Raw genomic sequence first — 54,439 nt, 5'->3', positions numbered from 1 at the left:
GGGAGAAAGAAGGGCGCGGCGGGGTCCGCACGGTCAGGACGGGCGGCGATGTGCAGTGTGGTGGGGTCGGGGCTGGCGATGAAGCCGGGCGGACCGGTCAGGATGGTTGCCGCCGGCGCGCCATCGGCCCCGGCCGTGGCGATCGGCAGGAACGGCAGCAGACCGAAGAACGCGCGGTGCTGGTCGGGCATCCAATCGCGGATCGGGGGGGTGCGCGATACGACACCGGCCAGTGCCTGGGCCGCAAGCTCGCCTGGATGAAAGAGTGTCTGGGTCATGCCGCCAATGTGGCTGTTGCGATGATTGGATGGTAGATGGTGCGATGGAAACTCAGTCTTCCATTTAGTGAAAGAGTAGCATGGACCGGCTGGACGAGATGGCGGTGCTGGTGGCGGTGCTGGATACCGGCGGCCTGGCGGCGGCGGGGCGGCGATTGCGGCGATCGCCCCCCGCCGTCACGCGGACGATCGCGGCGTTGGAGCAGCGGATCGGTGCCCGGCTGGTGGAGCGGACGACACGCCGCCTCGCCCCGACCGAAGCCGGGCGCGCCCTGGCCGACCGTGCTCGTATGCTGCTGGATCTGTATGCGGAGGCGATGCAGGCGCCCATGGAGGCTGCGTTGCGCGGTACGTTGCGGGTCACGGGGCCGGTGGTGTTCGGCCGCCGGCATGTGACGCCGTGCGTTCTGGCGTTCCAGGCCGAACATCCGGATTTGCGCGTTGAACTGGAACTGGCGGACCGCAATCTGGACCTGGTCGAGGAAGGGCTGGACGTCGCGGTTCGGATCGGGGCGATGGCGGATTCGGGCCTGATGGCACGCCGGGTCGGGGCGGTGCGGCGCATGGTGGTGGCCAGTCCCGCCTATCTGGCGGCGCAGAGCACACCGCTGACGCCGGGCGACCTGGCGGGGCATGCGACGATCGTTTCGTTCGCACGCGGCGGGCTGCCGGAGTGGCGGTTTCGCGACGGCGGGCGGGAGCGTGTGGTGCGGTTGACGCCACGGCTGACGGTGAACGATGTCGAGGCGATGCTGGTCGCGGTCCGGTCCGGGTCTGGCGTCGCCCGGGCGCTATCCTATCAGGTGGTGGAAGAACTCAAGGCCGGTTCGCTGGTCCGCCTGCTGGCGGATTTCGAGCCGGCGGCGGAACCCGTCCAACTGGTGTTTTCCGGCGGCATGATGCGTCCCAGCGTGCGGGCGTTCGTGGAATTCGCGGCGTCATACCTGGCTCGGCTTGGGGTCATTCAAGGTTAAAGCCGACGGTTCGTGTCCCCGGTTGGGTAAGGCGCCCACCTTTCGGAAGGTTCACAACCCGTTACCGGGAAACGCGGGTAATATCGGGCCACTTACACCAGTTTACCCGGGCCATGGTTCGGACTGGCGCCGAACCATGACGAAGCAAACGTCGGCTTGAACGCGACGAGGTGTAAACGTGAAAAGGGAGATTTTATGCGCACCGTGATCGTCGGACTTGGGCTTGCCGCCGCCCTGGCGACCGCCGGCCATGCCCAGGAAGCACCCACGGTCGTGGAGTTGTTCACGTCGCAAGGCTGTTCCTCCTGCCCGCCGGCAGATGCGTTCCTGACGGACCTCGCCCATCAGCGGCACGATGTCCTGCCCCTGGCGTTCCACGTCACCTATTGGGATTACCTCGGTTGGAAAGACCCGTATTCGCTTGAGGTCGCCACCGTTCGGCAGCGGGACTACGCTCTTCGCCTGGGTGAGGACGGCGTCTATACGCCGCAGATCGTGGTGGACGGTGCGATCGGTTTTGTCGGGTCCGACCGGTCACAGGGACTGAAAGCGATCGCCTCAGCCGCCCATAAAACCGTCCCGGTCAGTGTCGCGCGCGACGGGCAAACCTTGCTGATCAAGGTCGGGGCTGGAACCGGAAAAGCCCAGGTTCTGCTCGTTGGCTTCGACTTCTCGCACAAAACCCCGATCGGCCGCGGCGAGAACAGCGGGCGCACCTTGCTGGAGTCCAACGTCGTCCGCTCACTGACGCCTGTGGGTGCCTGGTCCGGGGTCCCGGTCGCGTTGCGACAGGCGCCGCCGGTGGGGGAAGGCTTCGCCGTCCTGTTGCAAACCGAAGACGGTCACATCATTGGCGCGGCGCGCCTGGCGTCCTGACGGGTCGCCGGCGTGGAACCGGGTCGCGTTTCTCGTTGCTAATAAGTAGCGAAAATGTTCATCATCGGCCCGTAGGCGATCCCCTGGCCGGGGCGCCAAGGCTTCACGTGCCCCTCGATCTGGCGTAGCGTCGATGAAAATCGGGAGGAGAGTGCGCGCATGTCTCAATCCGGACTGACCGCCGACCACGGTGTTTCCTGGCCCTCGAACGGCATCAGCGAGGTGCCGTTCCGGGTCTATACCGACCAGGCACAGTACGACCGCGAGCAGGAGCGGCTGTTCCAGGGACCGACCTGGAACTACCTCTGCCTGGCGGTGGAACTGACGAAGCCGGGCGATTTCGTGTCCACCACGATCGGCGAGGCCGCCGTGATCGTGGTCCGCGACCAGGCGGGTGCGATCAACGCCTTCGTCAACCGCTGCGTCCACCGCGGCAACCTGCTGTGTCTAGAACGGCAGGGCAACGTCAAGGAATTCGGCTGCATCTATCACGGCTGGATCTACAACCTGACCGGGCAACTGACCGGCGTGGCGTTCGAGCACGGCGTCCAGCGCCAGGGCGGCATGCCATCGGAATTCCGCAAGGAAGACCACACCCTGCGGCGTCTGCGGGTCGCGGAGCTTGGCGGGCTGGTGTTCGGCACGTTCTCCGACTCCACACCGGACCTGGAGAGCTGGCTTGGCGAGGATGTGACGCGCGGGCTGAAGCGGGTGATGAACCGCACGCCGACCCTGCTGGGGCGCAATACCCAGATTCTGCCCAACAACTGGAAACTTTATTTCGAGAACGTGAAGGACACCTACCACGCCTCGATCCTGCATCTGTTTCTGACGACCTTCCGGATCAACCGTTTAAGCATGCCCGGCGGTATCTTCATCAACCGCGATGGCGGCAATCATTACAGTTTCGCCAAGCTCGACTACGCGGCGGAGGATGCTGATTACAAGGACGCCGGCTTGCGCTCCGACAGCGAGTTCCGGTTGCAGGATGGATCGGTAGTCGAATCAGTCGATGAGTATGGCGACGGGGTATCCGTGCAGATCCTGACGATCATGCCAGGCATGGTGTTGCAGCAGGTGCGCAATACGATCGCGGTGCGGGTGATCCGTCCCCGTGGCGTCGACCGGACGGAGCTGGAATGGATCCATCTCGGCTTCGACACCGATGACGAAGCGATGACCGAACGCCGGTTGCGTCAGGGCAACCTGATCGGTCCGGCGGGGTATATCGCGATGGAAGACGGGTGCATCGGCGGATTCGTGCAGCGTGCCCTGCAATACAACGACGACGGCGCCGGCATCGTCATGATGGGCGGACACGAGGCCGAATCGCAATCGTTCAGAGCAAGCGAGGCGGCGATCCGTGGCTTCTGGAAACATTACCGCGCGCTGATGGGCGATTGAGCATGGACGACCTTGCGATCCGCCTTGGTGTGCAGGAACTGATCGGCGCATATGCCGAAACGATCGACGAGGACCGGTTGGAGGAATGGCCGGATCTGTTCGCCGACCCGTGCCGTTACCTGGTGATCAGCCGGTCGAACCACGAAGCGGGGATGCGGCAGGGGGTGATGTACGCGGCCTCTCAGGGGATGATGCTCGACCGGGTGTTTTCAATCCGCCGCGCCAATTTGTTTGAGCCGCACCGCTACCGGCACGTGATCGGCCCGATCCGGTTCAAAGGCATGGACGGGGCTGTTGCCTGCGTCCACTCGCATTTCATCGTGGTTCGGGTCATGGGGGACGGCGCGACGTCTTTGTTCGCGACCGGGCGCTATCTGGATCGGATCGATACGTCTGGTGGCGCCTATCGATTCCAGGAGCGGCTGGTAGTGCTGGACAGCGACAGAATCGATACGCTGCTGGCGATCCCGCTTTAGACGATTGCGACGGCCGGCTCGCGTCCGGCCATCTGATCCAGCACCTTACCGTCGCAGATGGCCCGGACTGCCGCCGAACCATGACGGAGCAAGAGTCGGCCTCAATGGGCTGTTGGCATTACTCTTCGGTGTCTTCTTCCTTCGCCTGGACCGGACCGCTGTCCATGCCCTTGGCGGAGACGTCGCGGTCGATCAGCTCGATCACCGCCATGTCGGCCGCGTCGCCATAGCGCACGCCGGCTTTCAGCACACGGGTGTAACCGCCGGCGCGGGCCTTGTAGCGATCGGCCAGCGTGCTGAACAGCTTGGTGACGATCACGTCGTCCCGCAGTTCGGCATAGGCCAGCCGCTTGTTGGCGAGGCCGCCTTTCTTGCCGAGGGTGATCAGTTTTTCCGCGACGGGGCGGAGTTCCTTCGCCTTCGGCAGGGTCGTGGTGATCTGCTCATGCTTGAGCAGCGCATGCGCCATGTTCCGGAACATGGCCAGGCGATGAGTGGAGGTAACGCCGAGCTTCCGGCCGGACAATCCGTGACGCATTGATCTGTTTCCCTATTCCAGCCCAGGCCGCCTTCAGGCGACCTGAAGCCGGTCTACACCTTGTATTCCCACATGATACACGCGCTCTGGATGCGCGATCATGCCCTCGTTTGATCGCATGATTCACGCGCTCTGGCGTATCCGCCAAGCGCGATCATGCTCAGAACGGCTCTTCGAGCCGCTTAGCCAGGTCTTCGATATTCTCAGGCGGCCAACCGGCCACGCTCATGCCCAGGCCGAGGCCCATGGACGTCAGCACTTCCTTGATCTCATTCAGCGACTTGCGGCCGAAGTTCGGTGTGCGCAGCATCTCCTGTTCGGACTTCTGCACCAGATCGCCGATGTAGACGATGTTGTCGTTCTTCAGGCAGTTGGCGCTACGGACGGACAGTTCTAGCTCATCCACCTTACGGAGCAGGTTACGGTTGAACGGCAGATCGTCTTGCGGCTCCTCCGTGCGGATCTGCTGGGGCTCATCGAAGTTGATGAAGAGCTGTAGCTGGTCCTGCAGAATGCGAGCCGCGAGCGCGACGGAATCTTCCGGCGTCACCGCGCCGTTGGTTTCCACCGTCAGCAGCAGCTTGTCGTAGTCGGTGACCTGACCCACGCGGGTCGGGGCAACGCTGTAAGACACGCGGCGCACCGGCGAGTAGATGCTGTCCACCGGGATCAGCCCGATCGGGGCATCTTCCGGACGGTTGACGCTGGACGGCTGATAGCCCTTGCCCAGGTTGACCGTGAACTCCATGCCCAGCTTCACCCCGTCGTCCAGGGTACAGATGATCAGTTCGGGGTTCATGATGTCGATGTCATGACCGGACTGGATCTGACCGGCGCGGACCTCGCCCGGGCCGGTAGCGGTCAGCGTCATCCGCTTCGGGCCCTCACCGTGCATCCGCAACGCGAGTTGCTTGATGTTCAGCACGATGTCCGTCACGTCCTCACGAACGCCGGGCACGCTGCTGAATTCGTGCAGCACACCATCGATCTGCACCGCGGTGACGGCCGCGCCTTGCAGCGAGGACAGCAGGATGCGGCGGATCGCATTGCCGAGCGTCATGCCGAAGCCACGCTCCAGCGGTTCGGCGACGACGGTGGCGACGCGCGACGGATCGGCGCCTGGCTCGACTTCCAGTTTCTCAGGCTTGATCAGAGATTGCCAATTTCTCTGGATAACTGCGCTCTGCCTCATACTACCAACACCTTTCGAACCGCGTCGGGCGCGGTTGATGTCCCCTGGACAGTGTCAAAAACCTCGGCCTTCTGGTCCGCCCCTGGCCGGACGGCGCCGGCCGGCGCGAACGCGAACTTCAAACCCGCCGGCGCTTCCGCGGCCGGCAGCCATTGTGCGGAATCGGGGTCATGTCGCGGATGGTCGAAACCTGGAAGCCGACCGCCTGCAACGCCCGCAGGGCGCTTTCGCGTCCCGAACCAGGTCCGCTGACCTCAATCTCCAACGTCTCCATACCGTGCTCACGCGCTTTTTTGCCGGCATCCTCGGCCGCGACCTGGGCAGCATACGGGGTGCTTTTGCGGCTGCCCTTGAAGCCCTGGCTGCCCGCGGACGACCATGCGATAGCGTTGCCCTGGGCATCCGTGATGGTGATCACCGTATTGTTGAACGTGGCCGCGACATGCGCCACGCCTGCGATGATGTTCTTACGCTCTTTGCGGCGAGGCCGAGCGGCTGCGGCGGGTTTCGCCATGTGTCTTTGATCCTGCTTCAACTGCCAGCCGCGCCGAAAACCGGCGCGGCATAACGCTTTCGATGAGATAAGCCTTCTGGCTTATCTTATTTGGTGACTTTCTTCTTGCCGGCGATCGCCACCGCCTTGCCCTTGCGGGTGCGGGCGTTCGTGTGGGTCCGTTGACCGCGCACCGGCAGGCCACGGCGATGCCGCAAGCCGCGATAGCAGCCCAGGTCCATCAGCCGCTTAATGTTCATCGCCACTTCACGCCGCAGATCGCCTTCCACGCGATACTCACGGTCAATCAGTTCGCGGATGCGGAGGATTTCGTCATCCGAAAGCTGGTTGACCCGGCGATCGTCCGGAATGCTAAGCTGCTGACAGATCGCAGCGGCCTTGGTCGGGCCGATGCCATAGATATAGCGAAGCCCAATGGTCACTCGCTTATTCGTCGGGATATTCACGCCGGCAATACGCGCCACGCTTACTCTCCTGTCGTCCGGCGACTGACCCGGACCCTTTAACTGCCCCGAAAGGCTGAAATACGCGCAAGCGGCGCCAAACCCCCATATGGGGCTGCGCCGGAGCGCGGGACTATAGTTTCTGCTGTGCAGGAGTCAACGAAGACTTATCAACTCTGCGTGAGGAACTCAACATAAGTATCAAACCCCGGCCAATGCGCGGTCGAGCTGGCGGGTAACCTCATCGATATCGGCCATTCCGTCGACGGTTTTGAGAATCCCCGTCGCCGCGTAGTGCGGGATGATCGGCGCGGTCTGCTGATGATAGGCCTCCAGACGCGCTGCCACCGTCTCCCGGTTATCGTCGGCTCGGCGGACGAACTCGGTCGACCCGCACGAGTCGCAGACCCCAGCCTTCGCCGTAGGTTTGAATACGTCGTGGTAGCCGGTGCCGCATTTCGCGCAGGTGAAGCGGCCGGCGATCCGATCGGTCAGCGCGGCGTCGTCCACCTTCAGTTCCACCACGGCGTCGAGCCGAAGGCCCTTGTCCTGCAGCATCCGATCCAGTGCCCGAGCCTGCGGCACGGTACGCGGGAAGCCGTCGAGGATGAACCCCTTGGCCGCATCCGGCTGCTCCAGCCGGGACGCCAGCATGCGGACCAGGATATCGTCGGAGACGAGTTGCCCCGCCTCCATGACCGCCTTGGCCTCCTTGCCGATGGCACTGCCGGCAGCAACCTCGGCCCGCAGCATATCGCCGGTGGAGATCTGCACGATCCCGTACCGTTCCTCCAGGCGCTTAGCCTGGGTGCCCTTCCCCGCCCCGGGAGGGCCTAGCAGAATGAGTTTCACCGACGCCCCTTGCCCCGTGTCTTACGAATAAGACCTTCGTATTGATGTGCGAGCAGATGCGATTGAATCTGCGTCACGGTGTCCATTGTAACCGATACGACGATCAAGATCGAGGTGCCGCCGAAATAAAACGGCAATCCGTAGTCGGTGATCAGAATTTGCGGCAACAGGCAGACCGCCACCAGGTAGATGCCGCCGACCGTGGTCAACCGGGTCAGGATCCGGTCGAAATACTCGGCTGTCGCGCTGCCCGGCCGGATGCCGGGGATAAAGCCGCCGTATTTTTTCAGGTTGTCCGCTGTCTCCTCCGGATTGAACACCACCGCGGTGTAGAAGTAGGAGAAGAAGATGATCATGAACGCATACAGGCCCAGATACAGCGGCTGACCCTGCCCTAGCTGTGCCCCGATCGCCTGCAGCCAGGCCGGACCGTTGGTGGCAAATCCGGCGACCGCCGCCGGGATCAGCAGGATCGAACTGGCGAAGATCGGCGGAATGACGCCCGAGGTGTTGAGTTTCAGCGGAATATGCGTCGAGTCGCCGCCGAACATCCGATTCCCGACCTGGCGCTTGGGGTACTGCACGGCAATGCGCCGTTGCGCTCGCTCCACGAACACGATGATCGCGATCGTGGCGACGGCGATCACCAGGAATATCAGGATGAAGAAGGGCGACAACGCACCGGTCCGCCCCATTTCCAGCATCGATGCGAAGGCTGTGGGCAGATTGGCCACGATGCCGGCCATGATGATCAGGCTGGTGCCGTTGCCGATGCCTCGGGCGGTGATCTGCTCACCCACCCACATCAGGAACATGGTGCCGCCAACCAGGGTGATCACGCTGGAGAAACGGAAGAACCAGCCGGGGTCGATCACGGCGCCATTCATCGTCTCCAGGCTGACCGCGATGCCGTAGGACTGGAACACGGCGATCAGCACCGTCAGGTAGCGGGTGTACTGGTTGAGCTTTTTGCGGCCGCTTTCGCCCTCTTTCTTCAGGGCTTCCAGGGTCGGAATGGCGCTGGTCATCAACTGGATGATGATGCTGGCGCTGATGTAAGGCATGATGTTCAGCGCGAATACGGTCAGCCGCTTCAGCGCGCCGCCGGTGAACATGTCCAGCATGCCGAACAGGCCGCCGCCATGCTGCGACATCATCTGCGCCATCACCGACGGGTCGACGCCTGGAATGGGGATGTAGGTTCCCAGGCGATAGACGACCAGCGCCCCAAGGGTGAACCAGATGCGCTGCTTCAGTTCGGTCGCCTTGGAGAAGACGCCCAGATTGAGATTAGCCGCAAGCTGTTCGGCAGCGGATGCCATGGGATTTCCCTTTGTGATCGGACTTAATTTGGCGCAAGCCGGATGCCGGTCAAGCAAAAAGCCACGGGGCGGCTAAAACCGCCCACGTGGCTTTCGCTTCATCACGTTGGAGGTCAGGCTGCTTCTGCCGCTGCCGCCTTCGGCGCAACCGTCGTCGTCACCGACCCACCCGCCGCTTCAACCGCTGCCTTCGCCGTCACCGAAGCGCCGGAGACGGTGATGGTGATGGCGCGCGTGATCGTGCCTTCCGCCAACAACCGGATGCCGTCCTTGTTGTTCTGCGTCGCCAGGCCGGCCGCGAACAGGATCGCCTCGGTGATCGGCTGAGAACCGTCGATCTTGCCGGCCTCGATCGCCGCATCCAGTGCGCCCAGATTCACCGGGGCGTACGACTTGCGGAAATGATTAAAGAAGCCACGCTTCGGCAACCGCCGATAGATCGGCAACTGACCGCCTTCGAAGCCATTCAGCGACACGCCTTCGCGCGCCTTCTGGCCCTTGACGCCCTTGCCGGATGTCTTCCCCTTGCCTGAACCAATACCGCGGCCAAGCCGCTTGAATTTCAGGCGCGCGCCGGGATTGTCGCGCAGTTCGTTAAGATTCATGTCAGGACAGCTCCTCCACCTTGATCAGGTGGGCAACCTTGCGGATCATCCCGCGAATCGAAGGCGTATCCTCCAGTTCACGGGTCGCCCGCAGCTTGTTCAGGCCGAGACCGACCAGGGTTTCCTTCTGGCCGGGTAGGCGGCCGAGGGCGGAACGGGTTTGCGTCACGCGAACCTTAGGCATTGGCCGTAGCCTCCTGTGCCGGCGGAGCGTTCGGGACGTCACGGCGGCCGAACAGTTCCGGCACCTTCTTGCCACGACGCGTCGCCACCGAACGCGGGCTGGCGCATTTCTGCAACGCCGCGAACGCCGCCTTCACCATGTTATGCGGGTTCCGGCTGCCGAGGCTTTTCGCCACGACGTCGCCAATCCCGAGCGTTTCGAACACTGCGCGCAACGGACCACCGGCGATGATCCCGGTGCCGGCCGTGGCCGACCGCAGAATCACGTTACCGGCGCCGAAGTGGCCGGTGACATCATGGTGCAGCGTGCGGCCTTCCTTCATCGGCACCCGGATCATGCCGCGCTTGGCACGTTCGGTCGCCTTGCGGATGGCCTCCGGCACTTCGCGTGCCTTGCCGGCGCCGTAGCCGACGCGGCCCTTCTGGTCGCCAACCACCACCAGGGCGGCAAAAGCGAAACGACGTCCGCCCTTCACCACCTTCGCGACGCGGTTGATGGTCACCAGCTTGTCGATGATGCCGTCATCGGGCTCGCGGTCGCCACCGCGCTCGCGATCCCGGCCCCGGCCGCCACCTTCTCTCGGTTCACGTGCCATGTGTGTTTCCCTAGAAATCCAACCCGCCTTCGCGGGCGGCATCGGCCAGGGTCTTGACCCGGCCGTGATACAGATAGGAGCCGCGGTCGAAGACCACCTGCTTGATGCCGGCGGCCAGCGCCCGTTCGGCGACCAGCTTGCCAACCGCCGCGGCGGCGGCCTTGTCGGCCCCCGTCTTCAGTTCGGCCTTCAGGCCGGCGTCCAGCGTCGAGGCAGCGGCAACCGTGGTGCCCTGCGCGTCGTCGATGACCTGGGCATACATGTTCTTGCCCGAGCGGAACACCGACAGGCGGGGACGCCCGTGCGATTTCTGCTTGATCTGGTAGCGCAGCCGGCTTTTGCGGCGAACGGAAAGATCGTGCTTGGCGCTCATTTCTTCTTACCTTCCTTGCGCCGGATGACTTCGTCGGAGTAGCGCGCGCCCTTGCCCTTATAGGGCTCAGGCGGACGGAACCCCCGGATTTCCGCGGCAACCTGGCCGACCTGGCGCTTGTCCATACCCTCGACCTTGATCGAGGTCGGCCGCTCGCAGGTGATCTTGATGCCATCGGGCACCGGGAACACCACCGGATGCGAGAACCCGAGGTTGATCTCCAGGTTCTTGCCCTGCACGGCCGCGCGATAGCCGGTGCCGGTGATTTCCAGCGACTTCGTGTAGCCGGTGGATACCCCCTTCACCATCGTCGCGATCAGCGCACGGGTCGTACCCCACATCATGCGAGAGCGGGTCTCGTTGTTCAGCGGCTTGACGCTGACCTTGTTGCCGTCGACCGTGGCCTGCACCAAATCGGTCAGCGGCAACTTCAGTTCGCCAAGCTTACCCTTCGCGGTCACCATGCCCCCGGCGATGGCAACCTGCACACCGGCGGGAATTTCGACCGGATATTTTCCGACGCGTGACATTGTCGGCCCCTTAGAACACGCGGCAGAGGACTTCGCCGCCAACATTGGCAGCGCGAGCCTCGGCATCGCTCATCACGCCAGCCGGCGTGGAAAGGATGGAAATACCCAGGCCAGCGTAGACCCGTTGCAGTTCCTTGATCTTGGAGTACACCCGGCGGCCCGGCTTGGAGACGCGATGGATCTCCTTGATGACCGGTTCACCTTCGTTGTACTTCAACTCGATGCGCAGTTGCGCGACGCCTGGGCGTAGCTGCTCCGAGGCATAACCCCGGATGAAGCCTTCACGCTTCAGCACACCCAGCACATTCTCCCGCAGCTTCGACGCCGGCGCCACACAGACCGAGTGGCGCGCGCGCTGGGCATTGCGGATGCGGGTCAGCATATCCCCGACGGGATCGGACATTGACATCGTGCCGTTCCCTCTACCAGCTCGCCTTGACCATGCCGGGGATCTGCCCGGCACTGGCCAGATCGCGCAGCGCGATACGGCAGAGCTTGAACTTGCGATAATTGCCGCGTGAGCGGCCGGTCAGTTCGCAGCGCAGGCGAACCCGCACAGACGCGCCGTTGCGCGGCATCTGCGCCAGCTTCAAAGACGCGTTGAAGCGGTCCTCGACCGGAAGCGTCTTGTCCATCAAGACGTCCTTGAGCACCTGGCGCTTGGACTTGTCGCGCTTCGCCATCTTCTCACGCATCTTATTGCGGTTGACCTGGGAAGTTTTGGCCATCCTGTTTAGATCCTCCGGAACCTACCGGGCATGTGCCCAGGGGTTTTCCAAATACTCAGTTGGCGAAAGGTAGATCGAAAGCCTTCAGCAGGGCCTTCGCTTCGGCATCGGTCTTCGCGGTGGTCACGAACTGGATGTCCATGCCGCGAATGTCGTCCACCCGGTCGTAGTTGATCTCCGGGAAGATGATCTGTTCCTTCAGACCCATGGCGAAGTTGCCACGGCCATCGAAACCCTTGCCGGTGATGCCGCGGAAATCGCGCAGCCGCGGCATGGCAATGGTGACCAGACGGTCCAGGAATTCATACATGCGCGCCTTGCGGAGCGTGACCTTGCAGCCGATCGGCAGACCCTTGCGGATCTTGAAGCCGGCGATCGCCTTCTTGGCCACCGTCTTCACCGGGCGCTGCCCAGCAATCGCGTTCAGTTCGGCCACCGCGGCGTCGAGCTTCTTCTGGTCGCCCGTCGCCTCACCAACACCCATGTTGATGACGATCTTGTCGAGCTTCGGAATCTGCATCTCGTTCTTGTAGCCGAACTCCGCCTGCAGCTTCGCCCGCACTTCGCTACGGTAGCGCTGCAGAAAGCGCGGCAGATCGCTGGGAGAGGTGACCGGCGCATCGACGCCGACCATTTCCACCCGCCGAGCGGCGCGTTGGGCTTCCTTGCCGGCCGGCGCACCGCTCCCACCACGTGGGGCAGCGGTCTTGCCGCCCGCCTTGCCTTTCGGCTGGTTCTTCGTTCCGCTCATCGCACTAGCCTTCGATCACTTCGCCGGTCGCCTTGGCGACGCGGACCTTGCGGCCGCCCTCAAGCACGCGGAACCCGACCTTGGTCGGCTTTTCGCTCTTGGGGTCGACCAGCTTCAGATTGGACATGTGGATCGTCGCTTCCTTGTCGATGATCCCGCCCGGCTGGCCCATCCCGGTCGGCTTCGTGTGGTGGCGCGCCATGGCAGCCCCCTGCACGATCGCCCGATCGGCGGCCGGGAACACGCGCAGCACTTCGCCGCGCTGGCCCTTGCTCTTGCCGGTCGTCACCAGGACGATGTCGCCCTTACGGATGCGCGCGGCCATTACAGCACCTCCGGCGCGAGAGAAATGATCTTCATGAACTTGCGTCCACGCAGCTCACGCACGACCGGGCCAAAGATGCGGGTGCCGATCGGCTCCTGCTGCTTGTTGATCAGCACGGCGGCATTGCGGTCGAAGCGGATCGCGCTGCCATCGGCTCGGCGAACCGGGAACGACGTGCGCACGACCACCGCCTGGTGGACATCGCCCTTCTTCACCTTGCCGCGGGGAATGGCTTCCTTGATCGACACGACGATCACATCGCCGACCGAGGCAAACCGGCGCTTCGATCCGCCCAGCACCTTGATGCACTGGACGCGACGCGCGCCCGAGTTGTCGGCGACCTCGAGATTGGTCTCTACAATAATCATCGACCGTCTCCCTTACGCAGCCGGCGCGGGCGCGGAAGGCGCCGAAACCGACTCGAGGATGGCAGCGCTCTCGGCCTCGGCACCATCGATGTTCGCGCCATTGCGCTCGATCAAGGTCCAGGTCTTGCGCTTGCTGATGGGCGCGCATTCGGCGATGCGAACCAGATCGCCGATCTTGCACACATTCGCCTCATCATGCGCCGCGTATTTCTTCGACCGGCGAATGAACTTCTTATACAGCGGATGCATCACGCGCCGATCGACAAGAACCGTAATGGTCTTGTCCATCTTGTCGCTGGTCACCCGCCCTGTCAGGACGCGCCTTGGCATCGCCCTCTCTCCTTACGACTTACCGGCGGAACGAGTCTTTTCCGCCTGGATGGTTTTCACGCGAGCGATCTCGCGGCGACATTCACGCACCCGGCCGGTGCCTTCCAATTGGCCGGTGGCACGCTGGAAGCGCAGGTTGAACTGCTCCTTGCGCAGATCCAGCAGCAGCCCCGACAGCTCATCCGGCGTCTTCGCCCGGACATCGCCAGCCTTGTAGAGCGCATTCTTGGCCATCAGGCGTCTCCGATCCGCGCGATGAATTTCGTCCGGATCGGCAGCTTGGCCGCCCCGAGGGTCAGCGCCTCGCGGGCGAGTTCCGGCGTCACGCCGTCGATCTCAAACATGATGCGGCCCGGGGCGACGCGTGCCACCCAGAACTCCGGCGAGCCCTTGCCGGAGCCCATGCGGACTTCGGCCGGTTTCGTCGACACCGGCACATCCGGGAAAATCCGGATCCACACACGCCCCGCGCGCTTCATCGCACGCGTAATCGCCCGGCGAGCGGACTCGATCTGCCGCGCGGTGATCCGCTCAGGCTCCAGGGCCTTGAGGCCGAAGGAGCCGAAGTTCAGCGCGGTGCCACCCTTGGACAAGCCATGGATGCGGCCCTTGTGCTGCTTGCGATATTTTGTCCGTTTCGGAGAAAGCATCTTCTACAATTCCATCTACCGCTGCGGAGCCTGTTCGGCGGCCTTGCGGTCCTGAGCCATCGGGTCATGGGCAAGGATTTCGCCCTTGAACACCCACACCTTCACGCCGCAGGTGCCATAGGTCGTCTTCGCCGTCGCAATCCCGTAATCGATGTCGGCACGCAGCGTATGCAACGGCACGCGACCCTCGCGATACCACTCCACCCGTGCGATTTCCGCGCCGCCAAGACGGCCGCCGCAATTGATCCGGATGCCCTGGGCACCCAGACGCATCGCCGACTGCACCGCCCGCTTCATCGCCCGGCGGAACGCCACGCGACGCTCCAACTGCTGGGCGATGTTCTCGGCTACCAGGGTCGCGTCGATTTCCGGCTTGCGGATTTCGACGATGTTCAGCGACACCTCGGCCTTGGCCATCTTGGTGAGATCCTTCTTCAAGGTCTCGATGTCCTGGCCCTTCTTGCCGATCACCACACCCGGCCGAGCGGCGTAGATCGTAACACGCGGCTTCTTCGCAGGGCGTTCGATTACCACGCGAGACACGCCGGCCCCGCGCAGCTTGGTGCGCAGGTGGCTGCGAAGCTTGAAGTCCTCATGCAGCAACTTGGAATAGTCGGTGCCGGCGAACCAGCGGCTGTCCCAGGTGCGGTTGATGCCGAGGCGCAGGCCGACCGGATTGACTTTGTGACCCATATTATGCGGTCTCCCCTTCGTCCTGTGCGCGTTCCGCCACGACGATCTTCAGATGGCTGAACCATTTTTCCACACGAGCGGCGCGACCGCGGCCACGCGCATGGAAGCGGCGCATCACGATGGAGCGGCCAACCTCGGCGCGCGCCACGACCAAACGATCGACATCGAGCGAATGGTTGTTCTCGGCGTTGGCGATGGCGCTTTGCAGCGCCTTCTTCACCTGGTCGGCGATACGGCGCTTGCTGAACGTCAGCGTGGCGACGGCTTTACCGGCCGGCAGGTTACGGATCATCGCCGCGACCAGGTTCAGCTTGCGCGGGCTGATCCGCAGGTTGCTGACGATGCACTGGGCCTCGGTGTCCGGAAGGCCCCGATCATGGGATGGCTTGCTCATCTCAGCCGCGCCTCGCCTTCTTGTCGGCCGCGTGACCGCTGAAGGTGCGGGTCGGCGAGAATTCACCGAACTTGTGGCCGACCATGTTCTCATTCACCTGCACGGGCAGGAATTTGTGGCCGTTGTAGACCCCAAAGGTCAGGCCGACGAACTGCGGCAGGATCGTCGAACGACGCGACCAGATCTTGATGATCTCGTTGCGTGCGGACGCTTTCGCCGCTTCGGCCTTGGCCAACAGGTAGCCGTCGACGAACGGACCCTTCCATACGGAACGCGCCATCTTACTTGCCCTTGTTGCGGCGGCGGATGATCAGGCTATCCGTCCGCTTGTTGCCGCGAGTCTTGTAACCCTTCGCCGGCTGCCCCCATGGCGAGACCGGATGACGTCCACCGGAGCTGCGGCCTTCGCCACCACCCAGCGGATGATCGACCGGGTTCATGACGACACCGCGGTTGTGCGGCTTGAAGCCCAGCCACCGCATGCGGCCAGCCTTGCCCAGCTTTTGGTTCATGTTGTCCGGATTGGACACTGCCCCGACCGAGGCGATGCATTCCGACCGGACGATACGAACTTCGCCGGACATCAGCTTGATCTGGGCGTAGCCACTGTCCTTGCCGACCAACTGAGCGAAGGTGCCGGCGGACCGAGCGATCTTGCCGCCGGCGCCGACCTTCATCTCGATGTTGTGGATGATCGTGCCCACCGGGATCGCGGCCAGCGGCATCGCGTTGCCCGGCTTGATATCTACGCGAGCGCCAGCGATGATTGGATCACCCACCTTCAGGCGCTGCGGCGCCAGGATGTAGGCCAGTTCCCCGTCCGCATACTTGATCAGCGCGATGAACGCGGTGCGATTGGGATCATATTCCAGCCGCTCCACCACGCCGGCCACGTCGAACTTGCGACGCTTGAAGTCGACCACGCGATAGGCCTGCTTGTGCCCGCCGCCACGGAACCTTGTGGTGATGCGACCATGATTGTTACGTCCGCCATGGCTGTGCTGACCTTCGGTCAAGCCCTTGACCGGCTTGCCCTTCCACAGTTCCGAACGGTTGATCAGCACGGTGCCGCGAAGGCTGGCCGTGACCGGATTGAATTGCCTGAGTGCCATCTTCCGCGAGCCTTATGCGAGGCTGGTGGTGAAATCGATCGACTGGCCGGGTGCCAGCGTCACGATGGCTTTCTTGACATCCGAACGTACGCCCGGACGGCCCTTAAAGCGCTTGGTCTTGCCTTTCTGGATCAGCGTGTTCACCGAAGTGACCTTCACACTGAACAGTGCCTCGACCGCCGCGGCGATCTCGGGCTTGGTAGCGTCGATCGCGACCTTGAAGCCGACCTGATTCAGCTCCGTCAGAGCGGTCATCTTCTCGGTGATCAGTGGGGCGCGAATGATGTTGTACATCCGCTCTTTCGACAGCGGCTTTTTCGGTGCGACGGTCATGCGGCCTCTCCCGTAACAGCGGCGGCCGGCGCACCATTGATGCGCGCCTTCAAACCCTCGAGCCCGGCGGTCGTGATCGCCAGCATGTCGTGGTTCAGGATGTCATAGACATTGGCGCCGACGGTCGGCAGCACATCCAGCTTATGGATGTTGCGGCAGGCGCGCATGAAGCCGTCATCCACCGCGCCGTCGATGATCAGCGCCGACGTCCAGCCCAGCGCCTTGATCTTCTTCGCCAGCTCAGCGGTCTTCGGCGCGTGGGTCGCGGCATCCAGCACCACCAGCTTGTTCTCGGCCAGCTTCTGCGACAGCGCGGAGATCAGCCCGAGACGGCGAACCTTCTTGTTCAGGCTGTATTCGTGCGAGCGGACAACCGGGCCATGCACGACGCCACCGGTGCGGAACTGCGGCGACCGCAAGCTGCCCTGGCGGGCGTTGCCGGTGCCCTTCTGCTTGTAGGGCTTCTTGGTGGTGCCGGAGACTTCCGCCATCCCCTTGGCCTTGTGGTTGCCACCGCGGCGCTTCGACAACTGCCAGTGGACAACACGCGCCATGATGTCTTTGCGCGGCTCGATCTTGAAAATGTCGTCGGGCAACTCGGCGCTACCGGCGGCGGCATTCTCAAGCGTGATGATATCGATCTGCATCTGCCTGTTCCTCAGCCCGCGACCGGTGTTTCTGCCGTGGGGGCTTCGACCAGCGCCGCCGGATAAGCCGCATCGTCCGGACGCGCGCGCTTGATGGCATCGCGCACCAGCACGTAGCCGTTCTTGCTGCCCGGGACGGCACCCTTGATCATCAGCAGGCCCTTATCCGCGTCCACGGCCGCCACTTCCAAGTTCAGGGTGGTGATCCGATCGACGCCGAGATGGCCTTCCATCTTCTTGTTCTTGAAAGTCCTGCCGGGATCCTGCCGGTTACCCGTCGAACCCAGCGACCGATGACTGGCCGACACACCGTGCGATGCCTCAAGGCCGGCATAGTTCCAGCGCTTCATGCCGCCGGCAAAGCCCTTGCCCTTGGAGGTGCCACAGACATCGACCTTCTGGCCGGCGCTGAAATGCGCGGCGGATAGGGTCGCACCCGGCTCCAACAGCGCATCCGGGGCAACCCGGAATTCCACCAGCTTCTGCTTCGGCTCGACCTTCGCTTTCGCGTAGTGGCCGCGCTGAGGCTGCGTAACGTTCTTCACCTTCGCCTTGCCCCAGCCGATCTGGACGGCGGTGTAACCGTCCTTTTCTTCCGTGCGCGCGGCGACGACCTGGACCTGGTCCAGATGCAGGACGGTGACGGGCACATGGGTGCCGTCATCCTTGAATATCCGGGTCATACCAAGCTTCTTGGCCAGGAGACCGGTGCGTAATGGTTGGGGCATGGTCTTAGATCTTGATCTCAACATCCACGCCGGCGGCGAGGTCGAGCTTCATCAGCGCGTCCACCGTCTGCGGGGTCGGTTCCACGATGTCCAGCAGCCGCCGATGCGTCCGGATCTCGAACTGCTCACGGCTTTTCTTGTCCACGTGCGGGGAGCGGTTCACCGTGAAACGCTCGATATGGGTCGGCAGCGGGATCGGTCCGCGAACCCGGGCACCCGTGCGCTTGGCCGTGTTCACGATCTCCTTCGTGCTGTTGTCCAGCACGCGGTGATCGTAGGCCTTCAGGCGGATGCGGATATTCTGATTGTCCATCGTTCGCTAACACTTTGCTTGAGCGTGTAATTCACGTTTTCGGACGAGACGCCTCAAACGATCACACACCTAGTTCCCGCCGAAACGAGCGCCGGTGCCCAACCGACAAGGTCGGGCACCGGCATCGTTTCGTTATCAGGCCTGGATGCTGGCAACCACGCCGGCGCCGACGGTGCGGCCACCTTCGCGGATCGCGAAACGCAGGCCGTCGTCCATCGCGATCGGATGGATGAGTTCGACGTCCATGGACACGTTGTCGCCCGGCATCACCATTTCGGTGCCTTCCGGCAAGTTCACCACACCCGTCACGTCGGTCGTGCGGAAGTAGAACTGCGGCCGGTAGTTGGTGAAGAACGGAGTATGACGGCCGCCTTCTTCCTTCGTCAGAATGTAAGCTTCCGCCTTGAACTTGGTGTGCGGCGTGATGCTGCCGGGCTTGGCCAGAACCTGGCCGCGCTCAACGTCCTCACGCTTGGTGCCGCGCAGCAGGGCGCCGATGTTGTCGCCGGCCTGGCCCTGATCGAGCAGCTTGCGGAACATCTCGACGCCGGTCACGACCGTCTTCACGGTGGTCTTGATACCGACGATCTCGACTTCCTCGCCGACCTTGACGATGCCGCGCTCGACACGGCCGGTCACCACGGTGCCGCGGCCGGAGATCGAGAACACATCCTCGATCGGCATCAGGAACGGACGCTCTGTCGCGCGAACCGGCTGCGGGATATACTCGTCGACCGCCGCCATCAGCTTCAGGATCGCGTCGTTGCCGAGTTCCGGGTTCTTGTCTTCCAGAGCCATCAGCGCGGACCCATGGATGATGGGGATGTCGTCGCCGGGGAACTGATAGGACGACAGAAGTTCGCGCACTTCCATCTCGACCAGTTCCAGCAGTTCCGGATCGTCGACCATGTCGCACTTGTTCAGGAACACCACCAGCGCCGGCACGCCGACCTGGCGGGCGAGCAGGATGTGCTCCCGCGTCTGCGGCATCGGGCCGTCGGCGGCGGACACCACCAGGATGGCGCCGTCCATCTGCGCCGCGCCGGTGATCATGTTCTTCACATAGTCGGCGTGGCCGGGGCAGTCGACGTGCGCGTAGTGGCGGTTCGCCGTCTCATATTCCACGTGCGCGGTGGAGATCGTGATGCCACGCGCCTTCTCTTCCGGCGCCTTGTCGATCTGGTCGTACGCCGTGAACGTGGCGCCACCGGTCTTCGCCAGCACCTTGGTGATGGCGGCCGTTAGCGACGTCTTGCCATGATCGACGTGGCCGATCGTGCCAATGTTGCAGTGCGGCTTGTTCCGCTCGAATTTCGCCTTACCCATCGTCGTATCTCCGTAGATCCACCGGATCTTTTGGGTTGTGACCTAAATTTTACGCAGGCTGACGCTACCAGCGGTAATGGCTGAAAGCCTTGTTGGCTTCGGCCATCCGGTGGGTGTCTTCACGCTTCTTCACCGCCGAACCACGGTTGTTCACCGCATCCAGCAACTCGTTGGACAAACGATCCTGCATCGTATGCTCCCCGCGCTTGCGGGCCGCATCGATGATCCAGCGGATCGCCAGCGCCTGACGCCGTTCCGCCCGGACTTCGACCGGCACCTGATACGTGGCACCGCCAACACGCCGCGACCGGACTTCGACCGCCGGCTTCACGTTGTCCAGCGCCTCATGGAACATCCGGATCGGGTCGGCGGCACTGCCGCCACGCCGCTTCAGGACGTCCAGGGCATTGTAGACGATGCCCTCGGCAGCCGACTTCTTGCCGTCGTACATCAGCGCGTTCATGAAACGGCTGAGGACGACATCGCCGAACTTCGCATCCGGCAGGATTTCGCGCTTATCGGCGCGGTGACGACGAGACATGCGATCGCCCTCTTACTTCGGCCGCTTCGCGCCATACAGCGACCGGCGCTGACGACGCTTGGGCAGGCCCTGGGTATCCAGCACGCCACGCAGGATGTGGTAACGAACGCCCGGCAAATCCTTCACGCGTCCGCCGCGGATCAGAACCACCGAGTGTTCCTGCAAATTGTGGCCTTCGCCGGGAATGTAGCTCACCACCTCATAGCCGTTGGTCAGACGAACCTTCGCGACTTTACGCAGCGCCGAGTTCGGCTTCTTCGGCGTCGTCGTATAGACGCGCGTGCAAACCCCACGCTTCTGCGGGCAGCCTTGCAGCGCCGGAACCGAGTTCCGGGTCTTCGGCCGCTCGCGCCCATGGGCGATAAGCTGGTTGATGGTCGGCATGGACCTCTTTCTCTTTTCGTAGTCGCTATCCGTACTGGGCTTCGCCGCGGATCTTGGGTCGATCGTCGCTTAACAGACAAAGCCCACCGGCATGGGGAAGCTCCCATCCAGCGGGGTGACGATGGGCAGACGGCCTAAGCCCATCCTGAAGGAAGGGCGGCGCCGCGTGCGTCGTTTGCCTGCGAACCGACGACCATCCCATGAGGTAATCCTTGGGTTGGCCGAGGGCGCGATCTCTAGAAGCCCGCCCGAGCCGAGTCAAGCGTTCAAGGCAGGCCGTTTCGCTGATTCGTGCATGCCCGCCATTCGCGGCATCCGGATCGGGTTCGGCGGTACGGCCGCATCAGCGGAACCCGGCGCCAGAACCCTAACGCCAGAACCCCGGCGACAGGCGCGGCCAATTAGGCTATCGCTCTCGCACGGCTCGGCTTTCGGAGAGATTCTATAGTATGTGCGGCATCGCTGGGCTGATCTTGTCTTCCGGCGCCGCACCACCCGATCCCATGGTCCTATCGAAGCTGATCGACGCCCTGCAGCATCGCGGACCCGACGGCACCGGCCATGCGGTGATGGGCCGGGTGGCGCTGCTGCAAAATCGCCTGGCAATCATCGACCTTGCCACCGGCGACCAGCCGTTTTTCGCCGGGCCTGCCACTCTGGTCGCCAACGGCGAGGTCTACAATTACCGCGAATTGCGCGAGTCGCTGCCCGGCGTCAACTTCGCCACCAACAGCGATTGCGAGCCGCCGCTGCACCTGTGGCTGCGCGACGGGCTCGACTATGCCAAGCACCTTCGGGGCATGTACGGCATCGCCATCCATGAACGGGTGCGCCGCACCGTGACCCTGACGCGCGACCCGTTCGGTATCAAGCCGCTCTACATCGCCACGATCGACGGCGGCCTGGCCTTCAGTTCGGAACCTCAGGCACTGCTGGAAGCCGGCCTGGTCAAGCGCGCCGTGCGGCCGGCCGCGGTCGAGGAACTGCTGCAACTGCAGTTCACCACCGGCGCCGATACCATCTTCCAGGGCATCCAGCGCGTCCTGCCCGGCGAGAGCATAACCTGCGCCGACGGCCATATCCTGGAACGGCGTCGGATCAACCCCGTTCCCGCCGAACCGCCCGAGGATATCGACGAAGACACCGCGATGCGCCGACTCGACCAGGCGCTGATGGAAAGTGTCGACCTGCACCAGCGCAGCGACGTGCCCTATGGCATGTTCCTGTCCGGCGGCATCGACAGCGCCACCCTTATCACCCTCATGGCTCGGCTCAACGACCAGCCGGTGCTGGCCTTCACCGCCGGTTTCGACGCCCCCGGCGCCGCCGACGAACGCGAACAGGCCGCCGCGATCGCCCGCGCCGTCGGCGCCAAGCACGAGTCGATCGAGGTCACCGAAAAGATGGTCTGGCGGCATCTGCCGGAAATCGTCGCCGCGATGGACGATCCCACCATGGATTATGCCATCATCCCGTCCTGGTTCCTCGCCCGCCGAGCCCGCCAGGATGTCAAGGTCGTGCTGACCGGGGAGGGTGGCGACGAGATCTTCGGCGGCTACAAACGCTATCGTCAGGCGACGCTACCCTGGTGGCGTGGCGGCCGGGCGATGTGGGCCGGCGGCAATTTCGACAAGGTTCCGGTCCTGCGCAACCGGCCGGTCGCCTGGCACGACGGCATGGCCGCGGCCGAATTACAGGCGGCCGAGGGCGGACGCTCCCCGCTGGCGGCGGCCCAGGCGCTGGACATGACGGACTGGCTGCCGCACGACCTGCTGCTGAAGCTGGACCGCTGCATGATGGCCCATGCGGTGGAGGGACGCACGCCGTTCCTCGATTCCGGCGTGATGGCCGCCGCCTATCGCCTGCCCGACCACATGAAACTGCGGCGCGGCATGGGCAAATGGATCCTGCGGAAATGGCTGGAGAAGAACCAGCCGGCCGCGCAGCCCTTCGCCCCCAAATCCGGATTCACCGTGCCGGTCGGCGAATGGATCAAAGCACAGGGTGCGCGCCTGGGTCCGCTGGTGGCCGCGCAGCCGGGCGTGGCGGAGATCGCCCACCCCGAGATGGTGACCGCCTTGTTCGCAAACATCCGCCGCTGGCGGCACGGCTTCGCGTGTTGGGCACTGCTGTTCTACGCATTGTGGCACCGCCGGCACATCCTGGGCCTGCCACCGGCGGGCGATGTGTGGGAGACACTTTCGACGCGGTAAAAGCCTGTTGACTTCCCCGGACGCTCCGATCATTAGGGGCGCCTCGCGCGACCGGTGTCATGCCGGACGCTGATACCGGCGATGGGGCTGTAGCTCAGTTGGGAGAGCGCCTCGTTCGCAATGAGGAGGTCAGGGGTTCGATTCCCCTCAGCTCCACCACCATCCCCGGTACACGCGTGTTTCCCTTGAGTGTTTTTATCCGACGCCGACCAGGCTATCGCCGGCTGCGATGGCGTTGCTTGCCCCGAACCCGGGCGCACCGATATGTTCAGGCATGAGCCAAATCCACCATACCAAGGTCCTGATCATCGGCGCCGGACCCGCCGGCTATACCGCCGCCATCTATGCCGCGCGCGCCAACCTGTCGCCGATCCTGGTGGCGGGCATGCAGCCCGGCGGCCAGCTTATGATCACCACCGACGTTGAGAATTACCCGGGCTTCGCCGACGTCATCCAAGGGCCGTGGCTGATGGAGCAGATGGAGGCCCAGGCCACCCATGTCGGCACCCACGTCATCCACGACCTGATCACCAGCGTGGATTTTTCGAAGCAACCGTTCCGGTGCCAGGGCGACTCGGGCGACCTGTACACGGCCGACTCCATCGTTATCGCCACCGGCGCCCAAGCCCGCTGGCTCGGTCTCGAGTCGGAGCAGACCTTGCAAGGCCGCGGCGTGTCGGCGTGCGCCACATGCGACGGGTTCTTCTATCGCGGCAAGACGGTCGCGGTGGTCGGCGGCGGCAACACGGCGGTGGAGGAAGCGCTTTATCTGACCCACCACGCCGAGAAAGTGACGCTGATCCATCGCCGGGACAGCCTGCGGGCCGAGAAAATCCTGCAGAACAGGCTGTTCGCCCATCCCAAGATCGAGGTGATCTGGAACAGCACGGTGAAGGAGATCGTCGGCGGCGGCACGCCCGAGGTCGTCACCGGCGTTCACCTGCACAACACCGCCACGGGCGCCGAGTCGGTGCTGCCGGCGGATGGCGTGTTCATCGCCATCGGCCATTCCCCAACCACCGCGATCTTCGCCGGCCATGTCGACATGGACGCCGACGGCTACATCCGCACCGTGCCTGGAAGCACAAGGACCTCGGTTCCCGGCGTGTTCGCGGCCGGCGACGTGCAGGACAAAATCTTCCGCCAGGCGGTCACAGCGGCCGGAACCGGCTGCATGGCGGCACTGGAAGCCGAGAAATACGTCGCCGAACACGAAATCCGTCCCTCATTGGCCGCAGACTGAGCAAAAATTACCGGAAGACTTCAAATTCCGTCACATGACTCGTGAAAGTATGGTTAGCTTTGCCGCGCTGCACACAGGCATGGCGGGCGGTTGACTGAACACGGCCGCGACCCCGCCTCGCCGCTGGGAGAGACTTCGTGATGGACTGGGATAAGCTGCGTGTGTTTCACGCCGTGGCGGAGGCTGGCAGTTTCACGCATGCGGGAGACACGCTCAGCCTGAGCCAATCGGCCGTATCGCGTCAGATTTCCGCGCTGGAGGAGGCACTCCAGGTTCCGTTGTTTCACCGCCATGCGCGCGGCCTGATCCTGACCGAACAGGGCGAGTCGCTGAACCGCACAGTGCGGGAGGTGTTCGCCAAACTGGCGATTACCGAGGCACTGCTGACGGAAAGCAAGGAAAAGCCCGCCGGCCGGATAAAGGTAACCACAACCGTCGGTTTCGGGTCAGCCTGGCTGGCGCCTCGGCTGAACGCCTTCCTGGAAGCCTATCCGGACGTGTCGGTGTCGCTGCTGCTGGATGACGCCGAACTCGATCTGGCGATGCGGGAAGCCGATGTGGCGATTCGCATGCATCCGCCGAAGCAGCCCGATCTGGTGCAGCGGCATCTGATGACGATGCAGTGGCATGTCGTCGCGTCCCCGGAATACCTCAAGAAGCACGGGGTGCCGCAGCGGGCGGAGGATCTCGACGCGCATCGCCTGATCCTGTTCGGCCAGCACCATCCGCCGATCCAGGAAGTCAACTGGCTCGCCGACGCCGGCCGGCGGCCCGGCAATCCGCGCCGGGCGCTGCTGGAGGTGAATTCAATCCACGCCGTGTTGCTGGCGGTTCGCTCCGGCATGGGAATCGGCGCGATGCCGGACTACCTGGTGAATGAGAATCCGGACCTCGTCCACGTGCTGACCGACCTGAAAGGGCCGAAGGTGGACGTTTTCTTCGTCTATCCGGAGGAACTGCGGAATTCGAAGCGGGTGGCCGTGTTCCGCGACTTCCTGCTGGCTCGGCTCGCGGAGATGCACTAAGCGCTTGAATTTTCGCGTAAAATCAGCGTTCCGGCCAGTTTATGACTGTCTGCCGGCCCCGAGTCTCGCCTAGGGCGCACCCCAGGCATTCGTTTTTCACGGCCTCTTCTGAGTAGTCATGCGCCAGCAGCATGCCGGCTGCCGGTTCTCGGCACTGGTTCGCTTCGCAGGTGCGGTATTAAACACCTCTCACCAGTTACGGCGGCACTGCCGCCAGAGTTCCAGCGCCAGTCGCTGGAAGGGGGCCTCTGGCCCCTGCGTCTCCCAGACGTGAAGCCTCCCTGTACACTTGCCCCCGGTGAATAACCGGGGGCACTTTCTTTTCGGCCCCCTGCCCCGCCCGGGCGCGGCCCAGTTCCAGCACAGAGTCGACCAGGATCGCGATATCGGCATGGTTCGTCCGGTGGTTCACGATCGCCGCCCTGATCGCCAGCGTGCCATCGACGGTCGTGGTGGACGGCGCGGCAATCCCTGCCTCTTGCAGATCGGCGACGATGTCGGCGTTCAGCCGGTCCAGATCGCCCTCGGCGGCGACGAAGCGGAAGCAGACGATGTTGAGCGCGACAGGTGCCAGGCGTTGCAGCGCCGGTTCACGGTCGATTCGGGCTGCCAGGGTGGCGGCGAGGTCGCAGGTCTGCTGGGCGACTGCTCCGATCTGATCGGCGCCGTAGACGGACAGGGTCATCCATACCTTCAGCGCCCGGAATCCGCGCGAAAGATCGGGCCCCAGATCGCAGGGCCAGATGCCGCCGCCGGCCAGGCCGCGTTCCTCGCGCCGCAGATAGGCGGCCTCGGCGGCGAACGTGTCGAGTTGGCGGGAGGCGTCGCGGACGATGATGCAGCCGGCGTCGTAGGGGACTTGCGCCCATTTGTGGAAATCGAAGGCGACCGAGTCGGCACGCTGAATCCCGGCCAGCAGCGGCCTCAGTTTCGGGGCCAGCATCGCGATCGCGCCGAACGCGGCATCGACGTGGAACCACAGGTCCTGGGTCGCGGCGAAGTCGGCCAACGCGGTCAGATCGTCGATCGCACCGATATCCACGGTGCCGGCGGTGCCGACCAGCAGAAAGGGCCGCATGCCGCGCGCTCGGTCTTCGGCGACCCGCGCCGCCAAAAGGTCCGGCTTCGTCCGCCCTTGGTCATCGCACGGAATCATCCGCAGGGCATCGCGACCGAGCCCGGCCATCTCCATCGCGCGGGGCAGGCAACCGTGGGCGGCGGCGGAGGTGTAGGCGACCAGTTTGGTGTTTCCCACGCCGTTGCGCCGGACGCACGGACCGAGGCTGGCCGAACGTGCCACCAGAACGCCGATCAGGTTGGCGATCGAGGTGCCGGTCACCAGCACGCCGGAGGCATCATTGGGGAAACCCAGCATCTCGGCGGCCCAGGCGATCACCTGGCGCTCGATCTCGATCGGCGCATGATCGCGCCCGCCCAGGTTGGCATTCAGGCCGCCGGCCAGAAGTTCCGCCAGCATGCCGATCGGCGTGCCGCCGCCATGCACCCAGCCCATGAAGCGCGGATGCAGGTTGCCGGTGGTGTAGGGCTGCACCAGTTGCTGGAAAGTCTCATAGACGGTTTCGGGTGGGGTTGGGCCTCGCGGGAGAACCTGGTGCAACTGCTGGCGCGCGCCGTCGGGCATCGGGCGCCAGACGGGGCCGTCGCGCAGGCCCTGGAGCTGGTCGAACATGTCATCCATCATGCGGTGCCCTAGGGCGCGCAGGTCGGTCCAATCGGTGGGGTCAAGGCTTTGCATTTTGCGCATATCGGCTCACGCCCTCCTGGCGGGTATTCACATCCTTGTCGTCATATGGAGTGCATACAGCACGGCCCGATCCAGCGCCGGGCGGCGGCTGGGCGGGCGGCTGACAGCCAGCCCCATGACGTCGTCGTAGCCCCAGAGGGCCCAGCCGATACCGCGGGCCTCGAACGCGGCGCGGACTGTTTTCAGCCACGCGGTGCGTGCGGGTGCGTTGAGCGCCGTGCTGGCGCCGAACTCACCGGCCAGCAGCCGCACATGGTGCAGCCGGCCCCAGGTGGCGGCTTGGTCGATTGTTGCGGCGATGCGGGGCACGTCCCAGCCTAAGGCGCAGTAGTACCGCATCAGGTCCCGCGTGGCGGAGTCGGCGGTTCCGTCAGCGGTCGCGTCGCATCGCGGCCGGTCGATCACGGGAAACGGCAGGCGTGCCAGGGCGGCGCGGTCCAGGCCGGGTCGGTAGGCGGCGAGCGAGGTCAGTTCCGCCGGATCGTAGAAATGGAAGCTGTAGAGGACGTTCGGGTCGGCCTCTGGCGTCAGGGCCAGCAGGCCGCCGATGCTGCCCCAGTCCTGGCCGGTCAGCACCACGGTCACATTGGGCAAAGCCTGTCTGATGACGGTCAGAATCTGATGCTGCAAAGTCGCCCAGCCGGTGGGGTCCTGCGGGAAGACCGGCTCGTTCAGCACTTCCGGCACCGTGCGCGCGGGGTCCAGAGGCCGCAACGCCGGAGCGAGGGTTTGCCAGAATGTGCGCAGCCGCTCCCGATCGGCGGGATCGGTTTCCAGGTGCCAATCGTGCGGCTGCGGGGAGATCACCACGGTCAGCCCCTGTCGCTGGATGCGCTTGATCGCCGCGATCAGGACCGGACGCTGGGTTTCGGCGACGGCCGGGTCGACGGCCAGCCGCACGAAGTCGAAGCCGGCGGTTCGGATGTCGGCCAGCGCCTGGTCGCTGAGGTAGGCAGCCAACGCGGCGGGATCGCGACTGGCCGGAAAGCGGAACCAGGCGGTGATGTTGATGCCTCGGGTCAGGGCGGCGGCGGCGGCTGGTTGGCACTTTGTGCGTTCACCGGCGTGGCCAGGTGCGTCCGGGTTATCCGCGCAGGAACGACTGGGGGTGGATGGCCATGACGGAGAGGCCGGCGGAGGCGCGGGGGGCGAGGCGAGCGGCACAGGATTGGCCCAGCCGCCGTCGGCCAGCAGCCATGTCAGGATCCCCAGCGCCAACCACCAACGCGTCACACCGAGGCTTTCGCGGCCCTGGGATCGTAGCGTTCCGCCGGCTGCCGCGATCGCCGCACCGACGGCGGAGACACGTTCTGCATCAGTACTCCGTTAACCATTGGCTGGTACACGCGGCGGCAGGGTGGCGCGAAAGTACTGAGATTTGGTTAACGCGGTGAGATTTCGTTCCTGGTGCGCGGTTATGGGCCTGGCGGCCCTGGTGTTGACGTCCGCCGCCTGGTGGCGCGGGGCGGAGTATGATGAGCAATACACCTTATTCCTGACCGCCGGCACGCCGCGGCCGGATTGGCCCGAGACCGTGTTCTCCGCCGGCATGGTCGCGGCGGCACAGACCGGGCATGCCAGCCTGGCGGACATTGCCCGCGACCTGCGTTCCACCGACGTGCATCCGCCGTTGTATTTCTGGGCGGTTGTCGGTTGGCGCGCAGTGTTCGGCCCCGGCCTGTTCGCCGCCCGCATGTTGTCGGTGCTGTTCGGCCTGGTTTCGCTGGGGCTGACCGGGATGATCGCCCGGCGGTGCGGAGTCCGATCCGCCACGGCGATGCTGCTGACGCTGGGGTGCTATGGGTTTGTCTATACAAATGCGATAGCGCGCGGTTTCGCTCCGGCGGAGATGCTGACGCTGGGCGGGGTCGCGCTGCTGTTGCGGCGGCGTCCGTTGCTGGCCGGCCTGTGCCTGGGGGCGGCGTGCTGCTGCAACTATCTGGCCGTTTTCGTTGCCGCGGCGGTGATCGTCGCGGCGGGTGCCTGGCTCGCGGTACCGGCCGCTGTGCCGTTCCTGGCCCTGGACGTCTGGTTTTTCGCGGCCCAGCACGGTGCCCGGCCGGGCCAGTTCCCGCCGTTCGCGATCTGGCCGAGTTTGTTGCGGTTGGCAAAGTACCAGACCGCCTCGGTGTTCGGCGGGCTGCCGTTGTATTTCGACGGCGTTGGCCGGGTGGTCGTGGAGGCGATCGTCGGGCTGGTGGCCGTCGGGATGGTCGTTTGGCTCGTAAGGGCTCGGCCGTGGCGTGGTGGTGTGGCGATCCGGCTGGTGGTGGCCGGGGCTGTCGCGCCGCCGATCGGGCTGCTGCTGTTGGGTTTCGTGTTCGACAACACGCCGATCGAGCTGCGGTACTTTTCGTTCGGGCTGCCGTTCGTTGCGTTGCTGGTCGCGTGGGCATCACGGCCGATCGCCAGGGGTAAAAGGAACGCGCTGATCCTGCCCATCGTCCTCGCCGTCCAATTCGCAGGGATTGCCGGGCTGCTGCTGTCACCCCGAACGATGCAACCGTATCGCGTCGCCGCGGCAGAGGCGGCTGCCTTGGTTGGGGACGGGGTCGTGTTGCTGCCACGCGGCAATGACGGCGTCGGTATTGTCGGGGCGTTCGGGATCGAGGCGCCCCCTGCCCTGCCGATCCTGCTGTTCCGTCCCACCGATTCGATTGCCGGCCGTATCCGCCCATACCAGAGGGTGGTCCTGGCACTGCTGCCACAGGATCGGGACAGCATCGCCACGATCGCGGGTCTCCATACGGTGTTGTCTGCGCCCGACTGGCGCCGCGTCGCGACCGAGCCCGATGTGGAGGTGTACGAACGAACCGGAACGGAAAAAAGGCGATAATTACAGACAGAACAATCCGGTTATGTCATGGCGGTTTCAGGCCTCGGCCAGAATCCGAGCATTTGCCCGCACAGATTGCTCACTGACGCGGATGCCGAGACCGGGGCCGTCCGGCACCACGACGTGCCCGTTTCGATTGGGGATTCGCTCCTCCAACACGTCCTCGGTCAGCACATGGTGCGGCATATAGAATTCGCAGCCGAGTGAGATGCCGGGGGTCGCGGCGATCAGGTGCGTGCCAGCGGCGAGACCGATCCCGCCCTCCCACAGCGTGCCGCCGTAGCCGGGAAGCCCGGCCGTATCGGCCAGCGCCATCACATCCTGCGCCTTGAGCAGACTGCCGGTCTTCATCAGCTTGATGGAGATCGCGTCCGCCGCTTTCAAACGGATGATCTCCAGCAGGTCGCGGCTGTCGAAGCAGCTTTCATCCGCCAGGATCGGCGTGTCGAGCGCCGCGACGAACGACGCCATCGCATCCAGGTTGCCGCGCGGCACCGGTTGTTCGATGAATGTCGGGGCGAATTGCGCCACATCGCGCAAAATGCTGATCGCGCCGAACGGTTTCAGGGCCTGGTTGTAATCGATCCGCAGGTCGATCGTGTCGCCGAACGCGGTGCGCATGGCCTCCAGATGGGCGACGTCCTCCCGGTGTGGCTTCACGCCGGTCTTGACTTTATAGATGACGTTGCCGGCGGGAACCATGTCCCGCATCCGTTCCAGATCGGCGGCGAAATCGGGATCGGCGATCGAAAATGACAGCGGGATGGTGTCCCTCACCCGGCCGCCCAGGAGATCGGCGACCGAAAGCCCTGCGGATCGGCCGACGATGTCGAGCATCGCCGTTTCGACCGCGACTTTCGCCTCGGGGTGTCCGACCAGGACGCGATCGAGCGCCAGCATCAGCGCTCGTATGCGTTTGACCGGTTTGCCGAGGATGTGCGGGCGGAGATAGACGTCGATTGCCGCGAAGGCCGCCTCGGCGGTTCCGGTAAAGACTTCCCAGGGGGCCGCCTCACCCCATCCCACGACGCCGTCGCTCGCGGTCAGTTCGACCAGGACGCGCTTGACCGAACCCTTGACGTTTCCCACGCCCTGCAAACGCGCCATCTTGATCGGACTCTCGACCAGGAACAGGCGGATGCGGTCGATAGTCGCGTCGGCCATGTCCGAACCCTATTCCGTTGCGATCACCGCCGGCGTACCGTCGCGCAGCCCAATAACGAACAGCGGCGTGTGCGCATGGTTGTGGTCGTCCGGCGCGTAGGTGCCGCCCAGGCGCGAGGCCATCCTCGTCGTCTTCAGGGCCTTCTCGATCGCGCCCGGCTTGTCGGCATGGGCACGCCTTACGGCGTCCACCGCCAGGTAGGTCGCTTCGTACACGAAGAACGATCGCTGCGTCGGAACCAGCCCGTAATGCGCCTGGTAGGACGCAACGAACGCCTTCACCCCCGGCTTGTCGATCAGCGGCGCGAATACCGCGATACTGGTCATGCCCGCGAGGCCACCGGCCTGGCGGAATGCGGGTGACACCGCGCCCAGGGCGGCGCCGGGCTCAAAGCGGCCACTGACCGGGACCTTCCAGCCTGAGGCTTCATAGGCTTTGAAGAACGCCGCGGTCGCGCCGCCCGGCATCACCAATAATTCGTCCGGCGAGCCGGCCTTCAGTTTGTCCAGCAACGGGGCCAAATCGGTGGTGCCGGCCGCGATGACTTCCTGCGCCGTGACCGTCATGCCCGCATCCCGTGCCGCCTTTGCGAAGGCCACCGCGTTGGCCTGGGGGAAACCACCGGCCGCAGCCGCGATGGCGACGGATTTGACGTTCTTGGTGCGTAGGAACTTGATCAATCCGCGGGCGATATCGACCTCCGACGGGATGGTCTTGAACAGGTATTCATTACCGCCGACGCCTGACCGGTCGACGAAATCCTGCCCGGCCGAGGTGGCGATCAGCAGTGGCACTTTCGCCGCCTGCACCACCGGCTCGATCGCATGCGTCACCGGCGTGCAGAGCGCGCCGATGATGACCGGGACGTGCTCCTGCTCGATCAGCCGCTTGGTCGCGGGCACGCCGATATCGGGCTTGCAGGCGTTGTCGGCGTAAAATGCCTCCACCGGCCGGCCCAGCACGCCGCCTGCCTCATTGATCTCATTCAGCGCCAGTTGCGCGCCGTATTGCTCAGACTGGCCGCGGTCGGCGGTCGGGCCGCTCAGGATGGTGGTGATGCCGATTCGTACCGGTTCTGCCGCCCGGGCGGCGCCGGGGACGGCGGTGGCGGCGGCGAGCAGGCCGGCAAGCAACAGGGTGGTGCGCGACATGGCGGCTCCTGACGGGGCGTTGAAGTCATGACGTTCCATTCATGACGTGTCGTGCAGGATCAGGCAAGGCGTGGCGTCGAACCGCGCCTAACACAGTCGTAATGCAGTAAATTTCGACTCATGAGTCTTTGTTCAAGGTCAAACGATTTCGGACCATGAATGCTACAGTTGAATGACGTCTCCAGGTTAATCATGTGTCGGACGGAGAGAAAACCGGACTGTGACATATGCCCATACATAACGTACTACATACGCCTGCCGCGAATCATAACGACTTGAATATATCTATCCACAGATTCATGAACCAATCGTTCACAATCAAGATTAAATTCTTTTTTTCCTTTAATATAGTGTGACAAATTGGCAATTATTTGTATTTCATTCATGTGAACTCAAAATTTACACTTCTCCATTTGTTAACGACATTCATATTGCGGTCCGCGACCACACGGCGCGGGAGCCAAACGATCGGCTTCCGTGATCAATAAGATATCAGTTGAAACCAATAGGCTCAGGTCGCGAGCCATCAGGAGATCGAGATGCGAAAAACCCTATTGGCCGGCGTGGCCCTCCTTGGGGGGACCATGGCGCTCGCACATGCCCAGACCGCCAATCCGTCCCAGGGCCAGATGGCCGCGCCCTATGGTTCCGGTCCCGCCACGAACAACAACAATAATTCCTGGGGCATCGCCAACACCCCATCCGGCAGCGTCGCGGCCGGACCGCTCAGCACGATGTATCCCCCGAACACCTATGCGGTTCCGGCACCGGGGACGCTTGTCATCCATCTGAACGGCCGCGTGGAAACCGATGTCAGCGCGAATTTCACCAGTGTCGACAAAGGCCAGGCCGCTGGTGGCGCGGCGAGCGGTTTCAAGCTGAATCCGGTTGGCGTTTCCAGTTATATGCGCCTGTATCCGGGCTTCGATGCGCAGGCCGCGAACGGCCTTCGTTACGGTGCGTCCGTCGAACTGCGGGAGAATTTCGAGAGCGGCACGAACGGTTCCTCCGGCACGGCGGCGTCGAGCCCGAGCGCCAATACGTCTGCCCAAACGGTTTTTGTGCGACGGGCGTTTACCTATATGGCGACGGACCAGGCCGGTATCGTCCGTCTTGGCCAGACAGACGGCGTATTGGGTCTGTTTGACAATTGTATCTTCACATCGCAGTGCTGGGATGCTGGCGAGACCGGTTTGAACGGCGGTGGACCGCAGCAATCCGCGCCCAGCAACGTCATCCCCCCCTTCGTCTGGCTGTCACAGTCCGCCGCGGACTACGGCAACAGCAAGGTCGTCTACCTGTCGCCGCAATTCTATGGATTTGACTTGGGCGTGCAGTACGCGGCGAACGAAGGCAATGCATTCTCAAACGATTCGGGCAGCGGTCCGTTGCAGAGCGCGACGTGCGGTCAGGCTAGCGACAACTGCATCAACCTCTCCTCCGGCAACGACCCCACACGCTGGCTCAATCAGGTCGCCGTCGGCTTGCGGTATCAACACAACTTCGGCGCGGTGGACTTCAAGACCTATGGCTTCTGGGAAACCGCCGGCAAGGAAGATCCGACGGCCATTACCATCGTGAAGACCGCGCCGGGCGCCGGCACGGGCGATATTCGTTACGATAACCTGAATTTCTACAAGGCGGGCGTAGCCGTCACCAGCTACAATATCACCGCGGCGCTCGACTACATCGGGGGTGCGGTCAACGGTGCGCTTGCGGAACGTCCAACCGGTGGCGCGTCGATGAACGCGGAACTGTTTGGGTTAACCTATGCCAATGGCCCGATTACCCTGGGTTCGCAGTTCGGTGTCATCGATTCACAGGGCCAGGGCGACCTGGTAGGGACTTCGCAGCGTCATGAGTTTGAACTCGCCGTTGGCGGCAACTACAAAGTGGCGCCCGGACTTCAATTGGTCCTCGAATATCAGTACGCCCAACGTCACCAGGGTGATTTCGACTTCACCACGGGGACCGATGGCAAGACCGTCGACGCGCGCTATCAGGGCGTGACGTTCTCGACTGTGTTGACCTGGTAAAACGACTGAATCGGCCCGGGCAATTACGCTCGGGCCGATTCCGACGTGCGGCCCTCGCATGAGGTCCGCGACACCGTCTATCCCAACAAGTCGCGCTGACATGCCAGCCTCGTCATGGCCCGGCGCCGGGCCGTGATGGATCACTGGCCGGCCTCAACGCGACTTGGTATTATCTAAGCGCCTCCCCAACCGCCTGACGCAACGCCGGCAGCAGTTCCTCGCCGAACCAGGGATTGCGCCGTTCCCATCCCGTGGTCCGCCAGGACGGATGCGGCAGCGGGACGATCGCCGGCCCCAGATCGCGAAACTGGCGCACCCGGTCGGTCATCGCACCTTTCCCCAGCCGGTGCCGCAGCGCGTACGACCCGACCAGCAGCGTCAGCCGCACCTGAGGCATCAGCCGGATGAACCGGTCCAGCCACAATGGCGCGCATTCGGGGCGAGGCGGTGCGTCTCCGCCCTTCGGCAAGCGCCCCGGATAGCACAGTCCCATCGGCACGATCGCGATACGAGCCTGATCGTAGAACAGATCCCGGTCCATCAGCAGCCAGTCGCGCAGCCGATCGCCGGATGCGTCGTTCCAGGGCACGCCTGTCATATGCACCTTGGTGCCCGGCGCCTGGCCGATGATGAGAACCCGAGCGGTTTCGGAGACACGAAGCACCGGCCGTGGACCAAGCGGCAATACCGATGCACAGACGTTGCAGGCGAGCGCTTCGTCGACCGCGGCGGCAAGGTTGTCCTCGGGCAGATCCGCCATTCGGCCTCCAACAAATGCGGCGCTTATCCCGCGCGCATCGCCTTATACCTGACGGACGATGTAGCTTTGCTCCAGCGCCTCGACAATCGCGTTGGCGTGGGCTTTGTCGCGTGCTTCCACCATCACTTCCAGTTCGGCGGCCTGTACCGAGGAGGATGCGAACAGACGCTGGTGGGACACCTCGATAATGTTGCCGCCGGAATCGCCGATTTTTCCGGCGATGTCCGCCAGCACACCGGGTCGATCGGGAATTTGCAGATGCAGCCGCAAAATGCGTCCATCGCGCAACAGGTCGCGCAGCAGAACGTTGGACAGGATGCGCGCGTCGATGTTGCCGCCGGTGATGGCGACACCGACCTTCTTGCCGCGAAACCGTTCCGGATACGCCAGCAGCGCAGCCACACCGGTGGCGCCGGCGCCCTCGGCCACGGTCTTCGCGCCCTCGGCCAGCAGGCCGATCGCTTCCTCGACCGCCCGTTCCGGCGTGACAAGGACACCGGCGATGCGGCGGCGGACCATCTCGAACGGAATTTCACCGATATCGCGCACGGCGATGCCTTCGGCGATGGTGGCGCCGCCGACGGATACCGACCGTCCAGCCAGACGCTGCGCCATGGCAGCGTAGGCTTCGACCTCAGCGCCGTAGACGGCGATACCGGGCCGCAATGCGGAGGCCGCCACCATGCAGCCGGCCAGCAGCCCGCCGCCGCCTGTCGGGATAATGAGTGCGTCCAGATCGGGCGCATCCTGCAGCATTTCCAGTGCCATGGTGCCCTGGCCGGCGATAATCCCAGGGTCGTCGTACGGGTGGATGAACACCAGCGCCTGCGCCGCGGCCAGTTCATGCGCGTGTGCCGCCGCCTCGGCCAGCGTTTCGCCGACCAGCACCACGTTCGCGCCCCATGACGCGGTCCGGGTCACCTTGGTGGAGGGCGTGAACTTCGGCATCACGATCGTGGCCGCGATGCCCAGCAGACTGGCGTGACGCGCGACTGCCTGGGCATGGTTGCCGGCCGACATGGCGATCACGCCACGCGCTCGTTCAGCTTCGGTCAGCATTGCCAGGCGATTGGCGGCGCCGCGTTCCTTGAACGCGCCGGTCACTTGCAGATTGTCCAGCTTCAGCACAACCTCGGCGCCGGTCAGGCACGAAATCGCGTGACACGGCACCATCGGCGTCCGCAACACGCGTCCGGCGATCCGTCCGGCCGCCTGCTCGATATCCTCAAGCGTGATCATCGCGAGCCTTCGCCCAGAGGCATGCGGACGCGGCGATGACGGCAGGCAATGGCCTGATCAAACAAACCTGACTTCCAGGATTTCGTACGACCGATCGCCGCCGGGGGCCGGCACCGAGATGGTCTCGCCCACTTTCTTGCCGATCAGCGCCTTGGCCAGGGGCGAGGAAATCGACAGCAGCCGGGCCTTGATGTCGGCTTCATAGACACCGACGATCTGGTAGGTGGCTTCCTTGTCGGTTTCTTCGTCCACCAGTTTGACGTGGGCGCCGAACTTCACCTGGGACCCGGACAGGGTTGATGGATCGATGACCTCGACACCGCCGACGATCTCCTCCAGTTCCTGAATCCGCCCTTCGATGAACGACTGGCGTTCGCGCGCGGCGTGATATTCAGCGTTTTCCGACAGATCCCCATGCGATCGCGCTTCGGCTATGGCGCGGATAACCGCCGGACGCTCCTGCGATCGCAGGGTCCGGAGCTCCTCTTCCAACCGCCGTAGTCCGGGGGCAGTCATCGGAAACTTCTGCACGGCGTGGTCCTTCAATCCTCGGTCAAAGCGGACGCATCACGTAACACCGCCGCGGCCGGGTCGTCCCCCACCGCGGCGCTTGATTCAAAACGAACCGCGAAAATAGGACTGTAATGGCGCAACTTCAAGCGTTCCCGCTTTTAATGCCGCGATTGCGTGCACGGCGGCCCTGGCACCCGCCAAGGTTGTATAGTGTGGCACCCCATGCGTCAGGGCACCACGGCGGATGGCGAAGCTGTCGGCGACCGATTGCGGGGTGGAGGCGGTATTGACCACCAACTGCACCTCGCCCGAACGGATGGCATCGACGCAGTGCGGACGGCCTTCCAGGACCTTGTTCACCACGGTGACCGGGAAACCGGCTTCCCGGATGCGGGCAGCGGTGCCGCGGGTGGCCAGGATCGAAAACCCCATCTCATTAAGCCGGCGCGCCAGGGCGGGCAGACCCTTCTTGTCGGCATCCTTGATCGACAGGAACACCTGCCCCGCCATCGGCAGGATGATCCCGGCACCCAGCTGGGATTTCGCGAAGGCACGCTCGAAGCTGGAATCGAGGCCCATCACCTCGCCGGTCGATTTCATCTCCGGCCCCAGGATGGTGTCGACGTTGGGGAAGCGGGCGAACGGGAAGACGGCTTCCTTGACCGCGACGTGCGGGGCGATTGAGTCGTCGTCCAGCTTGAAATCGGTCGCCAGCTTCGCCCCGGCCATGACGCGGGCGCCGATCTTGGCGACAGGCACGCCGGTCGCCTTGGCGACGAACGGCACGGTGCGGGAGGCACGCGGATTGACCTCCAGCACGTAGATCGTGTCGTCCTTGATGGCGTATTGGACGTTCATCAGCCCGACGACACCCAGCGCCTTGGCCAGCGCCTCGGTTTCCGATTTCAGTTCGGTGATCATCGCCGGCGACAGGGAGTACGGCGGCAGCGAGCAGGCTGAGTCACCCGAATGGATGCCGGCTTCCTCGATATGCTCCATCACGCCGGCGACGTAGACGGTTTCGCCATCGCAAATGCAGTCGACATCCACTTCGATGGCGTCGTTCAGGTAGCGGTCGATCAGCACCGGGGTCTCGCCGGAGACGCGTACGGCCTCCCGTAGATAGCGGTTCAGGCCGGCGTGGTCGTAGACGATCTCCATTGCCCGCCCGCCCAGCACGTAGCTGGGGCGGATGACCACGGGAAAGCCGATGCGATCGGCGACCTGCACCGCTTCGTCCACCGACCGGACAATGCCGTTGTCCGGCTGCAGCAGGCCGAGGCGTTGCAGAAGCTGCTGGAACCGCTCGCGGTCTTCCGCCAGGTCGATGGCGTCGGCCGAGGTGCCGAGGATGGGGATGCCTTCACGGGACAGGGCCTGTGACAGCTTCAGCGGCGTCTGGCCGCCATACTGGACGATGCAGCCCAGGACGGTGCCGTTCTGCTGTTCGCGCCGGACCAGGGCGATGACGTCCTCTTCCGTCAGCGGCTCGAAATACAGCCGGTCGGAGGTGTCGTAGTCGGTGCTGACCGTTTCGGGGTTACAGTTGACCATGATGGTCTCGAACCCGGCTTCTTTCAGCGCGTAGGCGGCGTGGACGCAACAGTAGTCGAACTCGATCCCCTGCCCGATGCGGTTCGGGCCGCCGCCGAGGATGATGATCTTGTTCCGATCGGTCGGGTCGGCCTCGCAGACCGGCGTGCCGTATCCGCCCTCGAACGTCGAATACATGTAGGGGGTCTTGGAGGCGAACTCCGCGGCGCAGGTGTCGATACGCTTGTAGACCGGGGTGACGCCCAGGTTGGCGCGCGTGCTGGCAACTTTGGCCGGCGTTGTGCCGGCCAGTTGGGACAGCCGCTTGTCGGAGAAGCCCAAGGCCTTCAGGCGCCGCAGCGCACCCGCCTCGGTCGGCAGACCGGATGCGGCGACGTCACGTTCGGCGAGCACGATCCGTTCCAGTTCCCGCAGGAACCAGGGGTCGAATTTGGTGGCGTCGTGGATGTCCTCGACGCTGATGCCGGCGCGCAGGGCCTGTGCGGCCATCAGCAGGCGATCGGGCGTCGGAGAGGACAGAGCGGCTCTGAAAGCATCTGGTCCGCCGTCGCCGGGCGGTTCGATCTCGTCGAGTCCGGACAGGCCGGTTTCCATACTACGGAAACCTTTTTGCAGGGCTTCGGGGAAGGAACGGCCGATCGCCATCGCTTCACCGACCGATTTCATCGACGTCGTAAGCAGCGCCGGAGTACCGGGGAATTTCTCGAAGGTGAAACGGGGGATTTTGACGACGACGTAGTCAATGGTGGGCTCGAAGCTGGCCGGCGTGACCATGGTGATGTCGTTGGTCAGTTCATCCAAGGTATAGCCGACGGCAAGCTTGGCGGCGATTTTGGCGATCGGGAATCCGGTCGCCTTCGACGCCAGGGCGGAGGACCGCGACACCCGCGGGTTCATTTCGATAACGACCATGCGGCCGTCAACGGGATTCAGGCCAAACTGCACGTTCGATCCGCCGGTGTCGACGCCGATTTTCCGCAGACACGCGATCGAGGCGTCGCGCATAATTTGATATTCTTTGTCGGTGAGGGTCAGCGCCGGGGCGACGGTGACGGAATCGCCGGTGTGGATGCCCATTGGGTCCACATTCTCGATGGAGCAGATGATGATGCAGTTGTCGGCGCTGTCACGCACGACCTCCATCTCATATTCTTTCCAACCAAGAACCGATTCTTCGATCAGCACCTCGGTGGTGGGGGAGGCTTCCAGCCCGCCGGCGACGATCTGTTCGAATTCCTCCCTGTTGTAGGCGATGCCGCCGCCTGTGCCACCCAGGGTGAAGCTGGGGCGAATGACGGACGGCAATCCCGTCATCGCCAGCGCGGCCCGAGCCTCTTCGATGGTGTGGGCGATGGCGGAGCGAGGGGATTCGATGCCAATCTCAGCCATCGCATCACGGAATTTCAACCGGTCTTCCGCTCGGTCGATCACATCCGCCTTGGCGCCGATCAGTTCGACACCAAGCCGTTCGAGCGCGCCGCTGGCGTGAAGTTGCATCGCCGTGTTCAGCGCGGTCTGACCACCCATGGTGGGCAGCAGGGCGTCTGGTTTCTCTCGCGCGATGATCTTCTCGACGACGTCGGGCGTGATGGGTTCGATGTAGGTGGCGTCGGCAAGACCCGGATCGGTCATGATGGTGGCGGGATTGGAGTTGACCAGGATGACGCGATAGCCCTCGGCCTTCAGGGCTTTGCAGGCCTGGGCACCGGAGTAGTCGAATTCACAAGCCTGGCCGATGATGATCGGACCGGCGCCGATGATCATGATGGATTTGAGGTCGGTGCGCTTGGGCATGTCTGCGGCCTATGGCGAGGACGAATTAAAGGGTGCGGGTGGATTTACTGGTCTTGGTACCGACGGGCCGCGGCGACCCCTTTCGGGGTCAGTTCCAGGTGCCAGTGGCACTGTAGCGCGCCCTCCGGCAGGCGGATCGGTTCGCGGATCAGGCCGTCGCGCTGACAGGCCGCGACGACATCGCAGAACGTATCGATGCCGATCTCCTGACCCACCAGTTCCGCGAACCGAGCGTGGCCAGCCTCGATGTTCGGTTCGTTGATCTGGTGGCGGAAGGCGGTGATCAGCAGCAGGGCGGTGATGTCCATGTCACGTCCGCCGTTCCATCATCGCCACGAAGCGTTCGAACAGATAATGGCTGTCGGACGGGCCGGGACTGGCTTCCGGATGGTACTGCACGGAGAACGCCGGCCGATCGGTCGAGGCGATGCCCTCATTGGAGCCGTCGAATAACGACACGTGCGTCACCTTGGCGTTCGCCGGCAGTGATTCCGCATCGACCGCGAAGCCGTGGTTCTGGCTGGTGATCTCAACCTTGCCGGTGGCCAGGTCCTTCACCGGCTGGTTGGCGCCGCGATGGCCGCGGTCCAGCTTGTAGGTCTTCGCGCCCAGCGCAAGCGCCAGCAACTGGTGACCCAGGCAGATGCCGAATACCGGCACGCCGCTGTCCAGCACTTGCCGCAGCACCGGCACCGCGTATTCACCGGTCGCCGCCGGATCGCCCGGTCCGTTCGACAGAAAGACGCCATCCGGTTCGTGCCGTAGAATGTCCTCGGCCGTCGCCGTCGCGGGCACGACCGTCACCCGGCATCCGGCCGAGGCCAGGCAGCGCAGGATATTCCGCTTCGCCCCATAATCGACCGCCACCACGTGGTGCTTCGGCGCTTCTTGCCGGCCCGATCCGTTCGGCCAGGCCCAGGTGGTCTCGTCCCAGGTGTAGGACTGGCGGCAGGTGACGTCCTTCGCCAGATCCATCCCCTCCAGGCCCGGCCACGCGACGGCCTGGGCACGCAGGGCGGGCAGGTCGAACCGTCCGTCGGCGGGAAACGCCAGCACCCCGGTCGGAGCACCGCCGTCGCGGATGCGGATGGTCAGTGCCCGCGTATCGACACCGGCGATGCCGGTAATCCCCTGCGCCAGCAGCCATGCCTGCAGCGTCCGGGTCGAGCGCCAGTTGGACGGGTCGGTGATGTCCTGCTTCACCACCAGGCCCCGGGCGGCGATGGTCGTGGCCTCCATGTCGTCGGTGTTGGTGCCCACGTTGCCGATATGCGGGAAGGTGAAAGTGATGATCTGGCCGGCGAAGGACGGGTCCGTCAGGGTTTCCTGATAGCCGGTCATGCCGGTGCTGAAGCAGACCTCCCCCACCGGGCCGGTTGCCATTGTGTTCGCGCCGAAACCGCGGCCCCAGAACAGGGTTCCATCCGCCAGCACCAGGACGGCGGTGGCGCCAACAGGCACAGTGTCGGTCGTGTCGGGCATGATCGCACTCGCCTTGTTGGTGGCATCGGTTTGCAGGTCGGCCATGACCAGGCCGGTGGCGGCACTGACGGCCGGCCAGTGACGCGACGGTATCGCGCCGTTCTGACGCCATTTGCGCACAGCCTCGGTGCCCACGCCCGCCAAACGGGCAGCGGCATCCGCCCCACCCATCCGTTCTATGATATGGTCGATCGAGATAGCCATGCGTGGTAATGTAAGGGAAGTAATTTCCCACCGCAACCACGCCGTCGCAAGATTGGGAAATATTTTCCACCACCGCCGTTGCCGAGAGAGGAGGAACCGATGTACAAAACCCAACCCACCATGACCGGCGGATGCCAGTGCGGCGCGGTTCGCTATGCGCTGTTCGAGACGCCGGAGTCGACCGTCTGCCACTGCCGCATGTGCCAGAAAGCCGTGGGCGGCCCCTTCGCGGCGTTGTCCAAGGTGAAGACCGCGAACCTCACCTGGACCCGCGGCCAACCCGCCAGCTTTCAAAGCTCCTCCGCCGCCGAACGGCATTTCTGCTCGTCCTGCGGCACGCCGCTAACGTTCCATTACCTGGATGGCGACGCGATCGAGGTCACAACGGGCAGCCTCGATACCCCGGCCTCGGTGCCGATGACGAAAAACTTCGGCACCGAGGCCCGCCTGTCCTGGATCGGGTTGCTGGCACCCGGACAACGGCCCGACAGCCCTACGGCGGAAAATGCCACGCGAGAGGTCGTCAGCCGCCAGCATCCGGATCACGACACGCCGAACGACTGAAACACCGCGGCACAGCGTGCAGGACCGTCGCCTGCCGCCCCGCTACCGCCTATAGTGCAGGGACAATTTTTCGCGCAGGAGCGCTGCCATGACCCTGAGAGAAAGCCTCACCGAACAGGTCAAGCTGTCGATGAAAGCCGGGACCGCCGCTCGGACCTCCACGTTGCGCATGGTCATGGCCAAACTGAAGGACACCGACATCGCCGCCCGTCCCAAGGGCATTGACCAGGTTCCGGACGAGGAGGTCGTCGCCATGCTGCGCGGCATGGTGAAATCCCGCCGTGAATCGGTGGAGCTGTACACGAAGGGCAACCGCCCGGAACTCGCCGCCAAGGAGGAAGCCGAGATTGCCGTGATCGAGAGCTTCCTCCCCAGCCAGATGGACGAAGCCGCCATGCGCCAGGCCGTCACCGACGCCGTCGCGGAAACCGGGGCGGCCAGCATCAAGGACATGGGCAAGGTGATGGCCGTGCTGAGAGCCAAACACGCCGCCAGCCTGGACATGGCCAAGGCCGGCCCGATGGTCAAAGCCAGCCTGTCCGCCTGACCAGCCGCCGCGATGGCCCTTCCCGCCAGCTTCCTGGACGAGCTTCGAACCCGCACACCGCTGTCGGCGGTGATCGGGCGCCGGGTGAAGCTGGCTCGGTCCGGCAAGCAGTGGAAAGGCTGCTGTCCCTTCCATGGCGAGAAAACCCCCAGCTTCTATGTCTATGACGACGGCTATCACTGCTTCGGCTGCGGCGCGCATGGCGACGTGATCACCTTCGTCATGCAAAGCCAGGGCCTGGCATTCATGGAAGCGGTCGGTCAACTCGCGGCCGAAGCCGGTCTGGAGGTCCCCAAACCCACCCCGGAAGCCGCCGAGGCCGAACGGCGGCGCCTCGACGTGGTCGGGGTGCTGGAAGCGGTGCAGGTGCATTATCAGCGCCGCCTGGGTTTGCCCGAGGGCCGAGTGGGGCGCGATTATTTGCTGGGCCGGGGGCTGACGGAGGAGACGATCATCCGTTTCGGCCTGGGCTGGGCGGGCGAACGCGGCGCGCTGACGGCGGAGTTGTCACGGCAGGGGGTGGATAGCGAGCAACTGATCGATGCGGGGCTGCTTCGCCGGGATGAGGAAACCGGTCGGACGTTCGAACTGTTTTCTCAGCGGGTGATGTTTCCGATCCTGGACCGTCGCGGCACGATCATCAGCTTCGGCGGTCGCATCCTGGGGGCCGGCCAACCGAAATACGTCAACGGGCCGGAGACCGCGGTGTTCTCCAAACGCCGCAACCTGTACGGCTTGAACCTGGCTAGGGATGGGGTGCGCAACGGCGGGACGCTGATCGTGGTCGAAGGCTACATGGACGTCATCGCCACCGCCCAGGCGGGCTTTACCGCGGCCGTCGCGCCGCTCGGCACCGCGCTGACGGGGGAGCAACTGGAAGAACTGTGGCGTGTCTCGCCCACGCCGGTGCTGTGCTTCGACGGCGATGGGGCCGGCGCGCGGGCGGCGTCCCGGGTGATGGAACTGGCGCTGCCGATGCTGACGCCGGCGCGGTCATTGCGGTTCGCCACCCTGCCCGCCGGCGACGACCCCGACAGCCTGGTGCGCAAAGGCGGACCGACGGCGTTCCAGGCGGTGCTGGACGCCGCCCAGTCCCCGTCCGACGCGCTGTATGACATGGTGCGTGGGGAAATCGGCGACGCCACGCCGGAAAAGCGCGCGGCCTTTCGCACCCGCCTGATCGAGACCGCCGGCCGGATCGGCGATAAGGCGCTGGGTGCCGAATACCGCGGCGCCCTGCTGGACCGGTTCTTCGCCAGCCGGCCCCGCCCCGCGAAAAATCGAGGGCAGCAATGGGACAAGCGCCGTCCGCAGTTGGGTGTGACCTCCGGCCCGCGTATTCCCCGGCCGGTGCTGCACCAGGATAACGCGACCGCCGAACGGGCGCGAATCCTCACCGCGATCCTGCTGCGGCACCCATTTTTGCTGAACGACGTCGCCCAGGCCTACAATGCCCTGCCGGTCGATCCCCCCCTGATCCGGCTGCGCGATGCGATCGAACATTGGGCCGAATCCGCTGAAACCCTTGACTCTGCTGGGCTGATGGACCACCTCACGAAATCTGGATTTGAGCATGACGTTCAGCACGTCCTGGCAGCGGCACCCATGCCCTTGCCGGCGTGCGCCTCGTCGGATGCGATGCCAGCCGAGGCGGAATCAGGATGGTGGCATATTTTTGGCTTTCTCAATGTGGAACTTCTGCGCGAGGAAGTCGCTTTGGCTGAAGCCGATGCAGCCCGAAACCTGACGCCGGAGACGTGGCGCCGCCAGAAAGCGCTGGTCGAGGCATTGGCAAAAATTCGCAGCGGCGAGCCCGACGGGGTCGGTGCCGCCGATGTGTGATAAATGTGGGGTCGCGGCACGCGCGCGCCGTGACCCGTCGGATGAAGGAGTGCCCTGAGCGATGGCCACGAAGCCCATGGTCGCCGGCGATACCGCCACGGCGGAGCAGGATGCCGAGACAACCTTGCTGGACGTCACCGCCGCCGGTGTAAAGCGGCTGATCGCCAAGGGGAAGGAGCGCGGCTACATCACCTTCGATGAGCTGAACGCCATCCTGCCGCCGGAGCAGAACAGCTCCGAACAAATCGAAGACGTGATGGCCAATTTCTCCGAAATGGGCATCCAGGTCGTCGAGAGCGAAGAGAACGAGGACGGCGAGACGCCGGTCGCCAAGGTCGAGAAGGCCGAGGAAGAGGAAGCCGAGGAGCAGACCGGCAACGTCGATGAGGCCAGCCTGGGCCGCACCGACGATCCCGTGCGCATGTACCTGCGCGAGATGGGCAGCGTTGAACTGCTGTCGCGCGAAGGCGAGATCGCCATCGCCAAGCGGATCGAAGCCGGCCGCGACATGATGATCAACGGGCTGTGCGAAAGCCCGCTGACCTTCAAGGCGATCATCACCTGGCATGAGCAGCTCAAGGCCGGGCGGATGCTGCTGCGCGACATCGTCGACCTGGAAGCCACCGATGTGGCCGGTGCGCCGGTCGCGGAGGGCGGCGAGACCGTGGAACCCAGCGGTTCGGATAACTTCGCCGCCAACGACGACATGGACGGCGACGATGAGGACAGCGGCCCCAGCATGTCGCTGTCGGCGCTGGAGGAGAAGCTGAAGCCCGAAGTGCTGGCCAATTTCGAGGAAATCGAGAACCAGTACAAAAAACTGCACAAGATGCAGCATCGCCGCCTGGAGACCATCACCAGCGGCGAGGAGATGAGCACGCGCTCCGAAAAAGGCTACGAGAAGATCCGCGAGGAACTGGTCGAGAAAGTCGGTCAGGTGCAGTTGCACAACAACCGTATCGAGGAACTGGTCAGCCAACTAAAGCTGCTGAACCAGCGGCTGACGACGCTGGAAGGCCAACTGATGCGCATGGCCGAAAGCTGCAAGGTGAACCGCGAGGACTTCCTGAAGCACTACCGCGGCGCGGAACTCGATCCGAACTGGCTGGATCGTGTCGGCAAGCTGACCGGCAAGGGCTGGAAGGTGTTCGTCATCAAACATCCCGACGACATCGCCAAGATCCGCGGCCAGATCGGCGCGGTCGCGAACGATGCCAGCCTGCCGATCGCCGAGTTCCGCCGGGTCTACATGACCGTCTCCCGCGGTGAGCGCGACAGTGCCCGTGCGAAGAAGGAGATGATCGAGGCGAACCTGCGCCTGGTGATCTCGATCGCCAAGAAATACACCAATCGCGGCCTGCAATTCCTGGATTTGATCCAGGAAGGCAACATCGGCCTGATGAAGGCCGTCGATAAGTTCGAGTATCGGCGCGGCTACAAGTTCAGCACCTACGCGACATGGTGGATCCGCCAGGCGATCACCCGCTCGATCGCCGACCAGGCGCGCACCATCCGCATCCCGGTGCATATGATCGAAACGATCAACAAGCTGGTGCGCACCTCCCGGCAGATGCTGCACGAGATCGGCCGCGAGCCGGCGCCGGAGGAACTCGCCGACAAGCTGGGCATGCCGCTGGAGAAAGTGCGAAAAGTCCTGAAGATCGCCAAGGAGCCGATCAGCCTGGAGACCCCGATCGGCGACGAGGAAGACTCGCACCTCGGCGACTTCATCGAGGACAAGGCCGCGGTGATCCCGCTGGACGCGGCGATCCAGGCCAATCTGCGCGAAGCCACGACCCGCGTGCTGTCGTCACTGACGCCGCGCGAGGAACGCGTCCTGCGCATGCGCTTCGGCATCGGCATGAACACCGACCACACGCTGGAAGAAGTCGGGCAGCAGTTCAACGTGACCCGCGAACGTATCCGCCAGATCGAGGCAAAGGCGCTGCGGAAGCTGAAGCACCCGAGCCGGAGCCGGAAGCTGCGGAGCTTCCTGGACGACTAGGCTTCACGCGCGCGAGCGGATTTGGCCGTACGCCTCCAATGCTCGGGCGCGGCCGATTGCCAGGTCCACGATTGGGTTCGGATAGGTTTTTCCTAGGGTAACGCCAGCATTGGCCAGGGCCTCGGCCGGTGCCTCCCATGGGGCGTGGATGTGGCGTGGGCCCAGGCGATCCAGTTCGGGGACGAAATGGCGAATATAGTCGCCGTCGGCGTCGAACTTCCGGCTTTGCAGGATCGGGTTGAAAATCCGAAAATATGGGGCGGCATCGGCGCCGCAGCCGGCGACCCACTGCCAATTGCCGGCGTTGCTGGCCAGGTCGGCGTCAACCAGCGTGTCCCAGAACCAAGCCTCGCCGTCCTGCCAGGGGATCATCAGATGTTTGACCAGGAAGCTGGCGACGATCATGCGCACCCGGTTGTGCATCCAGCCGGTTTGCCAGAGCTGGCGCATCCCGGCGTCGACAATCGGCACGCCGGTCCGGCCCTTTTGCCATGCCACCCGGCCGGGCTTGTCGTTGCGCCAGGGCATCCGCTCGAATTCCAGACGCAGGGGAGCATCGGGCAGGCCGGGATTGTTCCATAGCAGGTTGGCGCAGAACTCACGCCACAGCAGTTCCCGGATGAACATCTCGCGGCCTTTGCCGGCCTGGTGGCGATGGGCCATGTGCCAGAGCTGGACGCCGGAAATCTCGCCGAAGTGCAGGTGTGGCGACAGCATGGAGGTTCCGTCGTCGGCGGGATGATCCCGAGCATCGGGGTAATGGGTTAGGCCGTGGGCGAGGAATGCTTCGGTTCGTGCGATCGCGCCGGCCTCACCCGGCGTCCAGGTGTCGCGCAGGCCGGCGGCCCAATCCGGTTTCGTCGGTAGAAGGTTCCAGTCTTCCAGGCGGTCGGATTTCGGGGCGTCCGCGGTGGGGATTTTGTCCGGCGCGGGCAATGGCAATTTCGGGCCGCCCAAGGCCAGGCAGGCGTTGGCGAACGGTGTGTAGACGCTATAGGCGGCGCCGGTTTTGGTGCGCACCGAGTCGGGATGGAACAGCGTCGTGGTGCGCATCTGGCGGAGTTTTCCATCCAGGGCTTTGACCGCTTCCTGGTTTACCTGGCGAGCGCCAGGGTCGGCGGAGCCGCCGGTGAAGATCTCGGCGGCGCCGGTTTTCCGGGCGATTTCGGTGATGGTCGCGACGCTGTCGCCACGACGGAGGGTCAGATGGCTGCCAACACCCGTCAGCGCCTGGGCCAAGGCAGCGAGGCTATGGTGCAGCCACCAACGCGAGGCATCGCCCATGGCCCAGCGGTCCGCCGTGTCGTCCAAGATGTAGACGGGCAGTACCGGACGGCCCGAGTCGACGGCGGCGTGCAGGGCGGCGTGATCGGCCAACCGAAGGTCGTTGCGGAACCAAACGATCACGGGGGCATTCGTCATGGGCGGCTTACAGTTTAAATTGCCACCGTACTACGAATGAACACGATCGTCGGATCACCTGCGCTTCAAGTGAAACCGCGCAGATAATCGGCGATGACCACGGCATCCTTGGCCACGCATGCGACGTAGCCGTCCGGACGCACCAGCCACAGGCCGCCGCTGGCGAATGGCGGCCTGACCGTCGGTTCCAGCAGGTTCTGATACGTCTGCAACAACGCCGACACCGCCTCACCAGGCGCCGCGAACAGCGCGAAGCGTGGTGTGCTGCCCGCCCCGACCGGGGTTTGTCCAGCAACCGGCGCTGCCCGTTCGCCGGGAGCGGGGCCGCCGAGTCCGTGCGCGGACGGACCGTTCAGCGGGCTGTCTGGATAGCCCAGGGTTACCTCCGCCATCGTGTCCGCCATCCGGTGCCGCACCGGCGACAGGCCGAACAGGAAGCCGGCGGCCAGGTTCCTGACCATCTGCGCCGTGTGGTTCTTCATCACGGCGATCGCGGTCAGGCGGCCGGCGTTGGCGAGCACCTGCTCACCGATGGCACTGCGTTCGACGCTGAAGCTGTCGAGCAGTTTCTCCGAACCGCCGGCGCCGTGACAGACAAGGGCGAGTTTCCAGGCCAGGTTGATGGCGTCGTGCATGCCGGTGTTCATGCCCTGGCCGCCAGCGGGACTGTGGACATGGGCGGCGTCGCCGGCGACGAAGACCCGGCCGGATCGGTAGTCCTTCACCTTGCGCTCATTGATCCGAAAGCCTGCCAGCCAGATCGGATCGGACAGGCGCAGACCGCCGGGGCCGCGACGATCGACCACGGCCTGGACCTGATCCAGGGTCGGATCGGACGGATGGTCGCCTTGCGAGCGACCGATATCGGCGATGATCCGATAGCGGCCCGGGGCAATCGGAAACTCCGCCAGCACGCCGTCTTCGTGCCAATAGACCGCGATTTCCGAGTCCGGTATCGGCAGCCCCGACATGTGGATGTCCGCCAGGATCCAGTCGGTCTGCAGGGTATCGCCGAGAAACGACAGGCCGAGCGTGTGGCGGACCGTGCTGTGGGCGCCGTCGCAGCCGATCAGCCAGGCGGTTTGCAGTGTTTCCTCGTGGCCGTCGGCATGCCGCAAGGTTGCGGTGACCGCATCGCCCTTGTCGGCGAACGTCATGAGTTCGACCTGGCGTTCGACCTTGACCCCCAGGGCGGCCAGATGTGTCTCCAGCAGGCGCTCGGTTTCCGATTGCGGCAACATCAGCGCGTAGGGGTAGGGACTGGCCACGTCGGCGAAGGTCACGTGGCCGATGGTCTTGTTGCCGGCGACGATGTTGGCGGCGTCCACCTTATGGCCGGCGGCTATGAAGGCGCTGCCGCATCCCGAGCGATCCAGCAATTCCAGGGTGCGGCTCCATAGCACCAGCGCCTTGGATTTGTCTGTCCGCTGTGCCGCTTTCTCGACGATGCGCACCGACACACCGTAACGCGCCAACTCCGCCGCCATGGTCAGCCCAACCGGGCCGGCACCGGCAATCAGAACCTGCGTGCTCATGGACTTCCTCCGCTCTTTCGAACCCGCCAACTGTAGCCTAACCGGCCAATCCCTGCTTACCTATTCAACATGGACAAAGACCTACCGATCGTCGACGCTCACCACCATCTGTGGGACCTCGAAGCCGCCATCCGCTACCCCTGGCTCGTGTCGGGGGAGCATGGCTGGCTCGGTGATTATTCCCGCATCCAGCGCACCTACCTGCCGGCGGAATACCGGCGCGACACCGCCCTGCACAACGTCATCGCCACGGTCCACGTCGAGGCCGAAGCGGACCGCAGCCAGCAATTGGCGGAAACCGAGTGGCTGACCCGCATCGCCGCCGAGACCGGCATGCCGAACGCCATCGTCGCGCATGCCTGGGTCGACACGCCCAATGCCGAGGACATCATCGCCGCGCAGGCCGCCAATCCGCTGGTGCGCGGCATCCGCACCAAACCGGTAATCGCGAGCGGTCCGAACGACTCGGTGCGCGGTGAAAAACGCAGTCTACAAGACCCTGTTTGGCGCAAGGGCCTCGGCCTGCTGACCAAATACAACCTGTCCTGGGACCTGCGGGTGCCTTGGTATCACCTGGAAGAAGCCGCCGAGGTCTGCCGCGAACATCCCGACCTGCGCATCGTCCTGAACCACACCGGATACCCGCTGGATCGATCCAAGGAACAACTGGCAGCGTGGAAACGCGGGATGGAGGCACTGGCATCGTGCCCGCATGTCTGGTGCAAGATTTCCGGCCTGACGGTGAAGGGCAAGCCGTGGACATTGCAGGTCAATGGTTCGGTGATCCGCGAAACGATCGGCATGTTCGGCGTGGACCGCTGCATGTTCGCCTCGAACCACCCGGTGGACGGCGTGAAGGCGAGTTGGGACTGGATCTATTGCCAGTTCAAATACGTCACGGCGGGTCTGCCGGATGAGGACCGCCGGAAGCTGTTTGCTGGGAACGCGTTGGCGTTCTACCGGATCTCGCTTCCCCGCTCTGATTGATATTCGTCTTACCGCGTCTTAAACCTGCTTCCATGGAAACCACCCGGCTCTCCTCCAAGGGTCAGATCACCCTGCCCAAGGCGGTGCGGGATCTGCATCGGTGGGAACCCGGCACCGATTTCATCGTGGAAGACACGGGGGATGGCGTCCTTCTGCGGCCGATCAAAAAGGGTCGGGTCACACGGCTGGAAGATGTGGCCGGCTGCCTGAAATACGATGGCCCAGCACGAACGGTCGAAGAGATGAATGCCGCGATCGAAGCGGAGGTCTGTGCTCGGCATGCTCACGATCGATACTGACCTCGTCGCCCGCCTTCTGGCGAAGGACGGTCTCGGACAATACAAGCGGGCGCTTCACCCGGACATCTTTGGGGCCGCCCTAGGAGATAATGAGACGGGCTAACTGGCGACCAGTCCAGCCGGGGGCGATGTTGCCGACGAACAACAATTGGCCGAGGGTACAGTTCCAGTTGTTATTGCAGATACAAACTGGTCAGGAGAAAGATAGCGAATACAATGGCGAACAATAGTGCCCCCCGCGCCAACCCGGCCCCAAATTCATTCCCTGCATGGCGTTTGCGGAATGGCACGACGAACGCCACGGATGACGCTATAGAAAACGCGTCGTCATCCTGCGAGCGCTGGGAATGGTGGTGCGCCGTGGTGGTGGTTGTCTCAGTTGCAGCAGAATTCGCGCTTGCGAGCGTCCACCCCTCCTACGACTCGTTGTGGAATAGGTGGGGCTCAGCGGCGGCGGACGCCCTCATTGCCATCGGTATCGTTGGAGAAGTTCTGTTTGGCAGGATGGACGGACGGTATCAAACCGAACTTCGAAGGCGGTCAACTGTTAAATTAGCTGAGGCTGTCCAGGTGGCCGCAGCAGCAGAAGTACGCGCGGCTGAGGCCAACGCGAGGTCTGCCGAGGTCGATCTCAAGCGAACAGAGTTAGAGGCCAGATTACAGCCCCGCATGACCGACCAAAGGCAATTTGACCTGATTCAAGAGTTGCGTGGCAAGCTGCCCGAAATTTCCATCATCCACAATGCAACAGCAGAACCTCGCTGGTTCGCGAACTCATTACGGGATGCATTTTTCATTGCTGGCATACGAGTCGGTGTATATCGGCTTGCCTCCGACAACCCGACAGAGGGCGTCTTTATATACAGCACAGGTTCGCAAGGAGCGCATCTATCGGATGTCGGCAACGCGTTGGTTGATCTGTTTCGAGGAACCCAGACGCCTGTTGCGATATTAACCGGCATGCCCGTTGGGGTTTCTAATGTACCGCTTGAGTATCCCGCCATTATCATCGGCGAAAGATTCTCAGTGCTGCCGCCCCACATTGCTAAGGCAATGCAAATGGCCGATGCGGCACATGCAGAGATGAAACGCCAAGGCCTCCCATAAAGAGGATTCTATTGCGATTTGAAGTATCCGTCAACCTCCGGATAGTCGCCAAGGCGAAACCAAAATCCGCCAGGCGTTGGCATGGCACCAGGCCGGCATGGATTTTCGCCGAAGCGCTGCATCTGGCCTCCAGTTCCCGGGCAACGCGGTTCGCAACCTTCGACCGCCACATGATCAAAGCCGCAAAACCGCTCGGCCTGGCTGTCTCATCGCCCTGATTTGCGCTGACCGCCTCTCCGTTCTATCCCGCTTCCAATAACCGGGAGGAACGACAATGGATCTGAACCTGCGCGGCCGTACCGCGCTGATCACCGGCGCTTCCAAGGGCATCGGCCTTGCCAGCGCCGAGTGTCTTGCCGCCGAGGGCGTCAACGTTATTCTGGTGTCGCGCACGCAGTCTGATCTCGATGCCGCGCGCGAACGTCTTGCCGGCCGGTATAACGTCAACGTTCAGGTGCATGCCTACGATCTGTCCGACAGCCGCAACGTCGATCGTTTGGCGGAACAGCACGCCGATATCGACATCCTGGTGAACAACGCCGGCGCCATCCCCGGCGGCGACCTGCAACAGATCACCGAGGACCGCTGGCGCACCGCCTGGGACCTGAAAGTCTTCGGCTACATCAACATGTGCCGCCGCTTTTACGCCGAAATGAAAACGCGGAAGCGGGGCGTGATCATCAACATCCTCGGCATGGCCGGCGAGAAGATGGACCGCACCTACATCGCCGGGTCCACCGGCAACGCCGCGCTGATGGCGTTCACCCGGGCGCTCGGTGGTTCAGCGGGCGATGACGGTCTTCGCGTCGTCGGCATCAACCCAGGCGCGATTGCCACCGATCGGCTGGTGACCTTGATGAAAACACGGGCGCAAAACCAGTTCGGCGATGAAAACCGGTGGGAGGAGTACACCAAGCCGCTGCCCATGGGCCGCGCCGGCACACCCCCGGAAATCGGCACGATGGTCGCGTTCCTGGCCTCGGACTTGTCGGCTTACACAACCGGGACGATCATCACCATCGACGGCGGCGCGGCCAATCGCGGGCCGATGTTCTGAAAAGGCTCGAAGCATGGACCTGCAAGACAAAGTCGCCGTCATCACCGGCGGCAGCGGCGCGATCGGAGCGGCCTCTGCACACCGCATGGCCCAGTCGGGCGCGAAGATCGTCGTCGGCTACAACAGCAAACCTGACCAGGCCGAGAGCGTTGCCAAGTCCCTGCCCGGCTCCGGCCACCGCGCCATGCGCATCCCGATGCTGGAAACGCCGCTGATCCGCGAAGCTGCCGCTATCGTGGAACGCGAATACGGGCGCTGCGACGTGCTGGTGAATTCCGCCGGCTTCACCCGCATGATCCCGCATGCCGATCTGGAAGCGCTGACCGACGACCTGATCGACTCGATCTTCGCCGCCAACGTGCGGGGTCCGTTCGCGACAATACGAGCATTTGCGCCGTTGATGAAACGGTCGGGCGACGCGGTGATCGTGAATATCTCCAGCGTAGCCGCGATTGTCGGCACCGGCAGCAACATCGCTTACGGGGCCTCCAAAGCGGCGCTGGATACCATGGCGCTGTCGCTTGCCCGTGTGCTGGGGCCGGAAATCCGCGTCCTGACAGTATCCCCCGCGGCGGTAGACACAGCCTTCGTCCCCGGGCGTACCACGGCAATGGTCGAGCGGGTCGCCGCCACCACGCCGCTGAAACGCGTCGTCCAGGCCGACGAAGTCGCCCAAGCGGTGATGGCCGCGGTGGTCCACCTGACCTCCTCCACCGGTTGGATCATCCCAGTCGACGGCGGAAAACTGGTGGGCTGAGGTTGGCCTCGGCGCCATCCCCTGGCATGCTGCCCGTATCAACGTAACGGAGAGACCGATGAGTGAGTGGGTGCGGGTAGCCGCGAAGAGCGACGTGGCGGAGGGCGCATGCCTCGGCGTCCGGGCTGGCGGCAAGGAAGTCGCCATCTACCATCTGCCAGGCGGCGAATTTTGCGCGACCGACAACGTCTGCTCCCACGAATACGCGCTGCTGTCGGACGGCTGGCTGGAAAACGGCTGCATCGAATGCCCGCTGCACGCCGCCCAGTTCGACATCCGCACCGGCAAGGCCATGTCCGCCCCGGCCGATGAGGACATCGCCGTCTACCCCATCAAGGCGGAGGGCGACGACCTGCTGGTGCAAATCCCGGGATGATCTGAGGATGCCTAACTCCCCGACCACGGTGATTTCACCATTGTCCTATCGTCATGGCCGGGCGTGTCCCGGCCATCCGCGCTTCGTCCGCCGGTGCGAAGATGGCCGGGACGCGCCCGGCCATGACGGTAAGGCAACGGCATGGGCGAGGCCAACGGTGGGGACGATACGGCCATGGTGAC

At 64.0% G+C, this 54,439-nt stretch carries 62 protein-coding genes and 1 tRNA gene (1 of these 63 only partly in view); 20 read left to right on the top strand and 43 right to left on the bottom strand.

The window, feature by feature from the left end; translation table 11 throughout:
- A protein-coding gene (locus tag GSQ89_RS21335; RefSeq protein ID WP_158928978.1) for a pyridoxamine 5'-phosphate oxidase family protein crosses the window boundary here: on the bottom strand, positions 1-278 show its 5' end (the start). The gene continues 706 nt to the left of window position 1, outside the view; the window shows 278 of its 984 coding nt (coding positions 1-278); the start codon lies at positions 276-278; its stop codon lies off the left edge, out of view.
- Positions 279-358: 80 nt separating this feature from the next.
- Between GSQ89_RS21335 and GSQ89_RS21330 the strand changes: the two genes are divergently transcribed.
- The 4 genes from GSQ89_RS21330 to GSQ89_RS21315 all read left to right on the top strand — a co-directional run bounded on the left by GSQ89_RS21330 (position 359) and on the right by GSQ89_RS21315 (position 4,008).
- A complete protein-coding gene (locus tag GSQ89_RS21330) occupies positions 359-1,252 on the top strand; it encodes a LysR family transcriptional regulator (protein ID WP_158928976.1) in 894 nt (297 codons plus the stop codon).
- A 195-nt stretch (positions 1,253-1,447) separates the two neighbouring features.
- A complete protein-coding gene (locus GSQ89_RS21325; protein WP_158928974.1) occupies positions 1,448-2,128 on the top strand; it encodes a thioredoxin family protein in 681 nt (226 codons plus the stop codon).
- A gap of 159 nt (positions 2,129-2,287) precedes the next feature.
- Complete coding sequence (locus tag GSQ89_RS21320) at positions 2,288-3,532, top strand: Rieske 2Fe-2S domain-containing protein (protein WP_158928972.1); 1,245 nt, start codon at positions 2,288-2,290, stop codon at positions 3,530-3,532.
- Positions 3,533-3,534: 2 nt separating this feature from the next.
- Positions 3,535-4,008 (top strand): aromatic-ring-hydroxylating dioxygenase subunit beta, encoded by a 474-nt coding sequence (locus GSQ89_RS21315; RefSeq protein WP_158928970.1) that lies wholly within the window; start codon positions 3,535-3,537, stop codon positions 4,006-4,008.
- A gap of 118 nt (positions 4,009-4,126) precedes the next feature.
- Here the strand turns inward: GSQ89_RS21315 and rplQ are convergent, their stop codons facing one another.
- From rplQ to rpsL, 30 genes are all read right to left on the bottom strand, one after another.
- Positions 4,127-4,546: a 50S ribosomal protein L17 gene (rplQ, locus tag GSQ89_RS21310; RefSeq protein WP_158928968.1), complete on the bottom strand. Its 420-nt coding sequence runs from the start codon at positions 4,544-4,546 to the stop codon at positions 4,127-4,129.
- Positions 4,547-4,706: 160 nt separating this feature from the next.
- Positions 4,707-5,738: a DNA-directed RNA polymerase subunit alpha gene (locus tag GSQ89_RS21305; protein ID WP_158928966.1), complete on the bottom strand. Its 1,032-nt coding sequence runs from the start codon at positions 5,736-5,738 to the stop codon at positions 4,707-4,709.
- Positions 5,739-5,856: 118 nt separating this feature from the next.
- Positions 5,857-6,252 carry a 30S ribosomal protein S11 gene (rpsK, locus tag GSQ89_RS21300; protein WP_158928964.1) on the bottom strand — a complete coding sequence of 132 codons (396 nt, stop codon included), beginning with the start codon at positions 6,250-6,252 and terminating at the stop codon, positions 5,857-5,859.
- Positions 6,253-6,338: 86 nt separating this feature from the next.
- Positions 6,339-6,716 (bottom strand): 30S ribosomal protein S13, encoded by a 378-nt coding sequence (gene rpsM / locus GSQ89_RS21295; RefSeq protein WP_158928962.1) that lies wholly within the window; start codon positions 6,714-6,716, stop codon positions 6,339-6,341.
- A 180-nt stretch (positions 6,717-6,896) separates the two neighbouring features.
- Positions 6,897-7,547, bottom strand: coding sequence for an adenylate kinase (locus GSQ89_RS21290; RefSeq protein ID WP_158928960.1), 651 nt, complete (start codon positions 7,545-7,547; stop codon positions 6,897-6,899).
- Positions 7,544-8,869, bottom strand: coding sequence for a preprotein translocase subunit SecY (gene secY, locus GSQ89_RS21285; protein ID WP_158928957.1), 1,326 nt, complete (start codon positions 8,867-8,869; stop codon positions 7,544-7,546). The genes GSQ89_RS21290 and secY overlap by 4 nt, the downstream gene beginning before the upstream one ends.
- 113 nt (positions 8,870-8,982) lie before the next feature.
- Positions 8,983-9,474 carry a 50S ribosomal protein L15 gene (gene rplO, locus GSQ89_RS21280; RefSeq protein WP_158928955.1) on the bottom strand — a complete coding sequence of 164 codons (492 nt, stop codon included), beginning with the start codon at positions 9,472-9,474 and terminating at the stop codon, positions 8,983-8,985.
- Between the two features lies 1 nt (position 9,475).
- Complete coding sequence (gene rpmD, locus GSQ89_RS21275; protein WP_158928953.1) at positions 9,476-9,658, bottom strand: 50S ribosomal protein L30; 183 nt, start codon at positions 9,656-9,658, stop codon at positions 9,476-9,478.
- On the bottom strand, positions 9,651-10,253 hold the full coding sequence (gene rpsE, locus GSQ89_RS21270) for a 30S ribosomal protein S5 (protein WP_158928951.1): 603 nt from the start codon (positions 10,251-10,253) through the stop codon (positions 9,651-9,653). The genes rpmD and rpsE overlap by 8 nt, the downstream gene beginning before the upstream one ends.
- 10 nt (positions 10,254-10,263) lie before the next feature.
- Positions 10,264-10,626, bottom strand: coding sequence for a 50S ribosomal protein L18 (gene rplR, locus GSQ89_RS21265; RefSeq protein ID WP_158928949.1), 363 nt, complete (start codon positions 10,624-10,626; stop codon positions 10,264-10,266).
- Positions 10,623-11,156 carry a 50S ribosomal protein L6 gene (gene rplF, locus GSQ89_RS21260; RefSeq protein ID WP_158928947.1) on the bottom strand — a complete coding sequence of 178 codons (534 nt, stop codon included), beginning with the start codon at positions 11,154-11,156 and terminating at the stop codon, positions 10,623-10,625. Before rplF ends, rplR begins: the two co-directional genes overlap by 4 nt.
- A 10-nt stretch (positions 11,157-11,166) precedes the next feature.
- Positions 11,167-11,565, bottom strand: coding sequence for a 30S ribosomal protein S8 (rpsH, locus tag GSQ89_RS21255; protein WP_158928945.1), 399 nt, complete (start codon positions 11,563-11,565; stop codon positions 11,167-11,169).
- Between the two features lie 13 nt (positions 11,566-11,578).
- Positions 11,579-11,884, bottom strand: a complete 306-nt coding sequence (gene rpsN / locus GSQ89_RS21250) for a 30S ribosomal protein S14 (RefSeq protein WP_158928943.1) — start codon at positions 11,882-11,884, stop codon at positions 11,579-11,581.
- Positions 11,885-11,939: 55 nt separating this feature from the next.
- The gene (rplE, locus tag GSQ89_RS21245) at positions 11,940-12,518 is read right to left on the bottom strand and encodes a 50S ribosomal protein L5 (RefSeq protein WP_158928941.1); all 579 of its coding nucleotides are present in this window, start codon (positions 12,516-12,518) and stop codon (positions 11,940-11,942) included.
- Positions 12,519-12,639: 121 nt separating this feature from the next.
- Positions 12,640-12,960 carry a 50S ribosomal protein L24 gene (gene rplX / locus GSQ89_RS21240; RefSeq protein ID WP_158928939.1) on the bottom strand — a complete coding sequence of 107 codons (321 nt, stop codon included), beginning with the start codon at positions 12,958-12,960 and terminating at the stop codon, positions 12,640-12,642.
- Positions 12,960-13,328: a 50S ribosomal protein L14 gene (gene rplN, locus GSQ89_RS21235; protein ID WP_158928937.1), complete on the bottom strand. Its 369-nt coding sequence runs from the start codon at positions 13,326-13,328 to the stop codon at positions 12,960-12,962. Before rplN ends, rplX begins: the two co-directional genes overlap by 1 nt.
- A gap of 12 nt (positions 13,329-13,340) precedes the next feature.
- Positions 13,341-13,658: a 30S ribosomal protein S17 gene (rpsQ, locus tag GSQ89_RS21230; RefSeq protein ID WP_158928935.1), complete on the bottom strand. Its 318-nt coding sequence runs from the start codon at positions 13,656-13,658 to the stop codon at positions 13,341-13,343.
- Between the two features lie 12 nt (positions 13,659-13,670).
- A complete protein-coding gene (gene rpmC / locus GSQ89_RS21225) occupies positions 13,671-13,892 on the bottom strand; it encodes a 50S ribosomal protein L29 (RefSeq protein WP_158928933.1) in 222 nt (73 codons plus the stop codon).
- On the bottom strand, positions 13,892-14,308 hold the full coding sequence (gene rplP / locus GSQ89_RS21220) for a 50S ribosomal protein L16 (RefSeq protein ID WP_158928931.1): 417 nt from the start codon (positions 14,306-14,308) through the stop codon (positions 13,892-13,894). Before rplP ends, rpmC begins: the two co-directional genes overlap by 1 nt.
- A gap of 15 nt (positions 14,309-14,323) precedes the next feature.
- Positions 14,324-15,001 carry a 30S ribosomal protein S3 gene (gene rpsC, locus GSQ89_RS21215; protein WP_158928929.1) on the bottom strand — a complete coding sequence of 226 codons (678 nt, stop codon included), beginning with the start codon at positions 14,999-15,001 and terminating at the stop codon, positions 14,324-14,326.
- A 1-nt stretch (position 15,002) separates the two neighbouring features.
- Positions 15,003-15,395 (bottom strand): 50S ribosomal protein L22, encoded by a 393-nt coding sequence (rplV, locus tag GSQ89_RS21210; protein ID WP_158928927.1) that lies wholly within the window; start codon positions 15,393-15,395, stop codon positions 15,003-15,005.
- Between the two features lies 1 nt (position 15,396).
- A complete protein-coding gene (gene rpsS / locus GSQ89_RS21205) occupies positions 15,397-15,675 on the bottom strand; it encodes a 30S ribosomal protein S19 (RefSeq protein WP_158928925.1) in 279 nt (92 codons plus the stop codon).
- A gap of 1 nt (position 15,676) precedes the next feature.
- Positions 15,677-16,507, bottom strand: a complete 831-nt coding sequence (gene rplB / locus GSQ89_RS21200; protein WP_158928923.1) for a 50S ribosomal protein L2 — start codon at positions 16,505-16,507, stop codon at positions 15,677-15,679.
- Positions 16,508-16,519: 12 nt separating this feature from the next.
- On the bottom strand, positions 16,520-16,840 hold the full coding sequence (locus GSQ89_RS21195; RefSeq protein WP_158928921.1) for a 50S ribosomal protein L23: 321 nt from the start codon (positions 16,838-16,840) through the stop codon (positions 16,520-16,522).
- A complete protein-coding gene (rplD, locus tag GSQ89_RS21190) occupies positions 16,837-17,487 on the bottom strand; it encodes a 50S ribosomal protein L4 (RefSeq protein ID WP_158928919.1) in 651 nt (216 codons plus the stop codon). The genes GSQ89_RS21195 and rplD overlap by 4 nt, the downstream gene beginning before the upstream one ends.
- Positions 17,488-17,498: 11 nt before the next feature.
- Positions 17,499-18,215, bottom strand: a complete 717-nt coding sequence (gene rplC, locus GSQ89_RS21185; RefSeq protein ID WP_158928917.1) for a 50S ribosomal protein L3 — start codon at positions 18,213-18,215, stop codon at positions 17,499-17,501.
- 4 nt (positions 18,216-18,219) lie between these two features.
- The gene (rpsJ, locus tag GSQ89_RS21180) at positions 18,220-18,528 is read right to left on the bottom strand and encodes a 30S ribosomal protein S10 (protein WP_048860021.1); all 309 of its coding nucleotides are present in this window, start codon (positions 18,526-18,528) and stop codon (positions 18,220-18,222) included.
- A gap of 135 nt (positions 18,529-18,663) precedes the next feature.
- Positions 18,664-19,854: an elongation factor Tu gene (gene tuf, locus GSQ89_RS21175; protein ID WP_158928915.1), complete on the bottom strand. Its 1,191-nt coding sequence runs from the start codon at positions 19,852-19,854 to the stop codon at positions 18,664-18,666.
- A 64-nt stretch (positions 19,855-19,918) separates the two neighbouring features.
- Positions 19,919-20,395: a 30S ribosomal protein S7 gene (gene rpsG / locus GSQ89_RS21170; RefSeq protein WP_158928913.1), complete on the bottom strand. Its 477-nt coding sequence runs from the start codon at positions 20,393-20,395 to the stop codon at positions 19,919-19,921.
- Positions 20,396-20,407: 12 nt separating this feature from the next.
- On the bottom strand, positions 20,408-20,779 hold the full coding sequence (gene rpsL / locus GSQ89_RS21165) for a 30S ribosomal protein S12 (RefSeq protein ID WP_158928911.1): 372 nt from the start codon (positions 20,777-20,779) through the stop codon (positions 20,408-20,410).
- A gap of 449 nt (positions 20,780-21,228) precedes the next feature.
- On the opposite strand from rpsL, the gene asnB reads away from it, so the two are divergent.
- From asnB to GSQ89_RS21145, 4 genes are all read left to right on the top strand, one after another.
- Positions 21,229-22,992, top strand: coding sequence for an asparagine synthase (glutamine-hydrolyzing) (asnB, locus tag GSQ89_RS21160; RefSeq protein ID WP_158928909.1), 1,764 nt, complete (start codon positions 21,229-21,231; stop codon positions 22,990-22,992).
- A gap of 83 nt (positions 22,993-23,075) precedes the next feature.
- Positions 23,076-23,151, top strand: a tRNA-Ala gene (locus tag GSQ89_RS21155).
- A 115-nt stretch (positions 23,152-23,266) separates the two neighbouring features.
- Positions 23,267-24,235, top strand: a complete 969-nt coding sequence (gene trxB / locus GSQ89_RS21150; RefSeq protein ID WP_158928907.1) for a thioredoxin-disulfide reductase — start codon at positions 23,267-23,269, stop codon at positions 24,233-24,235.
- A 140-nt stretch (positions 24,236-24,375) separates the two neighbouring features.
- Positions 24,376-25,260: a LysR family transcriptional regulator gene (locus GSQ89_RS21145; RefSeq protein WP_158928905.1), complete on the top strand. Its 885-nt coding sequence runs from the start codon at positions 24,376-24,378 to the stop codon at positions 25,258-25,260.
- Positions 25,261-25,456: 196 nt separating this feature from the next.
- On the opposite strand, the gene GSQ89_RS21140 is transcribed toward GSQ89_RS21145, so the two are convergent.
- Entirely contained in the window at positions 25,457-27,016 is a 1,560-nt protein-coding gene (locus GSQ89_RS21140; protein WP_158928903.1) for a pyridoxal-dependent decarboxylase, read from the bottom strand.
- A gap of 36 nt (positions 27,017-27,052) precedes the next feature.
- Positions 27,053-28,258 carry a glycoside hydrolase family 5 protein gene (locus GSQ89_RS21135; protein WP_158928901.1) on the bottom strand — a complete coding sequence of 402 codons (1,206 nt, stop codon included), beginning with the start codon at positions 28,256-28,258 and terminating at the stop codon, positions 27,053-27,055.
- 157 nt (positions 28,259-28,415) lie between these two features.
- On the opposite strand from GSQ89_RS21135, the gene GSQ89_RS21130 reads away from it, so the two are divergent.
- Complete coding sequence (locus tag GSQ89_RS21130) at positions 28,416-29,861, top strand: hypothetical protein (protein ID WP_158928899.1); 1,446 nt, start codon at positions 28,416-28,418, stop codon at positions 29,859-29,861.
- Positions 29,862-29,897: 36 nt separating this feature from the next.
- On the opposite strand, the gene GSQ89_RS21125 is transcribed toward GSQ89_RS21130, so the two are convergent.
- On the bottom strand, positions 29,898-31,025 hold the full coding sequence (locus GSQ89_RS21125; protein WP_158928897.1) for an enolase C-terminal domain-like protein: 1,128 nt from the start codon (positions 31,023-31,025) through the stop codon (positions 29,898-29,900).
- A 9-nt stretch (positions 31,026-31,034) separates the two neighbouring features.
- The gene (locus GSQ89_RS21120) at positions 31,035-32,177 is read right to left on the bottom strand and encodes an ABC transporter substrate-binding protein (protein WP_158928895.1); all 1,143 of its coding nucleotides are present in this window, start codon (positions 32,175-32,177) and stop codon (positions 31,035-31,037) included.
- 800 nt (positions 32,178-32,977) lie between these two features.
- Here GSQ89_RS21120 and GSQ89_RS21115 point away from each other — a divergent pair.
- The gene (locus tag GSQ89_RS21115; protein WP_158928893.1) at positions 32,978-34,213 is read left to right on the top strand and encodes a porin; all 1,236 of its coding nucleotides are present in this window, start codon (positions 32,978-32,980) and stop codon (positions 34,211-34,213) included.
- Between the two features lie 169 nt (positions 34,214-34,382).
- Here the strand turns inward: GSQ89_RS21115 and GSQ89_RS21110 are convergent, their stop codons facing one another.
- The 6 genes from GSQ89_RS21110 to carA all read right to left on the bottom strand — a co-directional run bounded on the left by GSQ89_RS21110 (position 34,383) and on the right by carA (position 41,759).
- Complete coding sequence (locus tag GSQ89_RS21110; protein ID WP_158928891.1) at positions 34,383-34,973, bottom strand: uracil-DNA glycosylase family protein; 591 nt, start codon at positions 34,971-34,973, stop codon at positions 34,383-34,385.
- A 42-nt stretch (positions 34,974-35,015) separates the two neighbouring features.
- A complete protein-coding gene (locus tag GSQ89_RS21105) occupies positions 35,016-36,212 on the bottom strand; it encodes a threonine ammonia-lyase (RefSeq protein ID WP_158928889.1) in 1,197 nt (398 codons plus the stop codon).
- A 57-nt stretch (positions 36,213-36,269) separates the two neighbouring features.
- On the bottom strand, positions 36,270-36,743 hold the full coding sequence (gene greA / locus GSQ89_RS21100; RefSeq protein ID WP_158928887.1) for a transcription elongation factor GreA: 474 nt from the start codon (positions 36,741-36,743) through the stop codon (positions 36,270-36,272).
- A gap of 84 nt (positions 36,744-36,827) precedes the next feature.
- Positions 36,828-40,073 (bottom strand): carbamoyl-phosphate synthase large subunit, encoded by a 3,246-nt coding sequence (gene carB, locus GSQ89_RS21095; protein WP_158928885.1) that lies wholly within the window; start codon positions 40,071-40,073, stop codon positions 36,828-36,830.
- A 44-nt stretch (positions 40,074-40,117) separates the two neighbouring features.
- The gene (locus GSQ89_RS21090; protein ID WP_158928883.1) at positions 40,118-40,381 is read right to left on the bottom strand and encodes a hypothetical protein; all 264 of its coding nucleotides are present in this window, start codon (positions 40,379-40,381) and stop codon (positions 40,118-40,120) included.
- A gap of 1 nt (position 40,382) precedes the next feature.
- A complete protein-coding gene (gene carA / locus GSQ89_RS21085) occupies positions 40,383-41,759 on the bottom strand; it encodes a glutamine-hydrolyzing carbamoyl-phosphate synthase small subunit (RefSeq protein WP_158928881.1) in 1,377 nt (458 codons plus the stop codon).
- Positions 41,760-41,858: 99 nt separating this feature from the next.
- Between carA and GSQ89_RS21080 the strand changes: the two genes are divergently transcribed.
- The 4 genes from GSQ89_RS21080 (at position 41,859) to rpoD (ending at position 46,717) form a co-directional block, all read left to right on the top strand.
- A complete protein-coding gene (locus GSQ89_RS21080) occupies positions 41,859-42,323 on the top strand; it encodes a GFA family protein (protein WP_158928879.1) in 465 nt (154 codons plus the stop codon).
- 88 nt (positions 42,324-42,411) lie between these two features.
- A complete protein-coding gene (locus GSQ89_RS21075; protein WP_158928877.1) occupies positions 42,412-42,870 on the top strand; it encodes a GatB/YqeY domain-containing protein in 459 nt (152 codons plus the stop codon).
- Between the two features lie 12 nt (positions 42,871-42,882).
- A complete protein-coding gene (gene dnaG, locus GSQ89_RS21070) occupies positions 42,883-44,712 on the top strand; it encodes a DNA primase (RefSeq protein ID WP_158928875.1) in 1,830 nt (609 codons plus the stop codon).
- A gap of 61 nt (positions 44,713-44,773) precedes the next feature.
- Positions 44,774-46,717 carry an RNA polymerase sigma factor RpoD gene (gene rpoD, locus GSQ89_RS21065; RefSeq protein ID WP_158928873.1) on the top strand — a complete coding sequence of 648 codons (1,944 nt, stop codon included), beginning with the start codon at positions 44,774-44,776 and terminating at the stop codon, positions 46,715-46,717.
- 3 nt (positions 46,718-46,720) lie between these two features.
- On the opposite strand, the gene GSQ89_RS21060 is transcribed toward rpoD, so the two are convergent.
- A complete protein-coding gene (locus tag GSQ89_RS21060) occupies positions 46,721-48,139 on the bottom strand; it encodes a deoxyribodipyrimidine photo-lyase (protein WP_158928871.1) in 1,419 nt (472 codons plus the stop codon).
- A 65-nt stretch (positions 48,140-48,204) separates the two neighbouring features.
- The gene (locus tag GSQ89_RS21055; protein ID WP_158928869.1) at positions 48,205-49,674 is read right to left on the bottom strand and encodes an FAD-dependent monooxygenase; all 1,470 of its coding nucleotides are present in this window, start codon (positions 49,672-49,674) and stop codon (positions 48,205-48,207) included.
- A gap of 69 nt (positions 49,675-49,743) precedes the next feature.
- On the opposite strand from GSQ89_RS21055, the gene GSQ89_RS21050 reads away from it, so the two are divergent.
- From GSQ89_RS21050 to GSQ89_RS21025, 6 genes are all read left to right on the top strand, one after another.
- The gene (locus GSQ89_RS21050) at positions 49,744-50,661 is read left to right on the top strand and encodes an amidohydrolase (RefSeq protein WP_158928867.1); all 918 of its coding nucleotides are present in this window, start codon (positions 49,744-49,746) and stop codon (positions 50,659-50,661) included.
- Between the two features lie 32 nt (positions 50,662-50,693).
- Positions 50,694-50,960: an AbrB/MazE/SpoVT family DNA-binding domain-containing protein gene (locus GSQ89_RS21045; RefSeq protein WP_158928865.1), complete on the top strand. Its 267-nt coding sequence runs from the start codon at positions 50,694-50,696 to the stop codon at positions 50,958-50,960.
- 216 nt (positions 50,961-51,176) lie between these two features.
- The gene (locus GSQ89_RS21040; RefSeq protein ID WP_158928863.1) at positions 51,177-52,067 is read left to right on the top strand and encodes a hypothetical protein; all 891 of its coding nucleotides are present in this window, start codon (positions 51,177-51,179) and stop codon (positions 52,065-52,067) included.
- 274 nt (positions 52,068-52,341) lie between these two features.
- On the top strand, positions 52,342-53,124 hold the full coding sequence (locus tag GSQ89_RS21035) for an SDR family oxidoreductase (RefSeq protein ID WP_158928861.1): 783 nt from the start codon (positions 52,342-52,344) through the stop codon (positions 53,122-53,124).
- Positions 53,125-53,137: 13 nt separating this feature from the next.
- Positions 53,138-53,881, top strand: coding sequence for an SDR family NAD(P)-dependent oxidoreductase (locus tag GSQ89_RS21030; protein WP_174254903.1), 744 nt, complete (start codon positions 53,138-53,140; stop codon positions 53,879-53,881).
- Between the two features lie 58 nt (positions 53,882-53,939).
- Positions 53,940-54,257 (top strand): non-heme iron oxygenase ferredoxin subunit, encoded by a 318-nt coding sequence (locus tag GSQ89_RS21025; protein WP_158928859.1) that lies wholly within the window; start codon positions 53,940-53,942, stop codon positions 54,255-54,257.
- The last annotated feature ends 182 nt before the right edge of the window (positions 54,258-54,439 follow it).

It is taken from the genome of Acidisphaera sp. S103 (genome assembly GCF_009765975.1).
Taxonomy (GTDB): domain Bacteria; phylum Pseudomonadota; class Alphaproteobacteria; order Acetobacterales; family Acetobacteraceae; genus Rhodopila.
Note: the sequence above shows the minus strand (reverse complement) of the source record. Positions and strands in the feature narration are given on the sequence as shown.

Excerpts from the sequence above, each read along its gene's own strand:
- GSQ89_RS21330 (WP_158928976.1), top strand. The coding sequence starts at position 359 with ATGGACCGGCTGGACGAGATGGCGGTGCTGGTGGCGGTGCTGGATACC.
- GSQ89_RS21325 (WP_158928974.1), top strand. The coding sequence starts at position 1,448 with ATGCGCACCGTGATCGTCGGACTTGGGCTTGCCGCCGCCCTGGCGACC.
- GSQ89_RS21320 (WP_158928972.1), top strand. The coding sequence starts at position 2,288 with ATGTCTCAATCCGGACTGACCGCCGACCACGGTGTTTCCTGGCCCTCG.
- GSQ89_RS21315 (WP_158928970.1), top strand. The coding sequence starts at position 3,535 with ATGGACGACCTTGCGATCCGCCTTGGTGTGCAGGAACTGATCGGCGCA.
- rplQ (WP_158928968.1), bottom strand. The coding sequence starts at position 4,546 with ATGCGTCACGGATTGTCCGGCCGGAAGCTCGGCGTTACCTCCACTCAT.
- GSQ89_RS21305 (WP_158928966.1), bottom strand. The coding sequence starts at position 5,738 with ATGAGGCAGAGCGCAGTTATCCAGAGAAATTGGCAATCTCTGATCAAG.
- rpsK (WP_158928964.1), bottom strand. The coding sequence starts at position 6,252 with ATGGCGAAACCCGCCGCAGCCGCTCGGCCTCGCCGCAAAGAGCGTAAG.
- secY (WP_158928957.1), bottom strand. The coding sequence starts at position 8,869 with ATGGCATCCGCTGCCGAACAGCTTGCGGCTAATCTCAATCTGGGCGTC.
- rplO (WP_158928955.1), bottom strand. The coding sequence starts at position 9,474 with ATGAATCTTAACGAACTGCGCGACAATCCCGGCGCGCGCCTGAAATTC.
- rpmD (WP_158928953.1), bottom strand. The coding sequence starts at position 9,658 with ATGCCTAAGGTTCGCGTGACGCAAACCCGTTCCGCCCTCGGCCGCCTA.
- rpsE (WP_158928951.1), bottom strand. The coding sequence starts at position 10,253 with ATGGCACGTGAACCGAGAGAAGGTGGCGGCCGGGGCCGGGATCGCGAG.
- rplR (WP_158928949.1), bottom strand. The coding sequence starts at position 10,626 with ATGAGCGCCAAGCACGATCTTTCCGTTCGCCGCAAAAGCCGGCTGCGC.
- rplF (WP_158928947.1), bottom strand. The coding sequence starts at position 11,156 with ATGTCACGCGTCGGAAAATATCCGGTCGAAATTCCCGCCGGTGTGCAG.
- rpsH (WP_158928945.1), bottom strand. The coding sequence starts at position 11,565 with ATGTCAATGTCCGATCCCGTCGGGGATATGCTGACCCGCATCCGCAAT.
- rpsN (WP_158928943.1), bottom strand. The coding sequence starts at position 11,884 with ATGGCCAAAACTTCCCAGGTCAACCGCAATAAGATGCGTGAGAAGATG.
- rplE (WP_158928941.1), bottom strand. The coding sequence starts at position 12,518 with ATGGTCGGCGTCGATGCGCCGGTCACCTCTCCCAGCGATCTGCCGCGC.
- rplX (WP_158928939.1), bottom strand. The coding sequence starts at position 12,960 with ATGGCCGCGCGCATCCGTAAGGGCGACATCGTCCTGGTGACGACCGGC.
- rplN (WP_158928937.1), bottom strand. The coding sequence starts at position 13,328 with ATGATTATTGTAGAGACCAATCTCGAGGTCGCCGACAACTCGGGCGCG.
- rpsQ (WP_158928935.1), bottom strand. The coding sequence starts at position 13,658 with ATGCCAAGGCGCGTCCTGACAGGGCGGGTGACCAGCGACAAGATGGAC.
- rpmC (WP_158928933.1), bottom strand. The coding sequence starts at position 13,892 with ATGGCCAAGAATGCGCTCTACAAGGCTGGCGATGTCCGGGCGAAGACG.
- rplP (WP_158928931.1), bottom strand. The coding sequence starts at position 14,308 with ATGCTTTCTCCGAAACGGACAAAATATCGCAAGCAGCACAAGGGCCGC.
- rpsC (WP_158928929.1), bottom strand. The coding sequence starts at position 15,001 with ATGGGTCACAAAGTCAATCCGGTCGGCCTGCGCCTCGGCATCAACCGC.
- rplV (WP_158928927.1), bottom strand. The coding sequence starts at position 15,395 with ATGAGCAAGCCATCCCATGATCGGGGCCTTCCGGACACCGAGGCCCAG.
- rpsS (WP_158928925.1), bottom strand. The coding sequence starts at position 15,675 with ATGGCGCGTTCCGTATGGAAGGGTCCGTTCGTCGACGGCTACCTGTTG.
- rplB (WP_158928923.1), bottom strand. The coding sequence starts at position 16,507 with ATGGCACTCAGGCAATTCAATCCGGTCACGGCCAGCCTTCGCGGCACC.
- GSQ89_RS21195 (WP_158928921.1), bottom strand. The coding sequence starts at position 16,840 with ATGACCGTCGCACCGAAAAAGCCGCTGTCGAAAGAGCGGATGTACAAC.
- rplD (WP_158928919.1), bottom strand. The coding sequence starts at position 17,487 with ATGCAGATCGATATCATCACGCTTGAGAATGCCGCCGCCGGTAGCGCC.
- rplC (WP_158928917.1), bottom strand. The coding sequence starts at position 18,215 with ATGCCCCAACCATTACGCACCGGTCTCCTGGCCAAGAAGCTTGGTATG.
- rpsJ (WP_048860021.1), bottom strand. The coding sequence starts at position 18,528 with ATGGACAATCAGAATATCCGCATCCGCCTGAAGGCCTACGATCACCGC.
- tuf (WP_158928915.1), bottom strand. The coding sequence starts at position 19,854 with ATGGGTAAGGCGAAATTCGAGCGGAACAAGCCGCACTGCAACATTGGC.
- rpsG (WP_158928913.1), bottom strand. The coding sequence starts at position 20,395 with ATGTCTCGTCGTCACCGCGCCGATAAGCGCGAAATCCTGCCGGATGCG.
- rpsL (WP_158928911.1), bottom strand. The coding sequence starts at position 20,779 with ATGCCGACCATCAACCAGCTTATCGCCCATGGGCGCGAGCGGCCGAAG.
- asnB (WP_158928909.1), top strand. The coding sequence starts at position 21,229 with ATGTGCGGCATCGCTGGGCTGATCTTGTCTTCCGGCGCCGCACCACCC.
- trxB (WP_158928907.1), top strand. The coding sequence starts at position 23,267 with ATGAGCCAAATCCACCATACCAAGGTCCTGATCATCGGCGCCGGACCC.
- GSQ89_RS21145 (WP_158928905.1), top strand. The coding sequence starts at position 24,376 with ATGGACTGGGATAAGCTGCGTGTGTTTCACGCCGTGGCGGAGGCTGGC.
- GSQ89_RS21140 (WP_158928903.1), bottom strand. The coding sequence starts at position 27,016 with ATGCAAAGCCTTGACCCCACCGATTGGACCGACCTGCGCGCCCTAGGG.
- GSQ89_RS21125 (WP_158928897.1), bottom strand. The coding sequence starts at position 31,025 with ATGGCCGACGCGACTATCGACCGCATCCGCCTGTTCCTGGTCGAGAGT.
- GSQ89_RS21120 (WP_158928895.1), bottom strand. The coding sequence starts at position 32,177 with ATGTCGCGCACCACCCTGTTGCTTGCCGGCCTGCTCGCCGCCGCCACC.
- GSQ89_RS21110 (WP_158928891.1), bottom strand. The coding sequence starts at position 34,973 with ATGGCGGATCTGCCCGAGGACAACCTTGCCGCCGCGGTCGACGAAGCG.
- GSQ89_RS21105 (WP_158928889.1), bottom strand. The coding sequence starts at position 36,212 with ATGATCACGCTTGAGGATATCGAGCAGGCGGCCGGACGGATCGCCGGA.
- carB (WP_158928885.1), bottom strand. The coding sequence starts at position 40,073 with ATGCCCAAGCGCACCGACCTCAAATCCATCATGATCATCGGCGCCGGT.
- GSQ89_RS21090 (WP_158928883.1), bottom strand. The coding sequence starts at position 40,381 with ATGGACATCACCGCCCTGCTGCTGATCACCGCCTTCCGCCACCAGATC.
- carA (WP_158928881.1), bottom strand. The coding sequence starts at position 41,759 with ATGGCTATCTCGATCGACCATATCATAGAACGGATGGGTGGGGCGGAT.
- GSQ89_RS21080 (WP_158928879.1), top strand. The coding sequence starts at position 41,859 with ATGTACAAAACCCAACCCACCATGACCGGCGGATGCCAGTGCGGCGCG.
- GSQ89_RS21075 (WP_158928877.1), top strand. The coding sequence starts at position 42,412 with ATGACCCTGAGAGAAAGCCTCACCGAACAGGTCAAGCTGTCGATGAAA.
- dnaG (WP_158928875.1), top strand. The coding sequence starts at position 42,883 with ATGGCCCTTCCCGCCAGCTTCCTGGACGAGCTTCGAACCCGCACACCG.
- rpoD (WP_158928873.1), top strand. The coding sequence starts at position 44,774 with ATGGCCACGAAGCCCATGGTCGCCGGCGATACCGCCACGGCGGAGCAG.
- GSQ89_RS21060 (WP_158928871.1), bottom strand. The coding sequence starts at position 48,139 with ATGACGAATGCCCCCGTGATCGTTTGGTTCCGCAACGACCTTCGGTTG.
- GSQ89_RS21055 (WP_158928869.1), bottom strand. The coding sequence starts at position 49,674 with ATGAGCACGCAGGTTCTGATTGCCGGTGCCGGCCCGGTTGGGCTGACC.
- GSQ89_RS21050 (WP_158928867.1), top strand. The coding sequence starts at position 49,744 with ATGGACAAAGACCTACCGATCGTCGACGCTCACCACCATCTGTGGGAC.
- GSQ89_RS21045 (WP_158928865.1), top strand. The coding sequence starts at position 50,694 with ATGGAAACCACCCGGCTCTCCTCCAAGGGTCAGATCACCCTGCCCAAG.
- GSQ89_RS21040 (WP_158928863.1), top strand. The coding sequence starts at position 51,177 with ATGGCGAACAATAGTGCCCCCCGCGCCAACCCGGCCCCAAATTCATTC.
- GSQ89_RS21035 (WP_158928861.1), top strand. The coding sequence starts at position 52,342 with ATGGATCTGAACCTGCGCGGCCGTACCGCGCTGATCACCGGCGCTTCC.
- GSQ89_RS21030 (WP_174254903.1), top strand. The coding sequence starts at position 53,138 with ATGGACCTGCAAGACAAAGTCGCCGTCATCACCGGCGGCAGCGGCGCG.
- GSQ89_RS21025 (WP_158928859.1), top strand. The coding sequence starts at position 53,940 with ATGAGTGAGTGGGTGCGGGTAGCCGCGAAGAGCGACGTGGCGGAGGGC.